The sequence below is a fragment of the Sarcina sp. DSM 11001 genome (assembly GCF_900101015.1).
Classification (GTDB): domain Bacteria; phylum Bacillota; class Clostridia; order Lachnospirales; family Lachnospiraceae; genus CAG-791.
The window spans coordinates 1-57,671 of sequence record NZ_FNFZ01000022.1 but is presented as its reverse complement, the minus strand read 5'-3'; the positions used below and the strand labels follow the sequence as shown (position 1 = coordinate 57,671).

The 57,671-nt window shown below is 52.1% G+C and carries 40 protein-coding genes and 1 tRNA gene (1 of these 41 running past the window's edge); 5 read left to right on the top strand and 36 right to left on the bottom strand.

What is annotated here, in order from left to right:
• Positions 1-86 carry the end of a TetR/AcrR family transcriptional regulator gene (locus BLT02_RS12110; protein WP_092995795.1) on the top strand. It extends 562 nt beyond the left edge of the window, so the window shows 86 of its 648 coding nt (coding positions 563-648); its start codon lies off the left edge, out of view; the stop codon is at positions 84-86.
• 164 nt (positions 87-250) lie between these two features.
• On the opposite strand, the gene BLT02_RS12105 is transcribed toward BLT02_RS12110, so the two are convergent.
• The 7 genes from BLT02_RS12105 to BLT02_RS12075 form a co-directional block, all read right to left on the bottom strand.
• The gene (locus BLT02_RS12105) at positions 251-1,855 is read right to left on the bottom strand and encodes a MocR-like pyridoxine biosynthesis transcription factor PdxR (RefSeq protein WP_242869799.1); all 1,605 of its coding nucleotides are present in this window, start codon (positions 1,853-1,855) and stop codon (positions 251-253) included.
• Between the two features lie 92 nt (positions 1,856-1,947).
• Entirely contained in the window at positions 1,948-3,654 is a 1,707-nt protein-coding gene (locus tag BLT02_RS12100) for a glutamine--tRNA ligase/YqeY domain fusion protein (RefSeq protein WP_242869798.1), read from the bottom strand.
• Between the two features lie 162 nt (positions 3,655-3,816).
• Positions 3,817-5,136 (bottom strand): aspartate kinase, encoded by a 1,320-nt coding sequence (locus BLT02_RS12095; protein WP_092995792.1) that lies wholly within the window; start codon positions 5,134-5,136, stop codon positions 3,817-3,819.
• A gap of 49 nt (positions 5,137-5,185) precedes the next feature.
• Positions 5,186-6,418 carry a homoserine dehydrogenase gene (locus tag BLT02_RS12090; protein WP_242869797.1) on the bottom strand — a complete coding sequence of 411 codons (1,233 nt, stop codon included), beginning with the start codon at positions 6,416-6,418 and terminating at the stop codon, positions 5,186-5,188.
• A 55-nt stretch (positions 6,419-6,473) separates the two neighbouring features.
• Positions 6,474-6,911 (bottom strand): ACT domain-containing protein, encoded by a 438-nt coding sequence (locus tag BLT02_RS12085; protein ID WP_175453818.1) that lies wholly within the window; start codon positions 6,909-6,911, stop codon positions 6,474-6,476.
• A 113-nt stretch (positions 6,912-7,024) separates the two neighbouring features.
• Positions 7,025-9,532: a YfhO family protein gene (locus BLT02_RS12080; protein WP_092995786.1), complete on the bottom strand. Its 2,508-nt coding sequence runs from the start codon at positions 9,530-9,532 to the stop codon at positions 7,025-7,027.
• A gap of 11 nt (positions 9,533-9,543) precedes the next feature.
• Entirely contained in the window at positions 9,544-9,900 is a 357-nt protein-coding gene (locus tag BLT02_RS12075; protein ID WP_092995783.1) for a YerC/YecD family TrpR-related protein, read from the bottom strand.
• A gap of 352 nt (positions 9,901-10,252) precedes the next feature.
• On the opposite strand from BLT02_RS12075, the gene BLT02_RS12070 reads away from it, so the two are divergent.
• The gene (locus BLT02_RS12070) at positions 10,253-10,453 is read left to right on the top strand and encodes a cold-shock protein (protein ID WP_092995780.1); all 201 of its coding nucleotides are present in this window, start codon (positions 10,253-10,255) and stop codon (positions 10,451-10,453) included.
• A gap of 122 nt (positions 10,454-10,575) precedes the next feature.
• On the opposite strand, the gene hisA is transcribed toward BLT02_RS12070, so the two are convergent.
• From hisA to BLT02_RS12035, 7 genes are all read right to left on the bottom strand, one after another.
• Complete coding sequence (hisA, locus tag BLT02_RS12065) at positions 10,576-11,409, bottom strand: phosphoribosylformimino-5-aminoimidazole carboxamide ribotide isomerase (protein ID WP_092995777.1); 834 nt, start codon at positions 11,407-11,409, stop codon at positions 10,576-10,578.
• Between the two features lie 209 nt (positions 11,410-11,618).
• Positions 11,619-12,374, bottom strand: coding sequence for a 4-hydroxy-tetrahydrodipicolinate reductase (gene dapB, locus BLT02_RS12060; RefSeq protein ID WP_092995774.1), 756 nt, complete (start codon positions 12,372-12,374; stop codon positions 11,619-11,621).
• Between the two features lie 74 nt (positions 12,375-12,448).
• On the bottom strand, positions 12,449-13,342 hold the full coding sequence (gene dapA, locus BLT02_RS12055; RefSeq protein ID WP_092995771.1) for a 4-hydroxy-tetrahydrodipicolinate synthase: 894 nt from the start codon (positions 13,340-13,342) through the stop codon (positions 12,449-12,451).
• Between the two features lie 73 nt (positions 13,343-13,415).
• Entirely contained in the window at positions 13,416-13,922 is a 507-nt protein-coding gene (locus BLT02_RS12050; protein ID WP_092995768.1) for a cob(I)yrinic acid a,c-diamide adenosyltransferase, read from the bottom strand.
• Positions 13,923-14,247: 325 nt separating this feature from the next.
• Complete coding sequence (gene argS, locus BLT02_RS12045; RefSeq protein ID WP_092995765.1) at positions 14,248-16,053, bottom strand: arginine--tRNA ligase; 1,806 nt, start codon at positions 16,051-16,053, stop codon at positions 14,248-14,250.
• 287 nt (positions 16,054-16,340) lie between these two features.
• Entirely contained in the window at positions 16,341-17,027 is a 687-nt protein-coding gene (locus BLT02_RS12040; RefSeq protein WP_092995761.1) for an epoxyqueuosine reductase QueH, read from the bottom strand.
• A 334-nt stretch (positions 17,028-17,361) separates the two neighbouring features.
• Positions 17,362-21,273 (bottom strand): phosphoribosylformylglycinamidine synthase, encoded by a 3,912-nt coding sequence (locus tag BLT02_RS12035; RefSeq protein WP_092995758.1) that lies wholly within the window; start codon positions 21,271-21,273, stop codon positions 17,362-17,364.
• 638 nt (positions 21,274-21,911) lie between these two features.
• Between BLT02_RS12035 and BLT02_RS12030 the strand changes: the two genes are divergently transcribed.
• Both BLT02_RS12030 and BLT02_RS12025 read left to right on the top strand, forming a co-directional pair.
• Complete coding sequence (locus BLT02_RS12030) at positions 21,912-23,900, top strand: sodium-translocating pyrophosphatase (protein ID WP_092995755.1); 1,989 nt, start codon at positions 21,912-21,914, stop codon at positions 23,898-23,900.
• A 195-nt stretch (positions 23,901-24,095) separates the two neighbouring features.
• Positions 24,096-25,064 (top strand): phosphate acyltransferase, encoded by a 969-nt coding sequence (locus tag BLT02_RS12025; protein WP_092995752.1) that lies wholly within the window; start codon positions 24,096-24,098, stop codon positions 25,062-25,064.
• Positions 25,065-25,380: 316 nt separating this feature from the next.
• Here BLT02_RS12025 and BLT02_RS12020 read toward each other — a convergent pair whose 3' ends face one another.
• The 14 genes from BLT02_RS12020 to BLT02_RS11945 form a co-directional block, all read right to left on the bottom strand.
• Positions 25,381-26,838, bottom strand: coding sequence for a sugar transferase (locus tag BLT02_RS12020; protein WP_092995748.1), 1,458 nt, complete (start codon positions 26,836-26,838; stop codon positions 25,381-25,383).
• A 146-nt stretch (positions 26,839-26,984) separates the two neighbouring features.
• Positions 26,985-28,058, bottom strand: coding sequence for a glycosyltransferase family 2 protein (locus BLT02_RS12015; protein ID WP_092995744.1), 1,074 nt, complete (start codon positions 28,056-28,058; stop codon positions 26,985-26,987).
• 271 nt (positions 28,059-28,329) lie between these two features.
• Positions 28,330-29,490 (bottom strand): A/G-specific adenine glycosylase, encoded by a 1,161-nt coding sequence (gene mutY / locus BLT02_RS12010; RefSeq protein ID WP_242869795.1) that lies wholly within the window; start codon positions 29,488-29,490, stop codon positions 28,330-28,332.
• A gap of 317 nt (positions 29,491-29,807) precedes the next feature.
• Positions 29,808-31,154 (bottom strand): phosphoglucosamine mutase, encoded by a 1,347-nt coding sequence (gene glmM / locus BLT02_RS12005; protein WP_092995741.1) that lies wholly within the window; start codon positions 31,152-31,154, stop codon positions 29,808-29,810.
• A 110-nt stretch (positions 31,155-31,264) separates the two neighbouring features.
• A complete protein-coding gene (gene nagB / locus BLT02_RS12000; protein WP_092995738.1) occupies positions 31,265-32,056 on the bottom strand; it encodes a glucosamine-6-phosphate deaminase in 792 nt (263 codons plus the stop codon).
• 812 nt (positions 32,057-32,868) lie between these two features.
• The gene (holA, locus tag BLT02_RS11990) at positions 32,869-33,894 is read right to left on the bottom strand and encodes a DNA polymerase III subunit delta (RefSeq protein WP_092995732.1); all 1,026 of its coding nucleotides are present in this window, start codon (positions 33,892-33,894) and stop codon (positions 32,869-32,871) included.
• 138 nt (positions 33,895-34,032) lie between these two features.
• Entirely contained in the window at positions 34,033-37,047 is a 3,015-nt protein-coding gene (locus BLT02_RS11980; protein WP_092995727.1) for an efflux RND transporter permease subunit, read from the bottom strand.
• Positions 37,048-37,111: 64 nt separating this feature from the next.
• Positions 37,112-38,836 carry an efflux RND transporter periplasmic adaptor subunit gene (locus BLT02_RS11975; RefSeq protein ID WP_092995724.1) on the bottom strand — a complete coding sequence of 575 codons (1,725 nt, stop codon included), beginning with the start codon at positions 38,834-38,836 and terminating at the stop codon, positions 37,112-37,114.
• Positions 38,837-38,945: 109 nt separating this feature from the next.
• On the bottom strand, positions 38,946-39,434 hold the full coding sequence (locus tag BLT02_RS11970) for a MarR family winged helix-turn-helix transcriptional regulator (protein ID WP_092995721.1): 489 nt from the start codon (positions 39,432-39,434) through the stop codon (positions 38,946-38,948).
• 211 nt (positions 39,435-39,645) lie between these two features.
• Positions 39,646-40,875, bottom strand: a complete 1,230-nt coding sequence (locus tag BLT02_RS11965) for a hypothetical protein (protein ID WP_139187593.1) — start codon at positions 40,873-40,875, stop codon at positions 39,646-39,648.
• Positions 40,876-41,044: 169 nt separating this feature from the next.
• Positions 41,045-42,367 carry a sensor histidine kinase gene (locus BLT02_RS11960; RefSeq protein ID WP_092995716.1) on the bottom strand — a complete coding sequence of 441 codons (1,323 nt, stop codon included), beginning with the start codon at positions 42,365-42,367 and terminating at the stop codon, positions 41,045-41,047.
• A gap of 254 nt (positions 42,368-42,621) precedes the next feature.
• Positions 42,622-43,335, bottom strand: coding sequence for a LytR/AlgR family response regulator transcription factor (locus tag BLT02_RS11955; protein WP_175453816.1), 714 nt, complete (start codon positions 43,333-43,335; stop codon positions 42,622-42,624).
• A 297-nt stretch (positions 43,336-43,632) separates the two neighbouring features.
• Positions 43,633-44,868: an AfsR/SARP family transcriptional regulator gene (locus BLT02_RS11950; RefSeq protein WP_242869794.1), complete on the bottom strand. Its 1,236-nt coding sequence runs from the start codon at positions 44,866-44,868 to the stop codon at positions 43,633-43,635.
• A 322-nt stretch (positions 44,869-45,190) separates the two neighbouring features.
• Complete coding sequence (locus tag BLT02_RS11945; RefSeq protein ID WP_092995710.1) at positions 45,191-47,683, bottom strand: sulfatase-like hydrolase/transferase; 2,493 nt, start codon at positions 47,681-47,683, stop codon at positions 45,191-45,193.
• A gap of 241 nt (positions 47,684-47,924) precedes the next feature.
• Here BLT02_RS11945 and BLT02_RS11940 point away from each other — a divergent pair.
• Positions 47,925-47,995: transfer RNA gene (locus tag BLT02_RS11940), tRNA-Gly, on the top strand.
• Between the two features lie 205 nt (positions 47,996-48,200).
• Here the strand turns inward: BLT02_RS11940 and smpB are convergent.
• The 8 genes from smpB to ruvA form a co-directional block, all read right to left on the bottom strand.
• Positions 48,201-48,671: an SsrA-binding protein SmpB gene (gene smpB, locus BLT02_RS11935; RefSeq protein ID WP_092995707.1), complete on the bottom strand. Its 471-nt coding sequence runs from the start codon at positions 48,669-48,671 to the stop codon at positions 48,201-48,203.
• 237 nt (positions 48,672-48,908) lie between these two features.
• Positions 48,909-49,148, bottom strand: a complete 240-nt coding sequence (gene secG / locus BLT02_RS11930) for a preprotein translocase subunit SecG (RefSeq protein ID WP_092995704.1) — start codon at positions 49,146-49,148, stop codon at positions 48,909-48,911.
• A 271-nt stretch (positions 49,149-49,419) separates the two neighbouring features.
• Positions 49,420-50,988, bottom strand: a complete 1,569-nt coding sequence (locus tag BLT02_RS11925; protein WP_092995701.1) for a peptidoglycan D,D-transpeptidase FtsI family protein — start codon at positions 50,986-50,988, stop codon at positions 49,420-49,422.
• Between the two features lie 59 nt (positions 50,989-51,047).
• Positions 51,048-52,646: an FtsW/RodA/SpoVE family cell cycle protein gene (locus BLT02_RS11920; protein WP_092995698.1), complete on the bottom strand. Its 1,599-nt coding sequence runs from the start codon at positions 52,644-52,646 to the stop codon at positions 51,048-51,050.
• A 59-nt stretch (positions 52,647-52,705) separates the two neighbouring features.
• A complete protein-coding gene (locus BLT02_RS11915; protein WP_092995695.1) occupies positions 52,706-55,171 on the bottom strand; it encodes a peptidase U32 family protein in 2,466 nt (821 codons plus the stop codon).
• Positions 55,168-55,521: a cell division protein ZapA gene (locus BLT02_RS11910; protein WP_092995692.1), complete on the bottom strand. Its 354-nt coding sequence runs from the start codon at positions 55,519-55,521 to the stop codon at positions 55,168-55,170. Before BLT02_RS11910 ends, BLT02_RS11915 begins: the two co-directional genes overlap by 4 nt.
• Positions 55,522-55,565: 44 nt before the next feature.
• Positions 55,566-56,564: a Holliday junction branch migration DNA helicase RuvB gene (gene ruvB / locus BLT02_RS11905; protein ID WP_092995689.1), complete on the bottom strand. Its 999-nt coding sequence runs from the start codon at positions 56,562-56,564 to the stop codon at positions 55,566-55,568.
• A gap of 42 nt (positions 56,565-56,606) precedes the next feature.
• A complete protein-coding gene (gene ruvA / locus BLT02_RS11900; protein WP_092995686.1) occupies positions 56,607-57,242 on the bottom strand; it encodes a Holliday junction branch migration protein RuvA in 636 nt (211 codons plus the stop codon).
• Positions 57,243-57,671: the final 429 nt, after the last annotated feature.

The window sequence follows — 57,671 nt, the reverse complement described above, 5'->3', positions numbered from 1 at the left end:
CAGATCACCCCGCCCTTCCCCTTCATGAGGAATACGCGCAGCGGTTCCAGTCTTATCTGCAGATGCTGCGCAGAATGAACCTGTAATACCTGAAAAACCCGCAGGACTTTAAGAACTGTTTCTTAAATGACTCAGGAAGATCTGCATGTCTTTTTCTGATTACTTGTCAAAAATTGTTTTGTCGAAAATTGCTTTGTCGAAAGCTGCTTTGTCGAAAATCACTTTGTCGAAAGCCTCGACGATGCTTGCTTCAGCCCCGGGGCAGTGTAAATTCCCAGGCCCTGGACAGCCTGCGGATCCCTTCCAGGATCTTCTCCTCATCGAGAGCTCCAAACCCGAGCAGGAGGGCAGGCCTGCGAAAGCCGGGATCCTCCATTCCGGCACTGACTTTTTCACAGGGACTTCCGTCCTTATTAAAAGGATTCCCGTCTGCACGATCAGGGATCCCGCCTGAAGGAATCATTTTGTCATCATAAGGAATCCGGAAATCGGACAGACAATAGAGAGAGACTCCCGCTTCGAGGGCTCTCTCCCGGAGGATCTGCTCGATCTGTCCGGGTTCTTTGTTCTTCAGGCCATAGACGGAGCAGATCACCCCGATGGTCTCCGGCAGGGCTTCGAGCACCAGATGCAGTCCCGTCCCGCTCCCCAGGATGCGGAAGCTTCCTGCAAAGGGCTTCAGCTGAGCAGTGAGCTCATCATGCCGCATCCTGTACAGACTCCTCATCCTGTTGAGATGACGTTCGAAATGCCCGTTTTTCATAAACTCATTGAGGATGCGCTGGTCGATCCTCGAGACGGTCGAGGAAAAGAAGTAACAGTTTTCATGGTAGCGTTCCAGAAGCCCGGGCGGCAGGATCATATAGCTGATGCGGATCGCAGGCGCGATCGCCTTTGAGAAAGTCCCGATATAAATCACTTTTCCGGCACGGTCCAGAGACTGCAGGGCAGGAATCGGCTTTCCCCGGTAGCGGAATTCAGAATCATAATCATCCTCAATGATATAGCGGTCCGGCTCCTCCATCGCCCAGGTGAGCAGGGCCGCCCTGCGCGCCACAGGCATGACACAGCCCACCGGAAACTGGTGGGCCGGCATCGCATAGACGAGGTCCGCACCCGACGAAAGGACCGCACCCGGCAGCATACCGTCCCTGTCCATCCGGACAGGACACAGGGCATAGCCGAAAGAATGAAAGATCTGGGCGGCGCGAAGGTAGGAAACCTCCTCCATGGCCACTCTTCTGCCCTCCCCCAGGATATGCCTCAGAAGCATGAGCAGGTAATCATTGCCGGCTCCGACGATGACCTGCTCCGGCGTACAGCGCACTCCTCTGGAAAAATGCAGATAGCGGGCGATCGTCGTCCGCAGGGAGAGGTCTCCGCCCGGTTCAGTGTGGGAAAAGATCTCCGGGTCCGCTCCTGCCATCACCTCTCTCATGATCTTCTTCCAGGTGCTGTAGGGAAAGACCGACATCTCCGTGTGACGGAGCGAAAAATCGATCTCCGGACCATCCTTTCTCTCTTTTGTATCCCCGTTTTCCTTTTCTTTCTCTTTTTCCCTGTTTATTTTATCTCCGGAATCGATCTTGAGCTCCGCCAGGTTTTCGATCTCGTTGACAAAATATCCGCTGTTCTTCTTTACTCGGATATACCCTTCCGAGAGCAGCTGGCTGTAGGCCAGGTCCGCCGTGCTCCGCGCCACACGGAGGCCCGAAGCCAGAGCCCGTGTGGACGGCAGCCGTTCGCCGGCTTCAAGGGAACCGCTGCGGATCTCGTCCCGCACATAGTTGTAGATCTGCCTGTAAAGGGGTATCCCCTGGTCAGTCTGCAGGCGTATGGTCAGCTCCCTCGCCATTTGTATTTCTCCTCAAAACATACTTCACGAAAGAAGTGACAGGGAGTTTCTCCCTGTCACATTCTCATCCTGCCGGGACATTTGCGGGCAGATCATTTTTTCTTTCCGGGCAGTTTAAAGGAACTCTTGAGTCCCACGATCCGATTAAAAACAGGGGCTCCCGGGGCAGAGTCCTTATAGTCGACGCAGAAGTAGCCGTTTCTGACAAACTGGAAGCGGTCGAAGGGTTTTGCCTCCTTAAGCTCAGGCTCCACGTAAGCTTCGCAGACGGTCAGGGAATGAGGGTTCAGGTTCAGATCGCCGTTTTCGTCGTAGACACCCTTTTCCTCATCAATGATGTTTTCATACAGGCGGGCGCTGACCTTGACTGCGGAGTCCGCGTGCACCCAGTGAATGGTTCCCTTGACCTTGCGGCCGGTGAAGCCGCTGCCGCTCTTTGTCTCGGGATCATAGGTCACATGAACTGCCGTAATATTGCCGTCCTCGTCCTTGTCGAAGCCGACGCATTTTACGAAATAGGCGTACATCAGGCGAACTTCGTTGCCGGGGAAGAGACGGTAATATTTTTTGGGCGGCTCCTCCATAAAATCATCCTGCTCGATCCAGAGTTCGCGGCCGAAGGGGATCTGGCGCTTGCCCAGCTCAGGGTTTTCCAGGTTATTGTCAGCCTCGAGCATCTCCACCTGGCCTTCGGGATAGTTGTCAATGATCAGCTTAAGAGGATGCAGGACCGCCAGCATGCGCTTGCAGCCCGGTTTGAGGTCCTCGCGGATGCAGTATTCCAGGGCGGCGAAATCCGCCGAGGAATCGCTCTTGGAGATACCGCACAGGTCCACGAATTTTTTGATCGATTCCGGTGTATAGCCCCTGCGGCGGAGTCCGGAAATGGAGACCAGACGGGGATCGTCCCAGCCGTCCACCAGCTTCTGCTCCACAAGCTTTTTGATATAGCGCTTGCCTGTCACCTGATTGGTCAGGTACATCTTGGCAAATTCGATCTGTCTGGGGGGATGAGGGTATTCCGCTTCACGGACGACCCAGTCGTACAGAGGACGGTGATCCTCAAATTCCAGCGTGCAGAGCGAATGCGTGATGCCCTCGATCGCGTCCTCGATGGGGTGGGCAAAATCGTACATGGGATAAATGCACCAGGCGTCCCCGGTATTGTGGTGGGCCATATGGGACACACGGTAGAGGATCGGATCGCGCATATTGATGTTGGGGCTGGCCATATCGATCTTGGCACGCAGTGTCTTTTCTCCGTCCGCGAACTCGCCGGCACGCATGCGCTCAAAGAGGTCCAGGTTTTCCTCTATGCTGCGGTCGCGGTCGGGATCATTTTTCCCGGGCTCCGTGAGGGTTCCGCGGTACTCCCGCATCTTCTCCGCAGGCAGATCAGAGACATAGGCCTTTCCCTTTTTGATCAGCTTGACAGCGACCTCGTACATCTCCTGAAAATAATTGGAGGCAAAGAAGAGCCTGTCCTCATATTCAGCGCCCAGCCACTGGACATCCGCCTTGATGGACTCGACAAATTCGATCTTTTCCTTTGTCGGGTTGGTATCGTCAAAACGGAGATTGAATTTTCCGCCGTACTCCTGTGCCATACCGTAATTGAGCAGGATACTCTTGGCATGACCGATGTGCAGATAGCCATTGGGTTCCGGTGGGAAACGGGTGTGGACATTGTCATAGACCCCGTCCCTGAGGTCTTTGTCGATCTCTCTCTCAATAAAATGGCGGCTTACCTTCTCCTCTTCAGGCATTTTCTCTACCGGGTCTGTCGTCTTATCATTCATGTTGTCAAACTCCTATTATTAACTCCTGTTATTTTCAATAAGATATTTTCAATTCAAAAAGATATGATCAATATCGATAAATACAATAATGATATATCTGAAAATGATACATTCAATAATGATTTTATCCCAAAATTCTATATGCAAAAATCAACGCCCGCTTTAAAGCTGGGTCAGGACAAAAATATCATAGATAGCCTGCAGAGCAGCTTCAAAATCCTTGTTCTCGACACCGATGATGATGTTGAGCTCGGAGGAGCCCTGGTCGATCATGCGCACGTTGACATGGGCATGGGCGAGAGCGGAAAAAATGCGGCCGGCAGTCCCCCGGGTGGACTTCATGCCCCTGCCCACTACTGCGATCAGAGCCAGATCCGATTCGATCTCGATGGAGTCCGGCCTGGCCAGCCTGTGGATCGCCGAGACCACCTTCTGCTCTTTTTCAATAAACTCATCCTCGTGCACGACAATAGTCATGGTGTCAATGCCGGAGGGCATGTGTTCAAAGGAGATCTCGTTGTCCTCAAACGCCTGCAGCACCTTCCTGCCGAACCCGATCTCCGAATTCATCATATCCTTGTAGATCAGGACTGCGCAGAAATCCTTGCGCCCTGCAATACCGGTGATGACATAGCCTGATTTCTGGGCTGTGCTCTCCACGATCCAGGTTCCCTCGTCCTCAGGCCTGTTTGTATTCCTGATGTTGATCGGGATGCCCTGACGGCGGACCGGGAAGATCGCCTCCTCGTGAAGGACAGATGCGCCCATATAGGAGAGCTCACGCAGTTCCCGGTAGGTGATCGTCTCGATCCTGGCGGGATTCTTGATGATCCTGGGATCCGCGACCAGAAAGCCGGATACATCGGTCCAGTTTTCATAGACGTCGGCGTGGCAGGCCCCCGCTACAATAGAGCCTGTGACATCCGACCCTCCCCTGGAAAAGGTCTTGACTTTGCCTTCATGGCTGCAGCCGTAGAAGCCGGGGATCACGGCATATTCCACTTCGGAGAGCCGTTTTTCCACTGCCCGCATGGTCTTGCGGTCGTCCAGGATGCCTTCCTCATCAAAGAAGACCATTTCAAAGGGATCCACAAATTCAAATCCCAGATAGGCGGCCATGATACGGCCGTTCAGATGTTCTCCGCGGGAGGCCGCGAAATCCGGATCAGGATCTTTTTTCATCCTGGCTTCGATCCCGGCAAACTGTTCATCCAGGGAAAAATCCTTGAGCTCCAGCCCCTCGATGATCTCATTATAGCGGTCTTTGATCTGGGCCAGCGTCTCGGAGAAATCCTCTCCGTGCTGCGCCTCAGACGCCATTCTGTACAAAAGGTCTGTCACCTTGATGTCCCCGTTAAAGCGTTTTCCCGGGGCGGAGGGGATGACATAGCGCCTGGTCTTATCCGCCAGAACGATCGATGCGACTTTTTTAAACTGTTCTGCATTGGCGAGAGAGCTCCCGCCAAACTTGACTACTTTCATTTTATTTAACCTCAGTAATTGGAAAAAGGGGGACAGTAATGAAATGATTTTATCCCCTAAGGATCCTGATCGCGCTTCTTATCTCAGCAAGTCTGCCGGCTGCTTCGGCAAAAGCGGCCTCCGTCATAGGCTCAGTGGTAAAGGCAAACTCATCTTCGGGACCGCCCGGTGCCTTCACTTCATGGCAGATTCCAAACAGGGACTTTGCTTTTTCTTTATCAGAAAGGGGAATGCGTACAAAAAACTCTTCCACCTTCGTGGCCGGATCCGTGAGCTGCATTACTTCATCCGTCCAGCACACAGGGATCGTGTTCCCGATATTCAGGGCACAGTCGAGCATATCAGAGACGACCGCGCTGGCTGTCGGGAATTTTCCGGCTCCGCGCCCGTAAAACATGAGGTTATCAACAAGATTTCCATGCACAAATACAGCATTGAAAACATCCTCTACGCCGTGGAGCGGATGAGAGTCGGGAACCATATAGGGCGCGGTGCGCACATAAAACGTTCCGGCGGACTCGTCCCTCTCACTGATCCCGAGGAGCTTGATCGCCCTGCCCATGCTTCTGGCATAGGCAACATCTGTCATGGTCACGCGGCTGATGCCTTCACAGGGAATGTCCTCGTAGCGGACAGTCTTGCCGCACATCAGGGAAGACAAAATGGCGATCTTGCGGCAGGCATCGTGTCCTTCGATATCCGCCTCGGGATTGCGCTCTGCATAGCCCTTCTCCTGAGCCTGACGGAGCACGTCCTCAAAGGAGATGTCCTCTTTCTCCATCCTGGTCATCATATAGTTGGTCGTGCCGTTCAGGATGCCGATGATCTTCTCGATCGACTCCGGCGCCAGCGACACGTTCATGGGACGGATGATAGGGATCCCGCCGCCTACACTGGCTTCAAAGAGATAACTGCAGCTGTGCTCCCTGGCGATCCTGAGAAGCTCCGGGCCGTGGGCAGCCACCAGTTCCTTGTTGGACGTACAGACACTGATCCCCTTCTCAAGCGCTCTTCTGGTGAATGTGAAAGCGGGTTCTTTTCCTCCCATGGTCTCACAGACCACCTTGATCTCGGGATCTTCGACGATTCTGTCAAAATCATGGATGACTCTGTCACGATAGGGACTGTCGGGAAAATCCCTCAGGTCCAGGATATATTTGACCTCTACTCCTCCGGGCACCCTGCGCCCGACAGAGCTTTTATTGATATCCAAAAGCTCGACAACGCCGCTTCCCACTGTTCCAAAACCCAACACAGCAGCTTTTATCATTTCGTTTGCCATTCCTTTCCAATCTGCACAGGCAAGCCCGGCAAAAAACTGTAACTGATCCCACTGATCATCTTCCGGTAACACGTACCCTTTTCACACCCTCTTTGGATGAGATCCTGTCGATGAGCGTATTCGGGCTGTCCGCGTTCTCAAGCATCTGCATGCTGATGCTCACCACTGCTGTCCCGCCTTCCGGGATCGCCTGGTGGATCGTGAGAATATTCGCTCCGCACTGCGCGATCGTCTGCAGCAGATCTGACAGACAGCCTGCGCGGTCGCTGACCTCACACACTATGGTCAGCATTGAACCGGGGAGATTGTCGTGAAATTCATGGACTGCATCCTTGAACTTATAGTAGGAGCTGCGCCCGATTCCGGCCATCTCTGCCGCCTCGTTGACCGTCCGCGCCTTTCCTGAGGAGAGCAGGCGGTTTGCCTCCGCCACTTTCTTGAGGACCGGCGGCATTGCGGATTCATGCACAATATAATAAGAAGATCCTTCCATGAGCACCCCCTGACACTGGTCTTTCAGCATTTCCGGCGTCCGTCTGAAACGGACATTTGTGCGTGCACGATGGATATCTTAACATGCGGACGGAGTATTTGCAAGTGCAAATCTCAGGTCCGGGACCAGGACCTTCTCATATTCCTTCGCCAGTCCGCCGCGAGCAGGATAAAGGCCAGGAGGGACAGGACCGAGCAGGGGATCAGCCCGGGCGGCCTGTAGGTCACTCTGATCTGATGTCTTCCCTCCGGGACGAAAATGGCTGTCAGCCCATAATCGGCTCTCTCCACTTCCGCTTTCACGCCGTCCAGCCGGGCTGTAAAACCCTTGTCATAAGGAATGGAGAAAAGAAGCAGGTTGTCCTTGTCCATGTCGGCTTCCGCATGAAAACCGTTTTTGTCAAAGGAAAAAGAAGTACAGGCAGAAGCCGCCCTGTCATAACAGTGGTCTGTAAACTCCAGGTAAGGCATCTCCCCGGGATCAGTGTCCGTATCCTCTTCCATGAGGCTGCCGTATTTCTGTGCCATCTCATCGGATAAGATCAGGTCCTTGACGAGGACACGGTCTGAGACCACTCCATTAGGCAGTTTTTTGTAGTTTTCCTCTGTTATATAGGAATCAAAGGAGAACCCCATGGGGATATAATTCGCCGTCTCATAGACGTTGTACCCGTTTTCTTCATTGATCAGGGCATATCCCTGGATCCCTCCCTGGTCTGTGTAGCTCTTGTCGTGCTTTACCAGGGCGTTTTCCAGATAATATCTGACAGACATGACCGCCCTTGCTCCGATGCGCTCCATGGGAAGGGTCGACTCCACAGTCCGGATCATTCCGATCCCTCTGTACCATTTAAAAATGGAGGGGTGCACAGTGCTTTCAAAGCAGTGCATGGTCGGGATCCCCCAGACCAGCTCATAATTGGTTGAAGTACTGTCCGTCTCCACGCGGGAAAAAGGCGCGTCCCCGGAGAGGGGCTCCCTACTCTCTTCAGCAGGCAGGGTCAGCCCTTTTCCTCCCACGGAAAGAGGTTTTCCCCCCTGTCCGGCAGGAACAGGCATCCCCTCGTCCCAGTTTGTCACCAGAGGATAATCTTCCATCCTTCTTTCCAGAACAGGCTTCTGTGTCAGCATCTGTTTTTTCCACTTTTCAAAGCCCGTATAGGCGATCAGGGAGCTTCCATTGTGGAGGACAGCGATCGTGGAAGAGATACAGCAGACAATCGTCAGGACCAGGCAGATGATCCGGACAGTTTTAGCTTTATTCCTGAGGCGGCGTTTGAGGACCAGAATGACACAGAGGACCGCCATTCCGAAGAGAGTTCCGTAAATCTGTGTCGTGAGGAGCTTCCGGTTATTGCATACCGCCGTGAAGGACCATTTGCCGTTATCCTCCACTGGAAGAAAGCACATGAGGAGGAACAGGACAGTTATGCCCAGATTCAGCAGACCGCCCCGGGTCAGGGCTGCCGTGTCCTCTTTCTCCATGACCTCCGCTGTCATACAGGCACACAGAAGCAGCGGCATGTAAAACCAGCGGGCGTAATAGTTGGCGTTGAAAGCGGAGAAGGAGGCATTCAGAGCGGGCACAAAGGCCATGACAAGAAGGACCCGCAGCAGAGTCTTTTTCCAACTCAGGCGCCGCATCATCCAATAGGCAAAGACGCCTGTCATGGCAAAGCAGGGAAGATAAAAGGCCAGTGAGCCGTTTTTGACATAATCGCTTGTAAACAGAGTCCCCCTGGCCACCAGGTCCGGGATCATGAAAAAGGATTTGAGGATCGCCAGCGGAGTCACTGCATCTGGATAGGCAACCAGATCATAACCATTCAGGATCTTTGAGATGCGGGCATTGCCCATGATCCCCCCGATCGACTGGACCAGGAAAAAGGCCGAGAGCATCAGGCCGAAAGCTCCCGCTGCCACAATACGCAGCACCTCCCCGGCAAAGACCGGGAGCCCCTCCGAGCGGATAAGCCTGATCCCGCGGCGGATCATATAGTACAGGACCAGAAAGAGAACCTGCCCGAAAAAGAAATAATAATTGATGACTGACATGAGGGCTGTCATCAGGACAAAACCGTATTTTTTCCTTCCCTGGACAAACCGGTCAAAAGCAAGCAGGTAGAGCGGGAAAAAGGCGGTGGCGTCGTGGAAGTGCTGGAAGACAATGTTGCAGGCCTGGAAGCCCGAGAAGGCATACAGAAAAGCCCCCAGGACAGCCGCAAGGTCCGTTTTTGTCTGTGTCCTGATCCAGGCACAGGCAGCAGCAGACGCAGTTCCGTACTTGAGAGCCATTAAAAACGGCATCATAAAAGGAAGCCAACTCTCCGGGAAAGGGATCGTCAGCCAGAAAAAGGGACTTCCCCACAGATAAAACGAGAAAATCCCACCCATATTTCCGCCCAGGTCCACCATCGGTGTCCAGAAAAACCTGCCCTCACGTACCGCCCGGTGCGCATAGATCAGAAAGGGTACCTGTTGGACGTTATAATCACCATAATAAAAAAACAGACCCCTGCGATACACTAAAAAAGGAAGGACTGCAAGAAGATAAATCAGCACTCCTCCCCAAAAAACTTTCAGGGGCAACAATCTGCAACCGGTCTTTTCCGATGTTTTCATAAAGCCAATAACTATTTCTGCGCCGGTTTTTCCCTGCGGCTTCGCGTTTTGTCATGTTTGTCGTCAATTTCTGTATAGTTATAGGATTTCATCCTTGCGAACACCATATCATAGCCGTCATTGCCATAGTTCAGTGAACGATTGACACGGCTGATCGTCGCTGTGGACGCTCCGGTCTTCTCCGCGATCTTGAGATAAGTGTCTTTTCTCTTGAGCATTGATGCAACTTCAAACCTCTGGGAAAGAGATAATAATTCATTCACAGTACAGAGATCTTCAAAAAAGATAAAACACTCCTCTTCCGTCTTAAGTGTAAGAATGGCTTCAAAAAGGTGGCTTACCGCTTCAGTATGAATTTTATTGTTCATGGAACCTCCCCGCCGTTCACTATCACAAAATGTTTCGGAGTACAGTTGGAGAAACACAGCTCTTCTGCTTACGATTTGAGAGGCCTGTTTACACCATCACCAATCTTATCATTTCGAGAGGTCTGTTTACTCCATCACCAATCTTAACATTTTAAGACTGTGAAGTAAAGAAGCATCTGCACATTTCGAAAAGATTCATTCATATACAAAAAACCATACAATTTCATACAGGTAAAATAATCCTTTACTTTTGTTAATACCTGTGCTATGTTAAATCTATTGCATTAATTCTTAAAAATTGTTCCGGAATTTGTGCACAATTAATAATTTTTACGCATTTGGAGGTGCCAGCATGAGCAAAGGAACTGTTAAATGGTTTAACAATCAAAAGGGATTCGGTTTCATTTCTGATTCCGAGGGAAATGACGTATTCGTACATTTCAGCGGTATTAATCAGGAAGGTTTCAAGTCCCTTGAAGAAGGTGAAGCTGTAGAATACGATGTGATTCAGGGCCAGAAAGGACCTCAGGCTGTCAATGTAACAAAGCTTTGATACAGCCCTGATCCCTGACTTTTATAAATCTGACTTTTTAAATAATTAAGTTAATCGTTAGACAGCAGGGGCCGGTGCACGAAAGTGCACCGGCCTCATTTTATTATCTGCCATCTGCTTCCTTATCTTCCGGGTCGTCCGGAAACCGGTCCGCCACAGGACTCTGCTGCTGCAGCGGCTGCAGCCAGATCCTCCAGGTCCAGATCTCCTCCGAAGATCCTGAGCGCGCTTCCCACTGTGACATCCAGCCTTCCGCCGGAAAGTCCCGCGATCCTGGAGAGATCGGAAAGCTTATGGACTCCGCCTGCATAGGTCACCGGAAATCCTGTGTCCAGACAGAATTTTCCCAGAACAGCAGTCAGGTCTTCCTGGATCCCTCCTCTTTTCCCCTCGACATCCGCGGCATGAATGAGAAATTCGTCGCAGTGCGCGCTGAGAGAGCGCAGGTTATCCGGTGTGACTGTCAGTTCTGTAAATTTCTGCCATCTGTCGGTGACGACCGCAAAGGAACCGTCCTGCCGCCTGCGGCAGCTGAGGTCCAGAACGAGCCTCTTTTTCCCGACAGCCCGCTTCATTTCTTCAAGCCGGTCCAGGTCGAGCCTTCCATCCCTGAAGACATAGGAGGTCACGATCACATGGGAAGCCCCCTCTTCAAGGAAGGACACCGCGTTCCGGGGATCGATCCCGCCGCCGATCTGCATGCCCCCGGGGAAAGCCCTCAGGGCCTGAACAGCCTGCAGGCGGTCCGCCTCCCAGGCTGCAGGATCAGCTGCGGCACTGTCCAGCAGGATAATATGCCCGCCGTCCATTTCTTTTTCCCTGTAAAGGGAGGCATACCAGGCCGCCCCACAGTCCGAGACATAATTTTCCTTTACTTTTCCGCTCTGTCCGACCGTACCGCCTACGATCTGTTTGACACGGCCGCCGTGAATATCTATACAGGGACGAATCTTCATAATTTGTCACCTTATCCGCATAAAAAACTATTACCTGCCACTTCAAGACCCGCGCGCGAGTTTCACTTCTTTCACACTTATCCAATGTCTGAAAACACGGGTATTACGCGATGAAGAGAAGAATAAAAAAGAGCGCTTATCAAAATCCGCCATTTTGCGCAGGAAATATTTGATAAGCGCTTAAACTTCAAAGTATTATTCGGATTTATTCAGGCAAGAACGTCGTGCATCGTATAAAACCCCGCCGGTTTTCCCGCGAGGAATTTGGCCGCCACCACTGCGCCCTTTCCGAAGACAGCACGGCTGTAGGCTCTGTGGGAGAAGGTGATGACTTCATCCTCTCCGGCAAAGATCACATCGTGGTCACCCACGATCGTCCCGCCGCGGACTGCGCTGATGCCGATCTCCTTCTGCGGGCGTTTTTCCCTTCGGACAGTCCTGTCATAGACATAAGCATAGTCTCCGCCGAGGGAATCATTGACACTGTCCGCAAGAGCGAGGGCAGTCCCGCTGGGAGAATCGATTTTCTGATTGTGGTGCTTTTCGACGATCTCGATGTCAAAGCCCGCTTCCGCAAGCCGGGGCGCGGCCTCAGCCAGAAGGGTCAGGAGCAGATTGATACCGATCGACATATTGGCGCTCTTGAGCACTGCGATCTTCTCCGCAGTCTTTTTCAGGTTCGCTGTCTGCTCTTCGGAAAGCCCCGTCGTACAGACTACAACAGGAACGGCATGCTCAGCGCTGTAGGCGAGCAGGCCATCAATGGCAGAAGCTGTTGAAAAATCAATGACAACATCTGCCTCTTCCCTGCATTCATCCAGAGACGCATAAACGGGAAAACCCGCATACGCACTGCCAAAAGCATCTACGCCGGCGATGATCTCAATCTCCGGATCCCGGGAGACGATATCGGCGATTATATGCCCCATTCTTCCACATGCGCCGTGCAAAAGTGCCTTTACCATATTTTCCTCCTTACCCGGATCACTGAATAATCACTGAATAATCGCTGAATATAAGATCTGTTTTTCAAAATCACTTATTTAATAAGCCCGAAGCTGCGCATTGCCTCCTCAAGCTTCTTTGCGTGCGCGTCTTCCATTTCCGTCAGAGGCATGCGAAGAGGGCCTGCATTAAAGCCCATCAGATTGACGGCTTTTTTGACAGGGATAGGGTTGACCTCTGAAAACAGATTCTCAAACAGGCCGTAGGTTTCTCTCTGGATCTTAGCGGCTCCTGCCACATCTCCGTTTAAGAACTTGTCACACATGTCGTGGACTGCCCGGGGAGCGATGTTGGAGACGACAGAGATCACGCCGAGTCCGCCCATGGACATCAGGGGAACGACCTGGTCGTCATTTCCGGAATACAGATCAATGTTTCCGTCAGTCAGAGTCATCAGTTTGACGATCTGTCCGATGTCACCGCTTGCCTCCTTGATACCGACAATATTCGGGACTTCTTTTACAAGCTGCGCGACTGTCTCGGGAGCAATGTTTCCGCCGGTGCGGCCGGGAACATTGTACAGGATGATGGGACATCCCTTTGACTGCTCAGCGATCATGGAAAAGTGCTTTACCAGCCCCTTCTGAGTCGCTTTGTTGTAATAGGGATGGATGACGAGGAGACCATCAGCCCCATATTCCGCAATCTCTCTGGAGAGATTGATCGCCGTCTGGGTGCAGTTGGAGCCGCTGCCCGCAATGACCGGCACACGCTTTTTGGTATAATCAATACAGAACTTGCAGACATCCAGGTGCTCCTGCTCCGTCATGGTCGCAGCTTCGCCGGTGGAACCGCAGACAACGATAGCGTCAGTGCCGTTCTCGATCTGAAAATCGATCAGTTCGGCAAAGGCGTCGTAATTGACGGATAAGTCATTCTCGTGAAAAGGCGTCACGATAGCTACGGCAGCTTTTGTAAAAATAGACATGGCATTTCCTCCGTTGTTCGCAGTAAAGACAGGATTGTCCGCGCTGCTTTATAACACAAATAGACACAAAATACTATTCACCGGTATACTTTTTGAAACGAACTGTATTGATCTGGGAGATCTCATCGACAAAGGCACACAGCTCTCCGCTCAGTGAGCGGCCGGTAAAAATGACCTGCGTAAGTCCTCTCTGCTCGACAAGATCCCTGAGTTCATCGATACTGATGATCCCGTTGTCCAGCACGCCAAGGATCTCATCCAGGACCAGAAGATCGCATTCTCCTGTCGAGAGAACTTTTCTGGCAAATCCAAGGCTGTTGCGGATGTTGGAAACATCGTCCTGCTGCTGGTGGGTCGGACGTTCTTCGAAGCTCACTTCCGACTTTTCAAAACGGAAGATCTTGATATCCGGTTCCATCCGTTTGCAGAAGATGGATTCCGCGAATCCCTTTCCCTTCAGAAACTGAATGACGACAGCTGTTTTCCCATCAGCAGCCGCCTGCAGGGCCAGGCCCAGTGCGGCAGCAGTCTTTCCTCTTCCTTCTCCGGAGAAGACGATGAGCTTTCCTTGTTCCTCCATTCGATTACCTCGCGGCAGGATACGGACTCCTGCCAGAATCTATGATCTTAATCATTAATCAATGATCTGAGGGCATGTTATGCCACCCGGCTTCTGCCCTCCCAGCAATTCACCATTTCGCAAAATGGATTACTGTAAACATTATCATGTTTGCCCCGGAATGTAAACCTTCCACCACAATAGCATTGCATAACTATGCATAACTATATGGAACTATGCAAATCCTTACAGGGCTTACAGAGCCTTATATCGCCAGGCTTTACTTCTTATTCTGCAGGCTTTACATTTTGAAGGCTTAAATCCAGAAACCTGAAATTATGAAATCTTACATTCTGTCCGGCGCGGAGAAGCCCAGCACATCTATACACTGCGCGAGGACTCTCTCTGTCAGACTCAAAAGCGCGATCCAGGCTTCCTTCCTGGCAGTGTCCTTTTCGGTAAGGATCCTGGTCGAATGATAGAAAGTGTTAAAGTCGTTGGACAGCTGGTAGATATAGGCGCAGACCCTGTGGGGCGCGCAGTCCGCATAGGCTCCTTCCATCATGGCATTGAAGCCGGCCAGATCCATCATCAGTTTTTTCTCGACGGGTCCCGCAGGCTCTTTCAGCTCAAGGGATGCAGGATCCTTTGCCTGCTGTCCTCTTTCCTGTTCCTGAGCGGCATAGCGCTGCAGGATGGAGCGCATGCGCACGATGGTATACAGGATGTAGGGACCTGTATCTCCCTCAAAGGAAGTGAATTTTTCTATATCAAAGATGTAGTCCTTGGACGCCTGGTTGGAAAGATCTCCGTATTTGAGGGCGGCAAGGGCGACCTGACGCGAGGTCTGTTCCGCTTCCTCTGCCGGGATCTCCGGATTAGTACTGATCTTGGACAGCATTTCCCGGTCGATATCCCCGATCAGGGTCTCGAGGCGCATGACACCTCCTTCACGGGTCTTGAAGGGCTTGCCATCCCTGCCGTTCATCGTCCCGAAGCCGATGTGGACCAGATCTGTGTCGTCCCCGATCAGTCCGCATTTCCTGGCGGCGCGGAAGACCTGGGTGAAATGCAGTTCCTGACGCTTGTCCGTGATATAAATGATCCTGTCCGGATGATACTTTTCCACCCTCTCCTTGATCGTCGCAAGGTCAGTGGTCGTATAGAGGGAAGCCCCGTCAGATTTCAGAACGATACAGGGGGGGATCTCCTTGGAATCCGAATCTTTGGAGACATCCACAACAAGAGCGCCCTGACTCTCATAGGCGCAGCCGTCCTCTTTCATTTTGCTGACCATCCCGGGGATGATCCCGTGCACACTGGCCTCACCGTTCCAGAGATCAAAGGAGACGTTCAGGTTCTCGTAATTGCGCTTCATATCCGCCACGGAGACCGCAACGATCTTCTGCCACAGAGCATACAGGCCCCGCTCCCCGTCCTGCAGGCGTCTGGTATTGTCCATCGCCTCCGCATAATAAGCGGGATCTTCCTTGGATTTCGCACTGGCAAAAGGATAGATCTCTTCCAGAGCAGATACTGTGAAAGGGGCTTCCTCAGGATATTCCCCTTTAAAATCGGGATCAAAATAGGGCAGATCCGGCATCCTCTTTTTCAGCTCTGTAATGACAAGGCCCATCTGCAGGCCCCAGTCGCCCAAATGAATATCCCCGATGACATCCTCTCCATGAAATCGCGCGATCCGCTTGACTGCTTCTCCGATCACTGCGCTGCGCAGATGCCCTACATGCAGTGGCTTGGCCACATTGGGTCCGCCGTAGTCGATGATGATCTTTTCCGGCTTTTCGGGAAGCGGCATGCCGAGCCTGCTGTCGGCTTTCATTTCGTTCAGATACGCCTTGAGGAAACTTTCCTGGACATCCAGGTTCAAAAAGCCGGGCTTTACGACTTCCGCCTTTGAAAAGACAGAGGAGCCTGCGCCTTCATTTTTTTCTGCCAGCGCTTTTGCCACATCCTCCGCGATCATAAAAGGCGCTTTCCGGTAGCGTTTGGCCCCGGCCATGGCCCCGTTGCACTGATATTCACACAGATCCGGGCGGTTGGAGACAGTCACCCTGCCTAGTGCTCCGTCATACCCTGCTGCCTCAAAGGCTGATGCCATTTCCTTAGATATCTGATTCAGAAACTGCTCCAAATGTATACCTCCTCTTATCCTGCTTTCCGCGATGAATCATCTCCCGCTGTCGGCGATGAATCATCATCCAGGATATGCCGGCATCCTGTACCCGCTGTGCAGAGCATCTGCTCTGACCGGCGGCATTTTTCGTGAAACCGGCTTTTTTTCTTTATAAGTTATTAATATTCCTATAACTTTAAGATAATGTCAAAAACCCCCCGTTTTGTCAAGGGGATGCCCGGCCGGTGTGAGTCAGGCGGGTGTAAGGATGTCAGGAAATATGACTGGAAATGTTTTTATTTCATTCAAGACTTGCCCGCGAGTCTCTGTGAGAAAACACAGCCGCAGTAGTTCTGCCTGTAAAGGTCGAATTCTTTTGACAGCTCGATCGACCGCTTATAGCCATCCTTTTTTTTGAAGTCGGAGGGCAGCCAGCTGACGCCGTATTCCTCAGCCATACGCTGTCCGATCTCGTTAAGTTTCATCGCGTTTTTAAGAGGACTGATGGTAAGAGTCGTGGTAAAGTAATCAAACCTGCCAAGAGAATGCCCGATCCCGGCGGCAGCCCTGGCACTGGCCCGCAGCCTCATCTCGAAACAGACTGAGCACCTGTCTCCGCCTTCGGGGCAGTCCTCCAGTCCCTGCACAGCAGCAAACCAGGCCTCAGGATCATAAGGGGCCTCCAGGATCCCGATCCGTTTTGCGGCAGGAGACGAATGCATGCCTGTAAAGTCCTGGATCTCCACCTGCCTGTTATAGGCTTCGATCAGCCTCTTCTCCTCCATGAGACGTTTTTCATACTCCTCTGATACCGTAATATTGGGGTTATAGTAAAAAACCGTCAGCGCAAAATACTCCCTCAGGTACTCCATCACATGGCTGGAACAGGGCGCGCAGCAGCTGTGCAGGAGCAGGCGGGGAACATCCTTCTGACCGGCGCTTATTCTCTTTATGATCTTTTCCGTTTCTCTGCTGAAATTCGTTTTCTGCATATTTTCACTCTTAACTGCGGCGTTTTCACTCTTTAACGCACTAAATCTTATTTCTAAATTATGTTCGTATTTATTACAATATTTATAATGTTAACCCGATTTATAATGTTAACCCGTTTATTCTTTTATACTTGTTCCTGCTTTTATTACTGCTCTTTTCGGAAAATTTTGAACCTTCGATAAAAAAGAAGGGGCGGTTCGGAGACAGGAGACGGTTCGGAAACACAGAACCATCCCCTGTCTCCAAACCACCCCCTTCCGAACCGTCCCTGTCTACTAAACGTCACTGGTTTTCGGACAGTCTGTCCCGGGTTTTTAGATTTCGGTCTGTTCTTTAACGGAAGTATTTCACGCCGGCCTCAAACAGGCGCATATCCTGATTGCCTTCAATATTGAGGTTGACGTACTGGCCGCTGCGTTCGCAGTGGACCATTTTGCCGAATACGCGGCCGTCGGGAGAGGTGATCCCTTCGATTGCGGCGTAGGAGCCGTTGATGTTCCACTCTTCGTCCATGGAGACATTTCCGTCGGGGTCGCAGTAACGGGTCGCGATCTGGCCGTTTGCCTCAAGTTTCCTGATCCATTCGTCGGTGGCGACGAAGCGTCCCTCGCCGTGGGAGGCGGGGTTGACATAGACGCCGCCGGGCTCTGCGAGGGCGAGCCAGGGAGATTTATTGCTGCACACCTTCGTATAAGCCATTTTAGAGATGTGGCGGCCGATGGTGTTGTAGGTCAGGGTCGGCGACTGCTCGTCCTGGCCGGTGATGGCACCGTTGGGAACAAGACCGAGCTTGATCAGGGCCTGGAAGCCGTTGCAGATTCCCAGGACAAGGCCGTCGCGCTTGTCGAGAAGGTCGCGGACAGCCTCCTCGATAACAGCGTTCCTGAAAGCGGTGGCAAAGAACTTCGCGCTGCCGTCCGGTTCGTCGCCGGCGGAAAAGCCGCCGGGGAACATGATGATCTGAGCCTTGCTGATCTCCTCCGCATAGGCTTTGGCGGAATCGCGGATATCCTGGGCGGTGAGATTCGTGAACACACGGGTAACAGTCCTGGCGCCCGCGCGCTCAAATGCGGCGGCGGTGTCATATTCACAGTTGGTGCCGGGGAAGACCGGAATGAAGACGGTCGGCCGGGCGATCTTGTTGGTACAGACAGCGATCTGTCCGCCGGTATAGACCGGGGCCTCCACTGCTGCTTCCTTATGGGCACCCGAATAGAGGGGAGCGTCAAAGGCGACCGCATCGTCGGCACTCTTGGAAGGGAACACTTTCTCCAGGGGGCGCTTCCAGGCTGCCAGCATCTCCTCGAGAGGGATCCGGGCTCCGCGCCATGAAAAGACGGCATTCTCTTTCCCGGTCACGGTGCCTACAACATGCCAGTCGAAACCTTCCGCATCGGAGACAGCGACGAGGTCGTCCGGAGACATCTCGACCAGAAGATCGCCCATGGCATTTTTGAACAGGTCCACCAGGCGGAGTTTCTCAATGAAATTGATACCGAATCCGTTGCCGAAAGCCATTTTCGCGGCTGCCGGAAGGATTCCGTATCCGTCCAGGGCATAGGCGGCGCAGATCTTTCCTTCCTTCATGAGGGAGGAGACCATTTCATACATATGGGTGACATCGTCGTAGACCGGGACGTCGAATTCGTCCTTTTCGATGCAGAGCTGGACGAGAATATCACCCGCCCTCTTGAGTTCAGGAGTCACGATCTCGCCGGCCTTCGCCACGTCGACAGCGAAGGAAACGAGGGTGGGCGGAACGTCGATGTCAATGCCCTCTTCGCGGAAGGTTCCGGACATGGAGTCCTTGCCGCCGATGGAGGCGAGGCCGAAGCCGATCTGGGCATCATAAGCTCCCAGGAGGGCGGAGAAGGGCTGGCTCCAGCGGGCAGGATCCTCCGACATGCGGCCGAAATATTCCTGGAAGGTAAAGTGCAGGTTTCTGTAATCACCGCCGGAGGCCACGATCCTGGACATGGACTGGACAACGGCATAGATCGCCCCGTGGTAGGGACTCCAGGAGGAGAGATATGGATCGAAGCCATAGCTCATCATTGAGACCGTATCCGTCCTGCCGTGGAGGACAGGGAGCTTCGCTGTCATGGCCTGAGCGGGCGTGAGCTGATAGCGGCCGCCGTAGGGCATCGTGACAGTCGCGGCTCCGATGCTGGAGTCAAACATCTCCACAAGGCCCTTCTGGGAACAGACGTTGAGGTCGGACAGGGAGGCTTTTACCGCATCGGCAAAGAAAGGCCCGGATACGTCTTCCTGGTCCGGCTGGTCATTTCTGGCTTCTTTTTCTCCCTTCAGGATCTCCCCGACCTTTGTCGACGCGATCTTGTGGAAATAATTGTCCTCTTCCGAGGGCATCAGGACCTCCACATCTGTTTCCTGATGGGCGCCGTTGGTATCAAGAAACGCGCGGGCTATGTCCACGATGGGTCTGCCGCGCCATTTCAGGACCAGACGGGGTTCTTCCGTGACATGGGCCAGGGGAGTCGCCTCGAGGTTCTCCTGGGCTGCATAGGCCAGGAACTGCTTCTCATCTTCCGGAGCGACAACTACAGCCATACGCTCCTGGGATTCGGAGATAGCCAGCTCGGTGCCGTCCAGGCCCTCATATTTTTTCGGGACGAGGTCGAGGTTTACTTCAAGACCGTCGGCAAGCTCGCCGATCGCGACAGAGACACCGCCCGCTCCGAAGTCATTGCACTTTTTGATCATGTGCGAGACCTCGGGTCTGCGGAAGAGACGCTGGAGCTTGCGCTCTGTGGGGGCATTGCCCTTCTGGACCTCAGCGCCGCAGGTAGTCAGGGACTCCTGGGTGTGGGCCTTTGAGGAACCTGTGGCGCCGCCTATGCCGTCGCGCCCGGTGCGGCCTCCAAGCAGGATGATCACATCGCCGGGAGCCGGACGAAGCCGCTGGACATTCTCACGGGCCGCGGCGCCCATGACAGCGCCGATCTCCATGCGCTTGGCCAGATAGCCGGGATGATAGATCTCCGTCACCTGTCCGGTGGCCAGGCCGATCTGGTTGCCATAGCTGGAATAGCCGTCTGCCGCCCCGATGACCAGTTTTTTCTGGGGAAGCTTACCGGGGATCGTTTCGGACACGGGGACCGTGGGGTCCGCTGCGCCCGTCACGCGCATGGCCTGATAGACATAGCCGCGTCCGGAGAGCGGGTCGCGGATCGCGCCTCCCAGGCAGGTGGCTGCGCCGCCGAAGGGTTCGATCTCCGTCGGGTGGTTGTGGGTCTCGTTTTTAAAGAAGACCAGCCATTCCTCTGTCCGGGGGCCGTCGCCGTAGTCGACTTCGATCGGGACGACGACAGAACAGGCATTATTCTCCTCCGATTCCTCCATATCCGTGAGCTTGCCGTCCGCCTTGAGCTTCTTCATTCCCATCAGCGCCAGGTCCATCAGGCAGACCGGCTTGTCAGTGCGGCCGGCGTACAGTTCCTGCCGTGTATCGGTATAGCTCTGGAAAGTGGTCTCGATCGGAGTCCTGTAATAACCGTCTTCAAATTCGATATTTTTAAGCTCTGTGGAAAAAGTCGTGTGGCGGCAGTGGTCGGACCAGTAGGTGTCCAGAACACGGATCTCCGTGATGGTGGGGTCACGGTGTTCTTTCCCCGCAAAATACTCCTGGATAAAGGCAAAATCAGCATAGGTCATGGCCAGTCCGAGAGAATCATACAGAGCGCGGAGCGCAGCGGCGTCCATAGTTGTAAAGCCTTCAAAAACCAGGACATCTTCAGGTTCGGGATAGTCCGTCCTCAGTGTCAGGGGCTTTTCCATACCGGTCTCACGCGAGTCCACGGGGTTGATGCAGTAGGCCTTAATGCGGCCGACTTCCTCCTCCGTTAAACCACCCTCCAGCAGATAGGTGACAGCTGTATGCACTACAGGTTTTTCCTCTTCATTGAGGAACTGAAGGCACTGCTCCGCGCTGTCCGCGCGCTGGTCAAACTGTCCGGGGAGCGCCTCAACGGAAAAAACGGCCGTGTTTTCAGGAATAAGGATCTCTTCGCGGTACAGTGTGTCTACAGGCGGCTCGGAGAAAACAGTCCGGCAGCCCTTTTCAAAAGTCTCGTCCGAGATATTCTCCACATCGTACCGGATGAGGATCCGTACGTTTTTGATCTTCTCTATTCCCAAAAAGCCTTTTATGTCTTCCTTAAGCTGCTTCGCCGCAACGGCAAATGGCTCCTTCTTTTCGACGTATACGCGTCTTACACCGTTCATCCTCTTCTCTCTTTCCGGAGCAAAAACATGTGGAAACGACCGCAGCGCAGGTGTTTGTGCGCACAGCCCGCAAGATCTGTGCTGCTCCTTCAGCAGATCCCGCCTCCCTGACACCGGGTCAGACAGGCATTCCTTTGAGATCATCTATTTTTAAATGACATGTCCTGCAACTTTCGTTACAGTTCAGACCGCCTCGAAACCTGAGGCCTTTGTGTCTGGACAGTAACCAACTGTCTGTCACATTATAGCATAGCTTTAAAAAAAATACAGAACGTTCCGTGATTGCATGTTAAAATATCCTGTGTAAAAAATAACTGAAAAGCTTCCGGGGTTCTTTTTACAATAATATGTTAACTCAGGGGCTTTTTTCTGTTATTATAATATTATCTGACTACCAAGGAAAAGATTACAGAACATCGGAGAATGGACGGATGATTTTTTGAAGGGGGAACAGAAATCATGCGCCCGGATCCGATGCAGTCCGTGTCTGCTCCGGATGCGTGTTTTATCAGTTGTCAGATAGCCACACAGACCGTTACAGGCCCGGGTCCTGCGACTCACATCTGCACCGCCTGACCTGTAACTGCAGACCATGCTGCCAGAAACATCATAATAATGAAAATGGGAGGTAAATTGTTATGGGAGCATTTCCGTTCCTGGCTCCAATCTTCGGAGTCCTGGCACTGTTGTTCGCGTTTTTCCTGGTCCAGAAGGTTAACCGGCAGGATGCAGGAACTGACCGCATGATTGAGATCTCTGACTACATCCACGAGGGCGCCAGGGCCTTTCTGATGGCGGAGTACCGGATCCTCGTCTTCTTTGTCGTGATCCTGTTCGTCCTCATCGGATTCGGCATCAATTGGATCACAGCCTACTGCTTCCTCGTCGGCGCCGTCTTCTCCACCGCGGCAGGTTTTATCGGTATGAACGTTGCCACCAGAGCTAACGTCCGCACCGCTGCAGCCGCCAAGGATCACGGCATGAACGCGGCTCTTTCCGTCGCCTTCTCCGGCGGCGCTGTCATGGGCATGAGCGTTGTAGGCTTCGGTCTCTTCGGCGCAGGCCTCATTTATATGGTCACCGGAAATCCGGATTTCCTGTCCGGCTTTTCCCTGGGAGCTTCCTCCATCGCGCTGTTTGCGCGTGTGGGCGGCGGCATTTATACCAAAGCGGCTGACGTCGGCGCCGACCTGGTCGGTAAAGTCGAAGCCGGTATCCCTGAGGACGACCCCCGTAACCCCGCCGTTATCGCTGATAACGTCGGCGACAACGTCGGCGACGTCGCCGGCATGGGCGCTGACCTGTTTGAGTCCTATGTCGGTTCCATTGTCTCCGCCATCACTCTCGGTGTCGTTTCCTATCAGTTGACGGGCGGCTTCTTCCCGCTCATCATCGCTTCCCTCGGCATTGCGGCCTCCATTCTCGGCTGCTTCTTCGTCAAGGGCGATGAAAATTCCAACCCCCACAAGGCCCTGAAGGCAGGCAGCTACACTTCAGCCGCCATCGTGATCATCGGTTCCCTTGCTCTGAGCTGGTATTTCTTCCATACCATGCGTCCGGCCTTCTCCATCATCTTCGGTCTTGTGGTCGGTCTTATCATCGGTATCGTGACCGAGATCTACACCTCCGGTGATTATCGTTTCGTCAAGAAGATCGCACAGCAGTCCGAGACCGGCCCCGCGACCACCGTCATCAGCGGTATCGCGGTCGGCATGCAGTCCACTGCTATCCCGATCCTCCTGATCTGCATCGGCATCATCGGTGCTTTCCTCTCCAGCGGTCTGTACGGCATCGCTCTGGCAGCCGTCGGCATGCTCTCCACGACCGGCATTACGGTCGCGGTCGACGCCTACGGCCCCATCGCTGACAACGCCGGCGGTATCGCCGAGATGTCCCGTCTTCCTTCCCGCGTCCGTAAGATCACGGACCGTCTGGATGCAGTCGGAAATACCACAGCGGCTATGGGCAAAGGCTTCGCCATCGGCTCCGCAGCCCTCACCGCGCTGGCCCTCTTCGTCTCCTATGCACAGGCAGTCAACCTGTTTGAGACCGGTATCGACCTTCTCGACTACAAGGTCATCGTCGGTCTGTTCCTCGGAGGCATGCTTCCTTTCCTCTTCTCCGCGCTGACCATGGATTCCGTTTCCAAGGCTGCCTATAAGATGATCGAGGAAGTCCGCCGCCAGTTCCGTACCATCCCCGGCATCCTTGAAGGAACCGGCAAGCCTGACTACACCACCTGTGTGGCCATCTCCACTCAGGCTGCTCTTAAGGAAATGCTCGTTCCCGGCATCATGGCGGTCGTAGCGCCTCTGCTGGTCGGCATCGTCCTTGGCCCCACCGCCCTCGGCGGACTTCTGGCCGGCTCCCTGGTCACCGGCGTCATGCTGGCCATCTTCATGTCCAACTCCGGCGGCGCATGGGATAACGCAAAGAAATATGTTGAAGAAGGCCATAACGGCGGCAAGGGCAGCGACACGCACCACGCCACCGTCGTCGGCGATACCGTAGGCGACCCCTTCAAGGATACCTCCGGTCCTTCCATCAACATCCTGATCAAGCTCATGACTGTCGTCGCGCTTGTCTTCGCGCCTCTGTTCCTGCAGTTCGGCGGCCGCCTGTTCTGATTCTGATTGATTATTTCGGACAACTGCACTGATCCTGATCAGACATATCTGCCGGTCCCGGCGGCATTCTGACAGTGCAGATCCGGGAGGTTCAACAATTTCCAAAGAGAGCCGGTATGGTCTTTGCCGGATAAGTCCTTCAGCAGGACCTCTTCCGGCTCTCTGCCGTGACATACTATGGAGTAAAATGAATTTATGAATAACAGCATTGCAAATATTATCAAAGATGTCCCTGAGTTCCAGGTCATGGTAGAGAAGGCTCAGGAGCGCACAGTGGGCAAGCCCATCCGCGTGGCGATTGCAGCCGCAGATTCAGAAAACATCCTGAAGGGTGTCTTTATGGCGCAGGAGGACGGTTTCGTCGAGCCCATCCTGGTCGGCAGCTACAAAAAGATCAACGAAGTTCTGGAGAAGATTGGCGCGAAAGACCGCAAGTACGACATCCACCCGCTCGACAACGATACGAACAAGGTGCAGTACTCCATTGACATGATCAAATCCGGCAACGCGGACATGCTCATGCGTGGCAATACTCAGACCAGAGACTTCCTGCTTCCTGTCCTGCACAAAACCAACCACCTGATCCGCCCCGGCAGGATCCTGACTCATGTCGTCATGCTCAAGATTCCGACCTACCATAAGCTTCTCGCCTTATCGGACGTCACCCTTCTGGTCCATCCCTCCATCGAGCAGCGCAAAGAGGTCGTGCGCAACATGGTCGACGCACTCCATGTTTTTGGCGTCAAGAATCCCAACATCGCTCTCCTCTCCCTGATCGAGAAGCCCGCTTTCCACATGAAGGATACCGTCGAGGCACAGACGATCATCATCGATCACAAGGATTCCCCGATCGCTCCCTGCAACCTGGTCGGACCGATCCCGTGGGATCTGATCATCAACAAGGAAGCCGCCCGCCTCAAAGGCTTCGACAATCCCGCCTGCGGCGAATTCGACGGCGTCGCCGTGCAGAATCTGATGAACGGCAACCTCATCGTCAAGGTTCTGATGACCAGCTGCGGAGCTCACAACTGCGGCGTTCTGATCGGAGCCAATATCCCGATCGCTATCACCGGCCGAAGTGAGTCACCGGAAGAGTCCTATCTCTCCCTGGCTGCCTGCGCCGCTATGAATGCTTCCCCGATCCGCGACAGATACTTTGGCTGATCCGGGTCCGCTTAAGAAAAAATCCTGAATATTCTGATCCGCTTACAGGGATCCATTTTACAGGGATTCATTTATGAAGGAAAAAAGTCCCGCCGGGCAGCCTGGTGCTGTGCGGCGGGATTTTTTTATTATCAGAACTTTATTTTCAGAATTTCATACTTGTGGCCATGGGCGGGTGCCCGCAAACATATATGAATAAACTACGCGCTGCTCCGCGCCACGGGCGCTCTCGCGTCGCTCCAACCATTCGGAATCCATTCGTTTTGCACGAAAAGCGCGCGCAAAATGGCTCCCTTCCTCGTGTTTGGACGCCTGCCTACTCTGCTCCTTCATGCTTGAGGACAACGGAGACTGTCTTTAACAGGATCTGGAAATCCAGCTCCGGGCTCCAGTTCTGGATATATTCCCGGTCGAGCCTGACGACTTCCTCGAAATCAGTGATCTCGCTCCGTCCGCTGATCTGCCACAGACCGGTGATACCTGGCTTGATGCTCATACGCACCCGGTGGTGCAGATCATATTTCTCCCATTCATCCACAGTCGGAGGCCTGGTCCCTACCAGGCTCATTTCGCCCTTCAGCACATTCCAGAACTGGGGAAATTCGTCCAGGGACGTACGGCGGATAAAATTGCCGATCCCGGCCGGCCGGCCGTTTTTGTCCTTTTTCTCACTTCCTATGATCCTCGGATCATCGTCCATCTTGAACATCATTCCGTCCTGGATCTTATTCTGTTCCATGAGGGCTTTTTTGCGTTCCTCGGCGTCCATGTACATGCTTCTGAACTTGTACATTCTGAACTGCTTTCCGTTTTTACCTATGCGAACCTGGGTAAAAAAGATCGGTCCCGGAGACTTCATATAGATCATCGGCGCGATAAAGATAAAAATGATCCCTGTCAGAATACAGCCGACGATCCCGCCGGCGATATCGACGGCTCTCTTGAAGGCCAGCTCGCGAATCGAGACGATCCGGAGGCTGTTGGTCAGCACCTTGTAATTGCCGATCTTTTCGACCTCCTGGGTGCCCCACCTGTTTTCATTGAGGGCGGAGATACAGTAATGCACAGTAATTCCCATATTGAGCAGGGAATCGACCATCTCGATCGGGTAGGGCAGGTTGTCCGGCTGGTATAAAAAGACTTCATCCACCCAGTTGCGGCCGATATAGAAAAGGATATTTTCTCCCCTGCCCAGGACCGGTATGCCGCTCATCTCCTTGACATCCGCTGAGGCCTGATCCATAAGGATGATCCCCGAGATGAAGTAATCGTGGAAGGAATTGTCGGAGAGGTTTTTGATCACCTCATCGACCAGCCGGCTGGAGGTGATCACCATCAGTGAACGCTGGCCTTTACTGTCCTTGCGAGTCCCGAGCACGCGGCGTTTATTAGCCTGCCGCACAATGAGCGAAACGATAAAGAACATCACCGCGGTCAGGCCTGTCTGCAGTCGGGAGATCATATAGATCTGGTGTACAGAGAACAGGTAGACCAGGTTCAGCAGTTCAACCGACAGCAGATAGCGAAAGACACTGGTCACTTCCGCCGCTGTCCCCCTCCGCAGAATGTTTTTATAACTCTCTGAAAAAAGAACAACGATGAGCTGACAGATCAGATAAACGATCGCCTGATAGCGGTACAGGACGATCCGGTAAGGATTGGAAATTCCCCGCAGGATCCAGAAGCTCACAATATAGCACAGCTGAAAGACCACCAGATCCAGAATCATGAAGTCCAGGTGCTTCAGCCAGCCCTTTTTTTCTTTTTTATACATAAAAGACTCTCCCGGTGTCAGGCAGGTTAAGTGCGGCACTGCCCGGTCGACAGTCTCATTACTTTGAGATCCGTCAACCCAAAACTGTTATTGTCAGAATACATAAGGATCTGACAGATGATACTGTCAGTTGGCAGATAAAACCGTCAGTTGAAATTAAAGAGTCTCTGCGCGACCAGATAGCAGCCGGAAACTGCCTTCATGGCAGCTTTGTTCCTGGAATTCATAGCCATTCCCAGCGGCCGCCTGCGCATCTTTTTCCACAGATTCTCATCCTTCTTCTTTAAGTAATCCCAGATCTCATCCCGAATCTGGAGATGTTCCGGTTTGCCGGACCGGATGGCCAGGACGGAAGTGATGGTTGTGATGATCTCGAGATAGTTGAACATGTACTGTTTCAGAATCGGTTCTCTTCCAATCCTGTCCACGTTTGCAGGATCCGTATAATAGTCGATCATATTGCGGTTGACTCTCGCCTGCTGGTCCAGCCTTTTGATCATCACTGACTCGTGGACAGACTGGTCATCCCTGCCTATGAAGTAATAGTAAAAATCCACATCGAGATAATAGATCCTGGAAACATAGGGGAGCGGATCAAAGACATAAATATTGTCCACGTAAAATGTGTGCTCGGGGAGCCTGAGGCCGCTCTCCCGGAGCATCTGCGTACGGAAAATAACGGAATGCATCAGGATATATTTTCCAACCGGGAAATGTCTGGCCTCCGTCCAGTCAAAAACCCTGTTCTGAGGGAGGCATTTCCTGTATTCCATGACCTTGTGGCGGTTCTGGTCTTCCTTATTGTAGACAAAATTCGAAATGAGAAGGTCGATCGGCTCTTCCCTCTCTTCCTCTTCTTCCGCGGCGGCAGTCTCCCCTCCCTCCACGGCACTGAAGCGGCGCAGCACATCCAGAATACTTCTGTAAGCAGACGCTCTCACCTTGTCGTCACTGTCCACCACCTTGAAATAGAGACCGGAAGCATTTTCTATACCTGTGTTGACTGCTCCGCCGTGTCCCTTGTTGATCTGGTGGATCGCGCGTACGATCCCGGGATGTTCTTTTTCCAGGCGGTCAGCGATCTCTGCCGTCCGGTCCGAAGAACCGTCATCGATGATAAGGATCTCCACTTCCTCCCCGCCAATCAGCAGAGACCGGATGCAGTTTTCCATATATCCTTCTGAGTTGTAACACGGAACAGCGATCGATAACAGTTTCATAGTATTTTTACGGTTCCAAGGCTCATGATCATAATCATGAGAAAAGAACCGGTCTCCTTTCTTAATGCATATTTCTGTATATTTAAAAATAAAAACTAAAGCAGTATGTAGTATACCCTGACACTATATTATACCACAAATAGAGTATTAATGGATAATAATTGCAAAAACAGGACACAAAATGACACTGGGAGGTATAAAAGGAGATTACAGCGCTGTTTGTTCAGACCGGTGCAGATGCAGGGCGGCGATTTAATGAACTTCTTTTGCTTCACTGGCCCCTTTTATAGTCAAGAGAGTTAAGAGAAGCCAGGTAGACGCTGTAAGCACTGGGGATGGCGTATTTATTCTGGAGGTCGCTGACTTCTGCCATCAGAGTAGTTTGTTTTTTTGCGCCGGACTTCCAGTCAGCTGCAAGAGGTTCAGGAAAGCTTCCTGCTGTGATCAGAAAGCCGTGCATCAGCCATTCCCTGTGGGTAAAAATGTGTCTGGACTCAGGGAGTACTGTGATCCGCAGGGGTTCAAGACCGCAGGAGGAGGAATAGGATAATGCTTTCCTGAGAGCCTCATCGGCGGTCAGCCATCCCTCTTCATTGGGAAATTCCCACATACCTGCGAGCAGTCCTTTCGGAGGACGTTTGCGGAGCAGGATCCTGTTTTCACTTTGGATGACGAGGATCGTTCTCTTTTCCTTCCTGCGTTCTTTTTTGACGGGCAGGACGGGAAGAGAGCGGCTGCGGCCTGCAGCAAAGGCCAGGCAGAAAGGTCTCAAGGGGCAGGATGAGGGATCATCCAGACACACCGGTCCTTCCCTGGGTGTGCAGATCCCTGCTCCCAGATCCATGAGGGCCTGGTTAAAATCCCCGGGCCGGTCTTCCGGCATCATTTCCAGATAGAACCTTTCAGCAGATCTCATGGCGGCAGGCTTTCGGACATCCTCCTCATAGAGGGTAAGGCGGGAAAAGATGCGGAGCAGATTTCCGTCTATGGCCGGCACCTTCTCTCCAAAAGCGATCGATGCGACCGCCGCCGCGGTATAAGCCCCTATCCCCGGAAGCTTCTTCAATTCTGCTGATGTGCCGGGCATCCGGCCTTCATAGCGGGATACAATCTCCTGCGCCGCCAGCCTGAGGTTCCTCGCCCTGCTGTAATAGCCGAGCCCTTCCCAGAGTTTCAGGCAGGTATCTTCATCCGCTTCAGCAAGGGTCCTGACATCGGGCAGGCTGTCCAGAAACCGCCTGTAATAGCCCTTCACCGCTTCCACCCGGGTCTGCTGCAGCATGATCTCCGAGATCCAGACATGATAGGGTGACGGGTCCTCTCTCCAGGGAAGGCTTCTGCGGTTCTTGTCATACCATTCCAGGAGCTTTCTGCCTGCCTCTGCCCTGTCAGCCCCGGAAGGCGGTTTTTCTATTCTCAAATCATTTCCCAATTATTGTTATTTCCCTCACTGGATAATTTCTGTTTCTCTCACTTGCATTCTCTTCACTTGCAGCCCCGTCGGGTCCCAGGACTAAAGTTACAGGTATAGCCCGATAACAATAAGATTCAAGACTCGCTCGCTAGTCTTGCGCGCCGAATGCAGGTTTCCTTTTTTTACACGCATATCCCCTGTTTAGAGTTACGGTTATAGTTCATTGAATAATAACGTAAGTATAAAACAGCGGGATATCTTCCAGCGGCCAGGGCCGGGCAGACATCCCGCATAGTTGTTAGTTGATGATTTTTCAGCAGCTGAACTCTCAGATCTTAATCCAGATGTCCCTTATCACGGATCACGTCGATCACTGAATCCACGTATTTCTCGCATATTTCATCCGATCCCGCTTCGACCATGACACGGATCACAGGCTCTGTGCCGCTCTCGCGGACAAGGATACGTCCTTCGTCACCCAGCTTCTTGCCGACTTCCAGGACCTTGAGCTGGACATCGGGGTCGTTCTGGGCATCCGGTTTGGATTTGACACGGACGTTCTTCAAAACCTGGGGATAGAAGACAACCGGGGCGGCCAGCTCGCTGAGGGGCTTGCCCTTGGCCAGCATGACTTCCATCATCTTAAGGGAAGTCAGGATACCGTCGCCTGTCGTAGCGTATTTGGTAAAGATGATATGGCCGCTCTGCTCACCGCCGATGCGGTGTCCATTCTGGACCATGTTCTCATAGACATACTTGTCGCCGACCTTGGTCTTCTCATAGTTGATCCCGACTTTGTCAAGAGCCTTGTAGAGACCAAAATTGCTCATCACGGTAGTGACGATCGTGTTGTTGATCAGCTTGTCGCGCTCTTTCATATACAGGCCGTAGATATAGAGGATATGATCGCCGGTGATCACATTGCCCTTTTCATCCACACACAGGCACCTGTCCGCGTCGCCGTCATAGGCAAAACCGACATCCAGGCCTTTTTCCACGACAAATTTCTGCAGATGCTCGATATGCGTGCTCCCGCAGTCGGTGTTGATATTGGTGCCGTCAGGTTCCGCATTGATGACATAGGTCTTTGCGCCCAGAGCATCGAAAACACCCTTGGCGATGGACCATGCGGCGCCGTTCGCCACATCGAGGCCGACCTTCTTGTCCTTGAAGCTGAACTTGCTCATCGAGATCAGGTAACCGATATACCTGTTCCGTCCGGAGACATAGTCCACAGTACGACCGATCTCCTCACCGGTGGCAAGAGGGATCTTGACCTCTCCGTCGATATAGGCCTCGACCTTCAGGATGGTCTCCTCGTCCATCTTTTCCCCATAGGAATTAAGCAGCTTGATGCCGTTGTCGTAGAAGGGGTTATGAGAGGCCGAGATCATGATTCCGCAGTCAAAATCATCGACGCGGGTAATGTAGGCTACGGAGGGAGTCGTGGTTACATGCATGATATAGGCATCAGCGCCGGAAGCCATGAGGCCTGTGCAGAGCGCGTACTCAAACATGTAGCTGGACCTTCTTGTATCCTTGCCGATGACTACTTTAGCCTTCTTATCAAGCCTGGAGCCATAGTACCAGCCAAGAAAACGCCCGATCTTGATCGCATGCTCGTAATTCAGGGCCTTGTTCGCTTCGCCGCGGAAGCCGTCTGTTCCGAAATATTTACCCATTTTTTTCTCCAAATAGAAGCGGTTTTCAATTTATTCTTCATCGCGCAATAACCATGGCTTCAGCCGTGGGATACGCGCAAAAGACTCGCGAACGAGTCTTGAATGTAAAATTAAAGTCTCTCGTTCTTTTCGATATCGAGGAAGTACTTGTAGGTATCCACTGTCAGTTCTCCGCAGGCTTCCTCATCGCAGGCGATGATCGCATTGTTGTGCATCTGCAGGGCACTGCAGGTCCAGCGCTGGCTGACTCCGCCTTCGACTGTCTTGGCAAGAGCGCGTGCCTTATTATGACCGTTGATGAGGATCAGGACTTCTTTGGAATCAGTGACTGTTCCGATTCCGACAGACAGAGCCTGTGCGGGAACCTTATCCATATCGTTGTCAAAGAAACGGGAGTTCACGATCCTGGTATCAGTCGTAAGGTTGCGGACACCGGTCCTGGAATTGAGAGAAGTGAAGGGCTCATTAAAGGCGATGTGCCCGTCGACGCCGATCCCGCCCATGAACAGGTCGATCCCGCCATAGGAAGCGATCTTTTCTTCGTAGCGCGCGCACTCAGCTTCAGGATCATCGGTCATGCCGTTGAGGATGTTGATGTTCTCCGGCTTCATATCTACAAGATGATCGAAGAAATAGTAGTGCATAAAATACCAGTAGCTCTGATCATGCTCGCGGGGAAGACCCAGATACTCATCCATGTTGAAGGTCACGACATTCGCGAAGGAAACCTCTCCCGCCTTGTTCATGCGGACAAGCTCCTGATAAACACCGATCGGGGAAGAGCCTGTAGGAAGGCCGAGGATAAAGGGCCTGTCTTCCTTGTGGTTATTGATCCTGGCGGCAATATAATCAGCTGCCCATTTGCACATCTTATTATAATCGTCCTGAATGACTACTCTCATTATTAATCTTTCCTTTCTCCATAACAGGGAGCTGCGCGGCAGGGAACTTCTGTGAAAGAAATCTTTTTAGGGAATCCTTTCAGTCAAAGCCTTCGCTGTGGTACTTGTGGTACCGCTGTTCCCTGTAATCTCTTATCTCTTCTTTATAATTTCTTCTTTATGCTATCTTATTTTATACTATCTTATTTATACCAGCGGCCATGCCCGGGGCAGGCTCAAACATGTATAAATATCTATAATTTCTGCTTTAATCTTTATTTCTGTTTTCTGTTTTTCTGTGCTGAGAGAATCTTTGTTACAGTCTTGATTCTGCTTTTTACCCTCTCTCTGACGACTCACAGGTCTGTCGACAGCAACAGGTCTGTTCCGGTCTTTTCGTAAGCCTGCCTGTCTGCTGCTGTCCTCTTAGCCGTGGCAGCATCCGCCGAATCTTTCGATAACTGCCATTCCTCGTCAACCTTCTCAGGTCCGGGCGCTAATGTTCTCCTCCGGCCTCCTGCCCGCAGGATCGATTTTACTGTCTGTGCCGCTCTTCCGGATCTCCGGAAATCTAAGTCATAGCCTGGAGATTCCTTTCTGACTTGAAACTGCACAATGCAAATATAATAACAGTTTCTTTCTATTTGTCAATAATAACTGCCTGCTATTTCGAAGAAATCCGGCGGAAATCAGATTGGAAAAATTGGATATAATACAGAACATAATTTAAGGGGAAAGGGAAAACAACCGCAAAAAAAGTAAGTAAAAGCAATTCAAACTGACAGTTCAGCCCGGACGGGCAGCTCATCCACCGTCACAGTCTGGCAGCTGGCTTAACCGCACAGCCGGATGATCGTCATCTCCGCTGCAATACCCGCGTCGATCTTTCCGCTCTTGTAGTCCTGGTCCGCCTGCAGACACAGCTGAAGGGACCGTTCGAGGCGCCCGGTATCCATTCCCCTGGTCACTGGAAGGTAGTTTTTTCGGACGATCCAGGGAGAGAGGCCGGTGCGCTTGGCAATCTCTGCTTCCGGGAGCTTCTGCTCCTGCAGTTCCCTGATCTGCTGGAGACGAGAATACTCCCTCTGCAGGAGGGTCAGGATGACCTGGGAGGGGGTCCTCAGGGCGGTCAGTTCCATGTAAATTGAGAGAGCTTTGTCTTTTTGTCTTCGCGATACGGCCCCGATCAGCTCAAATACCCTGTCTCTGAGAAGGGGTGTACAGATTTCCGATATATCCTCTCCGCTGACAGCCCCCTTTCCCATGCAGTAACCGATCAGCTTCTCCGACTCCGTGAGGATGTTCATCATATCCTCTCCCACAGTCTGGAGAAAGAGGTTCAGGACCGGTCCGTCTATGGCGAGGCCGGCCTTCTGAAAGAGGCCCGCTGTCCAGCGCCCCAGCATCTGAGGAGAGATTTCCTCGCAGTTGAGCACAAATCCGTGTTTCTGGATAGCCTTGTACAGTTTTTTGCGCTTGTCCGGGGCTTCCTCCACAAAAACAAGAGACGCTGTTTCCGGGATCTCTGGTATAAATGCCGCAAGAGCATCGGATTCAACACTGGCCTTTTTAGAAAAAAAGACTGTATTCTCCAGAAGGATCACCCTTCTGTCCGCAAAAAAAGGAAGCGTCTGCGCCTGGTCGATCACCTCTCTGGCAGTTACATCCATACCGGTATAGACAGAGAAATTCATCTCGTCCCCGTCTCCCAGCAGTGCCGCGCGGAGCCGGTCCCGGTTCTGCAGGCGCAGATAAGCCTGGGTCCCGCATACAAGATAGACCCTCCGGAAATTTCCTTCTTTTAATTCTTTATTCAACAGCTTCTGCTGCTGGGCAAAATCTTCCTTTTTCTGTGCCATGGGATTTCTCCAGTATCCACAGCCGGAAAGCCTGTCCGCCAAAAATACTCCTGCCCTGTTCCCGGACAGCGGACTGACAGTTTTCCGTCCCCAGCCGTTTATAGGTATGTCCTGCCCAAAATCCCGGGCAGCCGGACATTATGTGGCGGCAGCCGGCTCATTCTCCTGCTTTTTTTCCTTTTTGGAGATGATCAGGTAGTAGGAAGGCATCATCAGGAGGCACAGGATGGTAGATGCGATCAGTCCTCCGATGATGACAAAGGCCATGCTGGACATCATCTTGTTGCTGGAAAACCAGGCCATGGGTATCATGGCCAGTATCGTTGTGAGCGTAGTCATCAGGATAGGGCGCAGACGGATCTTTCCGGCTTCGACAAGCGCTTCTTCCAGGGGCATGTTCTGCTTCTCCTGGTTGACGGTGTCAACGAGGAGGATACCGTTGTTGACCGCGATCCCCATCAGCATAAGGAAGCCCATCATGGAGACCATATTCATACTGCTCGAGTTTAAAAAGAGCATCAGGAAGGAGCCTATGAGGGAAAACGGAATGCAGGTCATGACCATCAGGGAGAACCTTGGTGACTCAAACTGCATGGCCATCACGAGGAAGACCAGGAATACGCCGGCCATGATCGCGCCGAAGATCGCGGACAGGTTCTCCTCACGGGATTCGTCCTGGAGAGAGGACGAAAGGGTGACTCCCTCCGGAAACTCCAGTTCCGCAGCACCCTTTGTGATTGCTTTCTGTACACGGGATTTTTGCTTTGCGGCCGGCGTCGCGGAAACTGTATTCTGGATCCTGCCGCCGCTCTTCTGGATCATCTGGAGCTGTTGGTCATAACGGATCTCCGCGATGTCACCCAGGGTCACCCTGACACCGGTGGCTCCGGTGAGGACCTTGTTCATCAGCTGGTTGACATCCTCATAGGCGCCTTCGGGATATTTCAGGATGATATCATACTCATTCCCGTTCAATTCCATCTGGTCGGAAGTGACCCCCGTCATTGTCTGGTACAGGTCAAGGGCTACCTGGGCAGGGGCAAGCCCCGCCGCTGCCGCCTTCTGCGGGTCCACGACAATATGACCGGCCGTCTGCAGAGAAGCCGCATTTGATTTCACATGCAGAACACCGGGTATGGCGTACATCATTTCCTCGATCTGTCCGCAGGCATCTGCCAGGCTGTTCACGTCGTCGCCCTCAATGACCACATCCACAGTGTCTGTGGAATAAGTACTGGACATGGCGCTGCTCGACCCTCCGGAAGGAGCGATCGTAATATCCGCGCCGGTCGACATGGAAACAGCCTGTGTATATTCGTCCACGGCTTCTTCACTGGTCCTGGGGCAGTCATCGACCGCATAGGCAGTAATGACCGCCTGATTACCGGAAATCGTCATACCATAGTTTTCAACAAGGTCATCCTCGCGGATCATCTGTTCGATCCATGCCATCTCATCCCCGATAACGGACAGCTTCGTTCCGGAGCGGAAATCCGCCGTTATGGTAAAGCTCCCGTCATAGGACGCCGGGATCAGTTCAAAAGGAAGTGTAGAGGCGATAAAAAACGACCCGATGAGAAGCACCACACTGACGACAAGAGTCAGGACTTTTCTGTGAAGGAGAACACGGATCAGACTGTCATATCCGCTCCGCATATTATCCAGCACGCCATTGGCCAGGCTGGTCTCTTTTTCTTCAGGTCTCACCGTTGTATATAAAAGAGGGACGATGCACAGGGCACTGATCAGAGATGCGATCATGGTGATCACGATGATCATGCCGAGCTGGGAGAACATCTGGCCGGCAAGTCCCTTGATCATGGTCAGAGGGAGGTAGACGACGCAGGTTGTGATCGTGGACGCGACAATACTCATCATGACTGTCCCTGCCCCCTCGATCGCGGCCTGTTTTACATCCTTATTCTGTTCAGAAGAGCGGAAACAGCTCTCGATGACGACAATGGAGTTATCTACGATCATACCGATCGCGATGACCAGCGCTCCCGCAGTGATGATATTGATGTCGTAGCCCATCACGTACATACACACGAGGGTAGCGAAGACAGAGAGCGGCATCGAGCTGCCGACGATCAGGGACGCCTTGATGTCGCCGAAAAAAACAAACAGGACGACCATGGCGAACACAACTCCTAAAAGAAGGGTCTCGGCCACTGATTTGAGTGCGTCCGTAATCTCCTTTCCCGCGTCATACATCATGTCATAGGTGACACCTGCATCCTGCTGCTCGAGTTTCCTGATCGCCTTGCGCACACTGGAGGCGACCCTGACAGTCGAGGCACTCTGGACCTTGGACACCTGGATACTGACGTTATCTTCTCCATTATACTGACTGATCGAATCCGGGTCCTGGGAGCCGAGAGAAATATCAGCAACGTCCTTTAAGCGGATCTGAGCTCCCGTCTGGGTCGTCACCACAGTGTTTTCCAGCTCCTGGAGAGTCAGGATCTCCGAACTGGTACTGATACTGATCTCCTGGGAACCGGCGCGGATCTTTCCTGCCGGAACGTTGAAATCGACTGCTCCGATCGCTGCCGCGATCGAGGTGATATTCAGTCCGTACTGGCGCATCCTGTCTTCATTGAGCTGGACGCGGACATAATTGGTTTTGCCTCCGTTCACTTCGACCCTGGCAACATTGCTCACACTCTCCAGGGCGGGAACGACTGTCTCATTAATATAGGCCATCATATCCGAGGATCCGTTGCTCGTCGCCGAGATCATGACCGTCGGCATCTGATTGACGTCCATCTCAATGATCGTGGGATCATTGGCATCATCCGGAAGGGAGAGCATGTCCAGAGCTGCCGACAGAGATGTGTAGGCATCATTCATATTCTGATTGTAATCATAAGTGAGTCCCACTATACAGTAGTTATTGTAGGAATAGGAGATCACATTATCCACACCGCTGAGGGTCTCAGCGGCATCCTCGATCTTGCTCGTCACCAGAGTATCGATACTGGTGGGATCTGCTCCGGGATAAACCGTATAGATGAGGTACATGGGGAGATCGATATCGGGTACAAGCTCCATATCAAACCCCGGGATGGAGAACAATCCGAATACAATGATTCCCAGTACAACAAGCGCCGTGGACACGGGGCGCCTGAGGACAAGTTTCGTCAGGTTCATTAAGGGAATATCCTTTCTTATGGATCAGGTGATGAGGATCCACCGCCAGAAAAGCTGTCCGTATTTATTTTTTCCGGCTGTCTGTCCCTGTCCCGGAGCTGCTGTTACCGTTCTCCTGCTCGATGACTTGTACGATCGCTCCGTCCTTGAGTCCTGCTCCCCAGGTTATGATCACTTCATCCCCTTCGATCAGGCCGTCCAGGATCGCGATCGTGTCGTTGTTATAGGGTCCCGCTGTCACATCCCTGCGGACAGCCCGGTCATTCTCAACAACGAAGACATAAGCCTGGTCATCGTCATAATAGACCGAGTCAAAAGGGATCAGGATCTTGTCCTTAACAGAATTTGTCACCATGGAGAGGCTCACGTTCGTATTCGTCGAAAGGTTCTTGTCGCCGGGTGACGTGATCTGGGCATCGATCTTAAAAAGCCCTCTCTGCTGGTCTACCGCTGTGGAAATGGAGGATATCCTCCCCTTCACTTCTCCGCTTCCCGCTTCTACAGTCACCCTGTCCCCTTCCCTGACATAATCCCTGACGTCCTCAGGGACGTAGAAGGAGACCTCCATCAGCTCCTTGTCCGAGATCTTAAAAGCAGGCATTCCCTGACCGGAGGCCTGGTTCTCTGTCACATTGACCGCCTCTACGATCCCGTCGATCGGCGACCTGACCGTGTAGAGATCCTTCTGGTACTGGGCTGATTCAACACCGGTCTGCGCTGCTTTGATCTGGGCATCATAGGCTTTTGTGTTGCCGCCCGTCTTTTTCGCAGCGTCCTCCGCTGCATCAATGTTGTCCTCGAGGGTCCTGATCTGGGTCTTGATCTGCTTGATCCCGTTCTCGAGCTGGGTGATGGAGGAGAGGGACTGCGAATAAGCCGATGAAGCTTTTGAAGCGGCGTCCTCCGCCTGATCCATCTTGTCCTTCAGAGAATCGATCCCGAAATCGTTCAGGTATTCGACAGTGAGCGGGACCTCGGCCAGATCCTCCGCAAGCTGAGCCGCCGTCTGCTGCTTTTCCAGTTCTCCCTCAATTTCTCCATCCGAATCAGAGTCCGGAAACTCTATGATAAATTCATTTTCGGAAGTACCGCCCTCGATAGAGGTGATGACAGGTTCAATGGGGATGGAAACGTCCGGGATCGAAGCCTCGACCAGTCCGGCCGTTGTGGTACAGTCCGGATTCTTCTCCAGGAAATGCTTGTACTGGAGATAGAGCATCTGAGCCCTGTCATAGACGTTCTTTGAAGCAATATAGGTCTCCTGTGCCGCATCCTGTCCCTGTTTTAAGGCATCGACACTCTGCCTGACCTGCTCCAGCTGATCCTCCTGGGTCTTTTTCTGCTCCTTCAGGGTCTTGAGCTGCCCTTCCAGGGAGGTGATGCTGGTTCTGGCCTGCTTGCGGGCGGCATCGATCTGATCCTTTGCCGCTTCCTTGCCGGCTTTGGCAGTATTGACCGCATCTTCAGCACTCTGGAGCTGGAGGCTCGCTGCCTTATCATCAAACTGACACAGTATGTCCCCCTCGCTGACCTTGTCGCCTACCTTGACATTGACTTTTTTGACAGTACCGGCTACAAGAGGAGTGACATCCACAGAATTGTGGGGAGCCATTGTGCCGATATAGGATCCGGTGACCTCCAGAGTCCCTTTTTCCGCGCTCTGCGTCCTGACACGCGTTGCCTGAACAGCAGTTTCAGTCTTTTTTTTGCCTTGACAGCCGGACAAAAGCCCGGCTGTCATCAGGATGATCAAAACAGCTGCCGCTGCCCTTTTCCCATTTATTTTCATATTATATCTCCAGAGCCGATCGTGCAGTAATACTTGCAGCTATGGTCTCGCGGCTACAAACATGTATGGATAAACTACGCATTGCTCCACGCTTTGGCGCTCTCGCACATCAGCTGTTCTCTCCCAGGAGCTTATCCAGGATCCGGATCAATTCACGCTTTTCCCCGTCTTCCAGATTCCGGAAAGCATCTCCGAGAAAAGAGATCAGTTTCGCCAGTAAATCCTCAGCCTTTTCCCTTCCGGAGGAAGTGAGCCTCAGAAACTTTGCTCTTCTGTCCCCGGCATCATCGATCCGTTCTACATATCCATCTTTGACCAGTCTGCTGATCGTCTCGGAAAAGGTGGAGGGACTCACACCCATTTCGTCCGCGATCTCCTTCTGCTTGGCACCTTTATCCTTGAACAATAAAAAACAGAGAATAACTTCCCGTTTAAAAAGCGACAGAGGACCATTCCCGGATGAAGCGTCCCTGACGTTCCGGGAGGCCAGAGGCACATCGGTCGTACCGATCCGCATCCATCTCACAAGGTGGCGGAACCTGTCAAGCAGGAGCAGGTTGATATCATATTCAGCATTTTTTACAATGTCTTTATCCACTTTATTAACTGATTTCCCTTTGTTTTTGTTCGAACCAATATTATTCGTCTCCGAATATTATACATAGCATTGCCGACATGTCAATTATCATTCACGCGATTTGTTTTAATCGGATCGTCGTGCAAAAAAGGCGAAAAACAATTTGAAACTTGTCGACAAGTGACCAACATCTCTGTTCTGATTTTCCTGTAAAGATAAATGTATTACCGGATCACTGCTCAGCGGCTTTTTCGTCAGTTGTGAGGTAAGGCCGGTCCTCGGCGATCCTCAGGCCGGTCAGGGCATTGATCTCGGAAGCTTCGAAGTGATTGGCATAATAAGAGCTCATCCTGACCTTCCTGTCGTCCCGGATATAATAATAGCCTTTCCTGAGTTTTCCCTGCTTGTCATTATATCCGCTCAGATCATTGAAGTCATAGGACATTTCGTACAGATTGCCCTCCGGTCCCCTGAAAGAAAAATGCCAGGCATTTCCGGAAGGTTTAAAACCCTCTTTTTTTAGAATTTCATAAAGCGTTCCGAAACTGATACCGGCATATCTGGGATTGCCGATCACATCGTCATAGTACTCTCTCTGTGAGGGATCTGCGGCAGCCGGGTTCACATCACTGTCCCCGCCGACAGCTTTATAGATCCTGACGGTACCGGGAAGGTTGACCAGGGTATCGATCTCCTCCGGGGAAAATTCACTCAGCGCGTTTTCGAAACGGTAATCCAGGACACAGGCCAGGTAATTATTGGTCATCTTTTTCAGAGCTTCCTTATCGATGCTGCCGAGATTTCCCTCTGTGTTCCCCTCTCCGGTCTCATAGTCCACTGCCCGCCTCAGGACGCTCTCATAGCAGACATGGTAGTTGACGTCCAGTCCCGGATAGCCCGACTTTTCAGCGGCTTCACGGACGGCGCACAGGTCTTCATAGCAGTCGTTCAGAGAAGCCCGGTCTGTGAAACTGCAGTACAGGTCCACCTTAATCAGGCCGGAATTGTCTGTCCTGGTAAAAGAGATCCGGTCTGTCCCCGGGAGCTTACCCCGCTCAAACAGAGAGAGAAAGACACAGCTGTCATAATCATTCAAGAGCCGGTTTTCCACTTCCTCCATAGCCCAGTAATAGTCGTCGAGAACATGAAAAACTATCCCGTCGGTATTGTCCGTCACCGTCCACAAATGATCCAGATATCCTTCCTCATCTTCCAGGATCTCTCTGTATTCATTCGGAACTGTAAGATCATTGTGACCGGCTTCCTTACTGGCGTAGCTTTTAATCTCACCGGCAGTATATTTTTTCACACAGCCCTGGCAGAGCAGAGCTGCTGCAAGGAGTATAAGTACAACAGCGAGCCGGCGCAGGTCTGCCCTCCTGCCTTCATAAAAAGACAAAGAAGCCCGGAGGAAAGACTTTTTCATCCCTTCCTGCGACAGCGCGGTCTCTGTTTTTTTCATCAGTTTCCCCTGGATCATTTTTCTGTAAACATCAAAGAAGCTGCAGGCTGCAACTCAGGAAGCCTCGAAGGTCGAGGCGTTTTGGCGGTTCATAATCATAGTGGTTCATTATGACCACGGTTCATAAAACGAAACAGCGCTTCAGGCATCTGTAAGCGGTTCAGGGCAGTCAGGAAAGATACAGCAGAACGGAGACACAAAACAGGTCTCCCTTGGTTTCAAATTCTATTACGCCATCATAACGGTTGACGATGTCCCTGACGGATTCCGTGCCGATCCCTGCGCCTGCGTGTTTCATCGAGCGGAATTTTCCCATCTTATCCCTCTGAGGCTCTGTCTCATAGGTATTGTCGATGGCCAGGGCAAATGTGTTCTGCGAGGTCTGTCCCCTCACATGGATCTTTCTCTCCCCGGAACGCTGCCGCTGGCAGGCTTCCAGCGCATTTTCAAGAAGATTGCCGAACAGAATGCTCAAATCCGTCTTCGCGATCTTGACGTCCTCGGGGATGCCCAGATTTACTTTATAATCAATGTTGTCTCTGCTGGCTTCCTGAGAAAAATAGGAAAGAATTCCATTCACAGTCGTATTGCTGCAATAAGTCAGGGTCTCCTCCAGCTGATACCTCTCTCCAATCTCGTCCAGATACTTCTTAAGTTCCTCAATATTTCCCGCTTTGACATAATTTTCCATGGTCACGATGTGATGTCTCAGATCATGCCTTCCCTGTCTGGCGGCGGAGATTCGCTGGTTGAGATCATCGTACTGCATGATCTGCAGAGTCAGTGCATGGTTTTCCTCCCTCAGCCTCAGATAATCCGCGCTTTCCCGGATCAACCGGAGGATAAGATAATAGATCAGGAAAGAAGCCAGATTGACTATGCCAAGGAAAAAAACATTGGACGGTTTCAATACCCACTCCAAAGCATTGCCGGTCCCATAAAATTCATGCGCCCAAATGAGATAAAAAGTCGTGGGAACAAGCCAGCTGAACTGCCAGACATATCCGGGCTGCATATCTCTGGACAGGTTGTCTTTTTCCCATTTCATAAACCTGTATACCGGGAGCTCAATGACTATAGAGACCAGAAGAAGGCATAAAGAAGCTGTCCACCGGTACCTTTCCAGGGCCATCTGAGGGAAGAGAAATCCCTCCAGACACTTGGCGGAAGCCGTGGTCATGTAGCCTACATTTATAAGCATGAAACAGAAAAACAACATTTTTCCGGGATGCGCATCCAGAGCCGCGACATACAAAACAGCGATCAGGATAAAGCCGATCAGCTCAGCCACCACAATATAATAGGTAGATGGCGCAAAATACGCGTTATAAAGACTTGCGATCATCCAGATCGCGAGGATCAGTTCATAAATCAAGGTAGTGATCTTTGCGGAAAAGCGTTTTCTGTCCACGAATGGATAGAAGGCAAGAAAGATAAGCGGTATAGAGCGTAGAAGATTGAAGACAGCCGCTTCCAATAACGAGAATTGCATTTATTTATTTTCCCCAATAAACAAATAGGGGAAGCCGCGTTCCCCTATCCAATCCAGCGAAATGGCTATAAGTGGATGCTGGTTGGCATGACGCACAAATTGCCATTTCAAGTATACAGGGAATGCAGTTTTTGTGCAAGCCGGATACCCAGGGGGAATTGCATGACAGTCTGTACAGGCTATACACGCTCTCAACAGGGCGTGTATAGCCTGTACAGCAGCAATGAACAAAGATCATTTTGAACGGTGACAGTTTACAGTCTGACCTGTCTGAACAGGTAATCGGCATGAGCCTTCCGGATCTCGGCAGTCCTACGGCGGCTGACAGGAACCTGGAGCCCGTCAGCCAGAAAGATCGTCCCGTCTTCAAACCTCTGAACATATTCCAGATTGACAATGATCCCCTTGGTACAGGTCACGAATCCATCGTTTTTGCAGAGGATCCTCTCTATATCAGCCTGGGATGTCCTGATCTTTTTCTTGCGGTTGCTTTTCAGATAAAGGACGATCCTGTGATTATAGTATTCGGAATAAATAATATCATGCAAAAGACAAGTAGACTTGTCCGGCAGGACAATGACTCTCTGCCTCTCATAGTCCTCAAGATTGATGATGCTCAGGGCCTTCAGGATATCTTCGTGCACAAAGGGTTTGAGAAGGTAATAATCCGCGCGCAGGGAATAGCTTTCCGCGGCAAAGTCATTGCTGGTCGTCACAAAGATCAGACGGACAGACTTGTCTTCCTTCCTTACTTCAGCTGCCGCTTCGATCCCGTTTATCCCGTCCATATAGATATCAAAAAAGATCAGGTCGTACTTTCCCTTTTTAAAACCGGAAAGGAACTCCTCTCCGGAGGAATACAGATCGATCGTCTCCACACTGTATCCCTTCTCCCGCAGGGCGCTGTCCAGCTCCCGCTGTAAAGCAGTCCTGTCTTCCAGTCTGTCGTCCACTATTGATATGCGCATGATAATCTCCTGTGTGAATACAGGTTTACAGGGATATGATAACATAGCCGGGACGTGCTTGTCATACCGGCTGGTACACAGTTTTTCTCAAAGCTGCTTTCGTTGTTTTTCCAAAGATTCGCTCTTAGTTTTTTCAAAACTTCGTTCGTGCAGGTCAATACTGCAGCAGCTTAAGGCATTCTCCGTCAAACAAAGGAAACGCCCATCCGGCTGCAGAGCAATGTTCAGAGCAAAGTTCAATGAACACATTGCTCTGCAGCCGGATGGGCGATAATAACAGGCTGTCCTGTTATAAGATCAACTGGTTTTTCTAAAAAGGGTCCTCTCATCGGGAGATATAACGGTAACATCATACTGAACACTGATACGCTGTCTGCCGACGATAAACTGTCTGTTGATGCGCTGCTGCACGAGTGTGCACTCCTCCCTGGTCGCATCTGTAAGAAGGATAAGACATTGTCCCCTGCCATAGGAACATACCGCATCTCCGCGGCGGACACTGCTGCAGGCACTGTCGATCAGACGGTCAAAAAGTCTGTCGAGCACATTTCCCTCTTTCATCGGGTTTCCTTTTCCGTCCAGGATGGTGCAGAGCATCAGACAGGAGGAAGCCCCGGTCCTCTCAATGAGGCGGCGGTTTGAGCGGTAGATTCCCTGGAAGACGGGATAGCTGCACAGATATCCTTCGGACGGTGTCCCGGTGTCTCCTTCCAGGTCTCTTGTAATATCTTCGAGGACCGTGTGGTGATGGCTGATCCCCTTCCCGAGATGCTCGAACCATTCGACGATCTTTCCGGAAGGATGGACGCCGAGCTCGTCGAGATAATACTTGACTGTGCATTCATAAAGGCGGATGGCTTCGTCATACTTGCGCATTCTGACAAGTGCTTCCATCGTCATGGACTCCCAGTCGGAAAGAGGGGAGATCACGGAAGCAAACTGTCCAAGCTCCTTCATCCGGTTATAGTCCTGCCTGTCCCTGAGCAGGTCTCCGGCCTTTTCGACACAGGTGGAAAAAATCTCCTCATACCGGATGGATTCGCGGACAGCCCACACATTGCCTGTCTGCATAGGGAGGAACTCTCCCCCGTAGCGGTAGCATGCTTTAAGGAAATATTCCAGGCGATTTGAAGAATCCCCTTCATTCATTGCCTGATTGTAAAGATCCTCAAATTCACGGGCATCCTCAACTACTTCGATCTCATCTGTCCAGTAGAAGACATCCTTGTCAGAAAGGATGTAATTGACCTTGGGAAGACCGGACTTTTCGAGGTATTTCTTTGCATTATAGATGACGCTGCGCAGGGAGTGATGCGCATTGTCAACTTCCCTGTCCCCGAAAAGAAGCTCCTCAAGACGGTCACGAGTAACACCGCTCTTTCCGGAGTGGATCAGGATCTGAAGCAGTGCATTATTCTGGGAGACCGAAGACTTCGAGGAGCCCGCGATCGTCCGTCCGTTATAGCTCATGGAAAAACCACCGAGCATCTTCACGCACAAGATGTCCTTTTGTTTCTCTATTGCAGCTGTCATGACTGATCCCTTCCCCTTTTGGATAACATGCATTAAAGAAGCTTAAAAATACCTCTCAACACTTTTTTCTACGATATTAGTATATCCTTTCGGAGTCAAAAAGTGGCTTCAATTCGAGTCGTATTTGTACCGTTTGAGTACAGTTTGTGTATGTTTTGAGTACGGTTTGAGCACAACCCGGGCAGGGTTCAGTCATGGTTTGGTGCGGACATTTGAGAAGGGTCCAAACACTCGGCTATAGCCGCAAATATAAAAGAACAGGACCAGCTTTAAATGATCGTGCCATTTAAAGCTGGTCCTGTAACCATCGGTTTTATTGATATCAGTCCGCAGTCTGAAGGGAAGGCTCCTTCCTTCTGGCTCCCAGACCGTCATAGGTATTGAATTCCACACTGTCCACCACGACGGAGTGTTCATTGTCATATATGACAAAATTCAGGCCGATCCTCTGGACGGCGTATTCCACTTCATTGATCTTTACCGAGCAGGTGAGGTATCTGCCGGCTCCGCCGCCCGCTCCGCTCAGGCCTCCCTGGCTTATTACGGAATACTGGGCACCGTCCGGCAGTGTCCCTGTACAGCTCAGTTCCTCCTCGCCGATCTCCTCGATCTTTTCCTGTCCCGGGATCAGAACCGCGTAATAGCTCCATCTGTAGTGTCCGGGCAGGGTCTCTTCAAGCCCGAGTTCATGGAGCAGATTCTGGATCTCTGTATCGATCTGTCTGGTGCCGTCATCGCGGATCGCGACAAAAATGCTGTACTGCCTGTTTTCGGAAAGCCTGCGGAGATACTCATAAATATCTCCTGTGCGGAGCGTCAGGTCACCTGTGACCCGCCCCGCCTCAAAATTGCGTCCGGATTTTCCGTCGACGTAGATATACAGATTACAGGATTTGAGGTTGATCCCCTCCTCTCCCGTCAGATGTCCTGTATATACGTTCTTTCTTTCATTTTTCAAAGGAATCGTTACGACTCCCTCCGGATCATCATTGTCCGAGATTCTCGCCTCCACAGAGTTGATCTTCTCATAAATATTTTTAAAATCCTTCACTTCGAAGGAAAGCTCCCCTGTATCTCCGTTGCACTCTGTGATCGTGATCGAGGAGCCCGGGGTGAGGCCCTGCTTGCGCAGCAGGTCCATATCGTAAATATCGATGTCTGCGAGCTTCTGCATAAAGGAGCTCTTTTTGCTGAGGTCCTCCGGAAGCTCCTCCATGCCGTATTCTTCCAGCAGGGTATCCGCGGTGCCGTAAAGATTTGTCCCCAGTCCGAGCCGGTCGCCCTTGATCTTGACTCCCAAAGCTGCCAGAGTTGTCGGTAAATTATCCAGTGTCGTGTACTGTCTCTCCCGATCAGGATCAGCAGGTTCACAGGCCGAATTGAGATAAGCCGTATAGGTCCTCCGGTCATAGGAGGCGGGAACCTCGATACAGAAGTCACTGTCCATGGTCAGGTGGTCACCGTTCAGAACAATCGTCGTATTTTCATAGAAGTCCTGCTGCTGGATCCAGCGGACGAATTCGCTCACCTGTCTGCTGGAGCAGGCAAAGGAATTGGCATAGCGGTTTCCTTCAAAATCATCCCTGCAGAGCCTGCAGCGGTACCCGTCCTCGAAATGAGTGTCCACTGTCAGCAGAGAAAAATTAAAGGGTTCCTCCTCTGCCGCCATTTCCAGGATCTTGTCTTTCGCATAGGAAAACAGCTTTTCATCCTCAAAGCCCCAGAACACATAATAGTCCTTGGGAATATATCCCTTTTCGATTGCCCATTTGTAGTCGCAGATCTCAAAGTCTCCGTGTTCTGTCAGATAGAGCCGCCTTCCTCCAAAAGTCGCGTCCGATCCCATCATGAAGGCCTGGTTATACCCCTCCCCGTCGAGGATGTCCCCCAGGGTCGTCACTCCGGAAAAGAAAGAATCCTGCGTATCCATCTTGTTGAAGGAGCCTCTCTGATCAGTGAACTTTTCACTCAGATCCATCTTTAGAGGAAGTCCGGAAGACTGCGTAAACATACCTGCCATCGTATAGGTGGAACCAGGCATGACATGACCTCCGTTGAGAAGGCCTGAATTCCCGCTGAAATTATCGCCCTCCATGGACAGTTCAGTCAGTTCAGGGATGATGTCCTTCTGGAAAATGCCTCCGTGTTCCGGATCTGAGAAAGTCATCTCCATTGACTCCAGGTAGATGTAGATCAGGTTCCGCTTTTTTTCAGGAAATGTCATGGCCGTTTTTTTCGGATCCACATAATTATCCTCGATAAAAGAGGAATCCTGCATCTGGTCGCTGATGTAATGGATCAGATCAAGCTTAACAGTCCCCACTATAGCCGAGGCGATCAGAGCTATAAATGCTCCGATCAGGGTTCGTTTCACAAATGTCCCCCTGGCTCTCGGGGCACGCCTGGTGTGTACGATCATGGCGACTCCGCAGAGCGCGATCAACAGGGCGGGGAGCAGGCATCTGGTCACATATTTTTCCAGCATTCCGCCGCCGGTACCCTCCAGGGGGGCACGCAGATGGAAAATGATCTCATCCATCTTAAGACCGGCCCAGGTCGTGAAAGCCCAGATCTCGCTGAATACAAGCACTGCGGAAACAGCCATCAATACGACAGCGATCCCCGCAAACAGCTTCCCCTGTGAAAGGGGACGGCGGGAAACAGGCCGTTTATTCATTTTCTGATCTGCGGATCCGGCATCAACAGCCGCGCCGCGGGATTCCTCCCGGCTGCTGCCGGTATCTGTCCTTGGAACCGGCTCCTTTTTTCTGCGGATTCCGCGGGGTCTGTCGTTAAGACTTGGTTCTCTGTGCATTCTCTCTTCCCGTTTTATACTATCGTTTTATACTCTTTTATTTACACGTCCCGGAAACCTTTACTTATCGGATCCGGTGTCTTGTTTACAAGCCCTGTTTTTAAAGCTGAAACTTAAAAAGCTTAAATAAAAGCTTAAAGAGCTTAAGTAAAAAATGATGAGCTGAAAAAACACCTCTTGCAATGCCGGATTTTTCTGCTATAATAAGTTTTGTGCTTCAAATAAACGCACAAATAAATACGCAGGTGTAGTTCATCGGTAGAATACCAGCTTCCCAAGCTGGGGAGACGGGTTCGATTCCCGCCACCTGCTCTTCTCATCCGGCTGTTCCTTTTGGAACAGCCGTTTTGTGTTTTTAGCCTTCCATGTCTGTTAACGTTTTGTATTTGTTCACATTTTGTTTTTTCACGTTTTGTGTTTTTCCGCTTGTGTTTTTCCGCGTTTTTTTCGTTTTTTTTCGTTTTTTCGATTTAAAGACACTGAAGGCATTATGCCGGAGACATACAGCAGTCCGGAATCAGATCTTCAGTTCATTCCTGTATTCCCGTTCCGCTTCGCGGCGCACAGCTTTTTTGCGCAGGTCATCCCGTTTGTCATAGAGCTTTTTGCCGCGGGCCAGACCGATCTCAATTTTGACAAGTCCCTTTTTAAAATAGACCTGGAGAGGCATGATCGTGTATCCTTTGGTCTGTACCTGTCCCTGGAGACGAAGGATCTCCTTTTTGTGCAGGAGAAGCCGGCGGCGTCTGAGGGGTTCCCTGTTAAAAATATTCCCCTTCTCATAAGGACTTATGTTCATGCCTTCAATAAAGGCCTGGCCGCCTGATACTGCGACATAAGCCTCCTTAATGCTGCATTTGCCCATGCGGATCGATTTTACTTCCGTCCCGAACAGTTCTATGCCGCACTCATATTTTTCTTCAATGAAGTAATCGTGATAGGCCTTTTTGTTGTTGGCAACGAGTTTTATCGCATTCTTGTCTGCCATGTTTAAACCTCCGCGCACCCCGCCCGGCTGAAAGTGAAAAGCAGCGCGCTCCTGCTGCCGGTTAAGATGACAAAACGGCACCCTTTCAGGGTGCCGCAGCTATCCCATTCATTCCGCTGTCAGACAGCTGATGTGCCGGAAACACTATACCCTGTCTGTCTTGCCCGGCTCCCTGTTTCCGCGGGAGACGATCCAGTTATTGCGACCAGTCCGGACCAGGCAGGCGGAACCGGATGATCAGAACAGATGCATATTGAGGAGGACAGCGAGAACAAAGAAGGCCACTACAAGACCGGCTGTAAATCTGGACAGGAAGCCTTCCATGGATCTGCCCTTATTCTTTCCCCAGTAAGTGTCATTCTGTCCGGCGAGAGCGCCGAGGCCCTGGTTCTTGCCCTCCTGCATCAGGATGATCACTGTCATGATGATGCTGATGATGATCATGATAACTGTCAGCACAATACGAAGAATAGTCATTTTCAAGTCCTTTCAGATTTCCATGCTTTTTTCATGTTTCCAGTCCTGCTCCCTCACTCCCCTGCCGGGTGCGGCGGCTCCGGAAACTTTTTTATGATATCTTATGCCAATGACATCTTATGCTATTGATATCTTATGCTATTAATATCTTATGCCATCTTCTGTCATTCAGCTTGTCGATCAGCTGCAGGTTCCGCCAGCTGTTTAGCTGTGTCAAATCCCAAACATTAGAATACTATCACATACCGGATTGTCATGCAAGCAAAAAGTATCAATATTCTTCATACCATCTGTCCAGGATCTGCCTGGCGATCGGAACCGCTTTATCGCTGCCCGCGCCGCTGTTTTCAACCAGCACAGTGATGCACAGGTCCGGTTTTCCCTCTTCTCCATCGTCGGCATCCACAGTAAAGCCGGTGAACCATCCGTGGGAGTCCTCTCCATCCCCGAACTCCGCTGTTCCGGTCTTGCCGAAAGCGATATAGTTCTGGGAATAATTAAATTCACTGGCTGTTCCGTAAATGCCGTTCTCGCTGTCAATATGCGTGACCCCCCACATCAGGGAGCGCAGGCTCTTTGCCACATTGCTGTCAAAGAGCGTCGCCGCCTGCCTGGGGCTGTATTTTTTCAGAACATCCTCTTCGGCTGAGCGCACGCTGTCGATCATATAGGGGCGCATCAGCACGCCGTCGTTGGCGACGGCCATAGTGAGCATGTTCATATGAAGGGGAGAGACGCCAGTAGTCCCCTGTCCGATCGCGACCTGCATCAGGTTGTGGGTGCTGATCTCCCCTTTCTCCAGAAGCTGGGAATGGCTCTCGGAATAAGGCATATCATAGGGCAGGGACTTGTCAAACATCAGCTTTTTGAGAGTGCTCCTGAACCGGTTTTCATCAAGCTTCTGCGTAACCAGTTCCGCGAAGGCGCTGTTGCAGGAATTGGCAAAAGCTGCGGCCAGGTCCTGGTCACCATGGTGCTGATAATCAAAGCAGTGGATGCTCTCATCATTAAAGGTATAGGTTCCGTCGTCACAGCTATAGGAGAAAGTATCCAGTGCATCGGGATCCTCCTGAAGCAGTTCAATGCAGTCAACGATCTTGAAGGTCGAACCGGGAGGATAGATTCCCTGGGCGGCGCGGTTTACAAGCGGTGCCCTGTTCTCATCTGTGCGCAGATACTCCCAGGTCCCCTCCAGCTCCGACGGTTCAAAACCCGGCAGGGAAACCATGGCCAGGATCCTTCCTGTGGAGGGCTCTGTGATCACGACAGCTCCTCTGTAATCCCCTGCGCGCAGTGCTTCACAGGCATACTGCTGCAGCTTTGTGTTCAGCGTCACATAGACATTATTTCCAGGATACAGGGAGAATTCTTCATCGTATTTGATCCTGCTCTTAAAGGAAATGTCCGAGGAGAGCATTTCATATTCAAAGAACTTTTCGATCCCGCCGCCGCCATTTATATAAAAGCCCACAGTATGGCAGAAATCTTCCCCGAAAGGGTAATAGCGGTCATTGTTATCGTCGGAATAAGCCAGCGTCTCACCGTCTCCGGAAATGACACTCCCTCTGCGGTTTCTTTTCTCCAGCAGTTGGAACCTCTTGTTGTAACCATTGCCAAACAATTCTCTTTTGTTCACGACTGCATACCTGCAGAAAGAAACAGACATAATGGCAAACAGGAGAATAAACGCCACCGCAGTAAACTGGATCTGGTGCCGCGCTCTCGTTCTGAAGCTCTCCACATGCACTTCCCCTGTCTGCGCGTCGTTCCGGCCTGTATTGGAAGTATCCGGAACTCTGACACCGCTCTCAACCGGATCCTGTGCTTTTTTCTTCAACATAGTCTAAACTCCGTCTGATTTCTGTTGTACATACGCTCCAGAGAGGCGTGTACAAGTGATCAGTCATCAAAAATCCCTTCTTCCGAAATCCCGTTCACAGGAAAATTATCCGGCATCCCATTGTCACTATAATAAGGATCCTCCCGCATATCACGGGAGTACATTCCGGTCAGAGTTCCATTCTCTCTGTAATAACCGGGATCCTCCGGCATGTCCGGAACTATTTCACTGTCGTACATCTGGTCTGTCAGGCCGCCATCCAGCGGGTGCTCCCTCTCGTAGCGCTCCTCAAATATAGCAGTCCTTTCATTATGCAGGATAAAGATCATCTCCACGATTCCCATCATGATCAGCGTAGACAGGATCGAGCTGCCGCCGTAGCTGACCAGCGGAAGCGTCACTCCGGTCAGGGGAATGAATTTTGTCTGGCCTCCTACGGTCAGAAAAGTCTGGAAAATATAGCAGACTGCCGCCCCATAGGTAAAGAGCTGGAAAAACCGGTTTGAATAGCCCGCCGAAAGAATAATGATCCTGATAAAGCAGTTGAGGCAGATCAGGAGGAGGCAGACGGAAAAAACCAGTCCCATCTCCTCACAGATCGCGGCAAAAAGGACATCGGTCTCCACTTTGGGGATGCTGTGAGGTGAGCCCTGTGTGAGCCCTGTTCCCCAGGGTCCTCCGTAGCTGATCGCAAAGAGGGACTGGGCGATCTGCCATCCCTTGTTCTCGATGATCTCCTTCATGAAGGGGTCTCTCCAGATCAGAACACGTTCCTTGAAATGTTCAAAACGGTAATACAATACCAAAGCGCCTACTCCCCCCAGGAACGCTCCGGCGGCGATCACCCGCCAGCGGCCAGTGGCAAGAAAGAGCATCATCAAAAATACGATAAAAAAGATGAGCGCGCTGCCAAGATCCGTAGACAGGACCAGGATGCCGACATGGATGAGCGAAAGGATCGTTGCGCAGACAGCTTTTTCCATAGTCACTTCCGTGCTCAGTATCCCTGCCAGCATGAGAAGATACAGGATCTTGACAAATTCCGACGGCTGAAAGGTTAAACCGGCAATCGTAAAGGTGATATTGGCTCCGTAGGTCAGGCCGCCCAGCAGAAGGACGCCTCCCAGCATCACAATTCCAACAACGGCAAACAAAAGCCACAGATGACGCAGAGAATCAAAGAATCTCCTGAAAAACGGGATAATGAGCATAGCCATAAGTCCCGCCGCGGCCATCACAAACTGCTTGATCGGTTCATTTGCCTTGTAGGCGATTTCATCCCAGGATCCGTAATAGGCGATCCTGGAGATCATGACGAAGCCAATGGAAAGCAGCATGCATAGATTGTTGAAAAAAAGCATGTTCGCTCTCTCATGGACGATCCTGTACAGCACCATGAAAGCGAGCATAAAGAGGATCTCCATGGCACAGAGGAGGCAGATGAGGCGCCCGTTTCGTCCGCGGACGACCCATGCGATCGTCATATTAGCGTTGATCAAAAAAGCAGTCAATAACAGCTTCTGAAAGATGCTGATCGTATGCCTGACTCTCTCCGAATCAACATCGACTCCCAGCCAGGCGAGAATCGTAAAAACCGCCACGATCCCGGTATTCACATATTTTGAAAGTGAAATGACGTAAGCATTGAAAACACTCATAATTGAAAAGCCTCCGCGCTGCCACAGATCATTTTATAATCCCCTACAGTTATAATCCCCTACAGCGCCCCGGTCTTGTAATGTCCGTTAGTAAAGTCTCTGAAGGGAGGAAGAGAGATCTGTCCCGTTCTCCCCGGTCTCTTCTTTCCCTGCCTTTTTTGTTTCCCGGGAGAGCCGGTCAGCTCCGCAAAGTATTGAAGGATCTGCCTGGTCTCATCTCCGCCTTCGATCGTGAACATGCAGAGTTTTTTTCCCGTTTTCCTGAAAAGCCCGGAATCCGCAAACTGATGGAGGGAAAGAGGAACTGCGTTATAGATGGTATTGGAACAGTTTCCGCAGCGGCACCTCACGGGGAGGTGTTTCCCCATGCGGTCTTCCAGATACCAGAAACCTTCCTGTCCCGAACAGAGATTCTGTGTCTTTCGCACACAGCCCGCAGTCTCCATCATGGGGATCCTCCCGTAGACCGGCAGGATCATTTTATCCATCTCTCCTGCCGCCTCCAGGACCGCCCGCTGTTCCAGCTCGAGGGAACAGACGATTCCGCTGCAGTCTCCCGCCAGGGCTTCCATGGAAAGCCGGTTCCAGGCATAGAGAGATGCATCGGCAATGATCTCACCTTCATATCCCGACTGCAGGGCGAGCTGCAGCTCCTCAAAGGTCCTCACCAGGATCCCGCTGAAGCCGTTTCCGGCTGCATTCAGGATAACGCTGCGTATACTCTCTCTCTCAGAGACGCGAAAAACAGGCGGAAGGGCACAGATCCACCGAATTTCGGTCGATTTTAAGGGATAATTGTTTCCTCTTTGTGTCTTTTCCGGAAAAACATGCTGCCCGTAGTCCTTTTTTTCATACAATCTCTGATCATACCCGGGCAGGTCCTCCCCCATAGAAAAAAGGCCCTCCGGAGAGACCGGAGGCAAGAAACTCCCGTCCAGAATGACGCAGCTGCAGCCTGCCGCAGCCGCGGCTTTCATCTGCGCCCGTGTAGACACGAGCGCCCACAATTCCTGCCGCTGCTCCTTCTGCAGTGCTATTTCTCCGGGATTTTTTTCTCCGGCAACAGGATCGGCCGGACTTGTCCCGGTGTTTTGTTCTGTTTTTCCTTCAGCAGGGGGATTCGGCTGACTTGTCCCGACAGACTTTGCATTTTTTCTGCAGCCGTCGGTCAGCCGTTCCTGAAGAAGGCTCAGAGCCTCTCTCCTGAGAGCATTGATGGCGCTCACCGGCAGGAATACGCTGTCATCCGCTGTCACGTCCAGATCCCCAAAGGTGAAGAGGGTGTTCTTGGTCTTTCGAAGCCTGGCCTCCAGCTCTTCCCTGTCGAGGGGACGGCCGCGGGCCGGCTGGACGACTGCTCCCATAGCTTTTGCCCGCACCTGTCCTGCTCTCACTTCGAGTGCGGCTGGTTCACCGGTTCTGAAAGAAGCTTTTCCCTTGACCTCTATAGAGGGAAGGCCGGTCAGAAAAGATCTGCGGATCTCCTCCTCCAGAGCGGCGTCCGTCCCGGCATAGCCGGGTTTCCCGATCGTAACGAGTTCTCTGCCGTTTCTCTGATGATAATACCCCGTCCCGAGATCCGTGCGGATATAGAGGGAGCGCAGCTTCTCCAGGTCTTCCCCTTCCACCTGCCAGGGCCCGGGTCTTCCCGCTTCCATCCAGGCATAGCACCGGTCGATATACTTGCGGTAAATGGCTGTGACCCCTGCGGCATAGACCGGTTTTTTCATTCTGCCTTCGATCTTAAAAGAATGGATCCCGGCATCGATCAGCTCGGGAAGGATTGACAGGACGCACATATCCTTCATGGACAGCGGATAATATTCCTTCAAAGCACTGTCCTTCCCCGCCGGGCGGCCTTTTTCGTCAAGGATCCTGTAGGGAAGGCGGCACGTTCCGGCACAGCGGCCCCTGTTTCCGCTCCTGCCTCCGAGAAAGCTCGACATCAGACAGCGGCCGGAATAGGAGTAGCACATGGCGCCGTGGATAAAGGCCTCAATCTCGATCGGCTCCATTGCCGGGTTCCCGCGAACCATTTCTCCGTCCTCCCTGCGCAGCGTATTGATCTCCTCCAGAGAGAGCTCTCTGGCAGGGACGACCCGCCGGATCCCGAATTTTCTCAGGTATTGGACTGCTTCAGCCGATGTGACGGAGAGCTGTGTGCTCGCGTGGAGCGGCAGACCGGGACATGCTTCATGGAGGGCCTCCAGGACACCGATGTCCTGGACGATCACGCCGTCCAGTCCCTTTTCATACAAAAGATGGACGAACTCCACCAGCTCGGGCAGCTCCTTCTCTCTGGTCAGCACATTGGCTGTCAGGTAGATCTTCCTGCCCAGAAGATGGGCTTCCTCGAGCGCCTCCAGAAGCTCCTGGGTGGAAAAATTATCCGCATATGCCCGGGCCCCGAAGCGCTGGCCAGCCAGGTAGACAGCGTCCGCCCCGGCGCTCACCGCTCCGATGAAGGCTTCTCTGCTCCCGGCTGGCGCAAGAAGCTCTGCTTTATAGGGAAAAAGTCTGTTCATGTAGTTTCTCTTTTCTGAGCCTGCTGAGTTCGTGAAGCGGATTCCAGCTTCATCTGTGTGGCTACCAGCTCATGCTTGAGGTCCGCCAGATCCTGTTCTCTTTCCTCCAGAAGCTTCTGGAGCCTGCGGATCTCGTTTTTTGATTTAAAATAATCATCCGCAAGATTGAGCTGCAGCAGGACGCCTCGCATCTCAAAGGGCACATTGCGGTACTCCTCATCGCTTTTGAGCTGGGCGATCTTTCCATTGAGATAAGAAGCGACCTCCTGCAGGTACTCTTCGCTCTCATTTCCGCTGAGTGTATAGGTCTTTCCGCCAATAGTCACCTTGGTCGCGTTCTTTGAAGCCATAGCCTGTCCTCCATTGGATGTGTCAGGTTTACGGTGTATCCGGTTTATAAGGTCCCGGCTGCACTCAAGTGTTCATAGGCCCTCGCTGTCGCCATACGGCCCCGGGGCGTGCGGCTGATAAAGCCGTTCTGCAGCAGATAGGGTTCGATCAGGTCCTCTATGGTGCCCGCGTCCTCTCCTATAGCCGCCGCCAGGGTATCCAGCCCCGCCGGTCCGCCGTCGAACGCCGAGATCAGTGTAGTCAAAAATCGTCTGTCCGCCCGGTCAAGTCCCATCTTGTCCACTTCCATCAGGTCCAGAGCTGTGTCCGCGACCTCCTTTGTGATCTTTCCGTCGTAGCGGACCTGGGCAAAATCCCGGACCCGTTTCAGGATACGGTTGGCCAGCCTGGGTGTTCCCCTGCTGCGGCGGGCCAGCTCCAGCGCTCCTTCCGGAGCAATGGAAACATCAAGCTTTTTAGCTGAGTTTTCTATAATGGTCCTGAGTTCTTCCGGTGAATAAAACTCCAGCCTGTGGATCTCCCCGAACCTGTCGCGCAGAGGCGCCGACAGAAGTCCCGCCCTGGTCGTGGCCCCGATCAGAGTAAACTTTGGCATCCTGAGACGGATCGACCTCATCTCCTGCCCTTTTCCGATCAGGATATCGATCGCGAAGTCCTCCATTGCAGGATAAAGGACCTCCTCGACCTGTTTATTGAGCCTGTGGATCTCATCGACAAAAAGAATATCTCCCTCTCCGAGCCCGTTCAGGACCGCGGCCATCTCCCCGGGCCTCTCGATCGCGGGTCCGCTGGTGACCCGGATATTGACGCCCATCTCATTGGCGATGATATTCGCCAGCGTGGTCTTGCCTAATCCCGGAGGGCCGTAAAAAAGGATGTGGTCCAGAGGTTCCCCGCGCTGCTTCGCGGCCTCTATGGAGATCATCATGCTCTCTTTGATCCTTGTCTGCCCTATGTATTCTGTAAGACGCTTAGGCCGCAGAGATGTCTCAACCTTCGCGTCCTCATCCGTAAATCTTGTCTCAATCAGTCTTTTTTCCATGGATGAATCCCCATCCTGTTTTCATGTAGTTTTACATCATTTTTACAGATATCGCAGCGCCTCGTGCAGCAGCGCCTCCGTGTCCTCCTTCTGGACGCATTTTTTAACAGCGCGTGAAGCTTCCGCCCGCTGGTATCCAAGGGCAACAAGGGCTTCGACCGCCTCCGATGCAGGCGTACCGGCCAGGGACTCCCCGGCTGCAGCATCCCGCTGCAGGCCTTCCGCCAAGCCGGTCAGACCTGCCCCATCGGCAGCTGCCGGCACAAAACCGGAAGAAACCCTGTCCTTCAGGTCCAGGATCAGGCGTTCTGCAGTCTTTTTTCCGATACCCGGCGCCCTGGAGATCATTTTTGCGTCTCCTGTCACGATCGCAAAGCGGAGGTCATCCGCCGAGAGCACGGAAAGGAGGCTCAGTCCTCCCTTCGGACCGACCCCGCTCACTGTGATGAGCAGCTTAAAAAGTGCCAGATCGCCGCGGGACAAAAAACCATACAGGGCGATCTGCCCCTCCCTGACATACATGTAGGTATAGAGCTTAACAATATTCCCGGTCCCGATCGAGGACAGATTTCCAGACACTTCCGCCGAAACATTGACTTCATATCCCACCCCGCCGACATCAATGACAGCGAGATCGCCAGAGAGGTATTCAAGAGTTCCCGATAAAAAAGCGATCATAGTTTCCTCACAGTGATTTAACAGATTGACTTTTTATTTTACCCCAAAAAGGACAGTAATGCAAATTGTTTGAAATATGCTGTTGCTGATACGTTGATTCGTCACTAAACTGATCAAACCATTTGTCGCCACTCTGCTCTTTTAGCTGTCTTTGCAAGATGTGGTTGAACACTGGCACTGGTCATTGACACAGTCAAGGACATCCTGTGATTTATCCCTCCCGCCCCCAAAATCGGGGCGTGAGCATAAAACACAGGATCTTCCTTGACCGTGCCCGCTTCCCGTGCCAACAGGTGATTAAGGGGTGTTACACACCCCTTGTCCATACAGGACGTGGCTTCTACTATTCGGTACCATCTGTTTCTGGAAACGGAAGGAATAATTCATCGTCCATATCATATATCTCCGGCGGATAAAGAGGCGCAAAAG

Excerpts from the sequence above, each read along its gene's own strand:
- BLT02_RS12050 (WP_092995768.1), bottom strand. The coding sequence starts at position 13,922 with ATGGAGGAACAAGGAAAGCTCATCGTCTTCTCCGGAGAAGGAAGAGGA.
- BLT02_RS12090 (WP_242869797.1), bottom strand. The coding sequence starts at position 6,418 with ATGGCAAACGAAATGATAAAAGCTGCTGTGTTGGGTTTTGGAACAGTG.
- dapB (WP_092995774.1), bottom strand. The coding sequence starts at position 12,374 with ATGGTAAAGGCACTTTTGCACGGCGCATGTGGAAGAATGGGGCATATA.
- ruvB (WP_092995689.1), bottom strand. The coding sequence starts at position 56,564 with ATGGAAAAAAGACTGATTGAGACAAGATTTACGGATGAGGACGCGAAG.
- BLT02_RS12100 (WP_242869798.1), bottom strand. The coding sequence starts at position 3,654 with ATGAATGATAAGACGACAGACCCGGTAGAGAAAATGCCTGAAGAGGAG.
- BLT02_RS11975 (WP_092995724.1), bottom strand. The coding sequence starts at position 38,836 with ATGAAAATAAATGGGAAAAGGGCAGCGGCAGCTGTTTTGATCATCCTG.
- BLT02_RS12095 (WP_092995792.1), bottom strand. The coding sequence starts at position 5,136 with ATGAAAGTAGTCAAGTTTGGCGGGAGCTCTCTCGCCAATGCAGAACAG.
- BLT02_RS12020 (WP_092995748.1), bottom strand. The coding sequence starts at position 26,838 with ATGTATAAAAAAGAAAAAAAGGGCTGGCTGAAGCACCTGGACTTCATG.
- secG (WP_092995704.1), bottom strand. The coding sequence starts at position 49,148 with ATGACTATTCTTCGTATTGTGCTGACAGTTATCATGATCATCATCAGC.
- BLT02_RS12015 (WP_092995744.1), bottom strand. The coding sequence starts at position 28,058 with ATGAAACTGTTATCGATCGCTGTTCCGTGTTACAACTCAGAAGGATAT.
- BLT02_RS12035 (WP_092995758.1), bottom strand. The coding sequence starts at position 21,273 with ATGAACGGTGTAAGACGCGTATACGTCGAAAAGAAGGAGCCATTTGCC.
- BLT02_RS11920 (WP_092995698.1), bottom strand. The coding sequence starts at position 52,646 with ATGAGTGTTTTCAATGCTTACGTCATTTCACTTTCAAAATATGTGAAT.
- BLT02_RS12075 (WP_092995783.1), bottom strand. The coding sequence starts at position 9,900 with ATGAACAATAAAATTCATACTGAAGCGGTAAGCCACCTTTTTGAAGCC.
- hisA (WP_092995777.1), bottom strand. The coding sequence starts at position 11,409 with ATGAAGATTCGTCCCTGTATAGATATTCACGGCGGCCGTGTCAAACAG.
- BLT02_RS11965 (WP_139187593.1), bottom strand. The coding sequence starts at position 40,875 with ATGAAAAAAACAGAGACCGCGCTGTCGCAGGAAGGGATGAAAAAGTCT.
- BLT02_RS11915 (WP_092995695.1), bottom strand. The coding sequence starts at position 55,171 with ATGAACAGACTTTTTCCCTATAAAGCAGAGCTTCTTGCGCCAGCCGGG.
- BLT02_RS12080 (WP_092995786.1), bottom strand. The coding sequence starts at position 9,532 with ATGAAAACATCGGAAAAGACCGGTTGCAGATTGTTGCCCCTGAAAGTT.
- BLT02_RS12030 (WP_092995755.1), top strand. The coding sequence starts at position 21,912 with ATGGGAGCATTTCCGTTCCTGGCTCCAATCTTCGGAGTCCTGGCACTG.
- BLT02_RS12105 (WP_242869799.1), bottom strand. The coding sequence starts at position 1,855 with ATGGCGAGGGAGCTGACCATACGCCTGCAGACTGACCAGGGGATACCC.
- BLT02_RS11955 (WP_175453816.1), bottom strand. The coding sequence starts at position 43,335 with ATGCGCATATCAATAGTGGACGACAGACTGGAAGACAGGACTGCTTTA.
- BLT02_RS12040 (WP_092995761.1), bottom strand. The coding sequence starts at position 17,027 with ATGCAGAAAACGAATTTCAGCAGAGAAACGGAAAAGATCATAAAGAGA.
- BLT02_RS11950 (WP_242869794.1), bottom strand. The coding sequence starts at position 44,868 with ATGACAGCTGCAATAGAGAAACAAAAGGACATCTTGTGCGTGAAGATG.
- BLT02_RS11910 (WP_092995692.1), bottom strand. The coding sequence starts at position 55,521 with ATGGCTTCAAAGAACGCGACCAAGGTGACTATTGGCGGAAAGACCTAT.
- BLT02_RS11980 (WP_092995727.1), bottom strand. The coding sequence starts at position 37,047 with ATGAACCTGACGAAACTTGTCCTCAGGCGCCCCGTGTCCACGGCGCTT.
- nagB (WP_092995738.1), bottom strand. The coding sequence starts at position 32,056 with ATGAGAGTAGTCATTCAGGACGATTATAATAAGATGTGCAAATGGGCA.
- BLT02_RS12025 (WP_092995752.1), top strand. The coding sequence starts at position 24,096 with ATGAATAACAGCATTGCAAATATTATCAAAGATGTCCCTGAGTTCCAG.
- glmM (WP_092995741.1), bottom strand. The coding sequence starts at position 31,154 with ATGGGTAAATATTTCGGAACAGACGGCTTCCGCGGCGAAGCGAACAAG.
- BLT02_RS12085 (WP_175453818.1), bottom strand. The coding sequence starts at position 6,911 with ATGGAAGGATCTTCTTATTATATTGTGCATGAATCCGCAATGCCGCCG.
- smpB (WP_092995707.1), bottom strand. The coding sequence starts at position 48,671 with ATGGCAGACAAGAATGCGATAAAACTCGTTGCCAACAACAAAAAGGCC.
- BLT02_RS12070 (WP_092995780.1), top strand. The coding sequence starts at position 10,253 with ATGAGCAAAGGAACTGTTAAATGGTTTAACAATCAAAAGGGATTCGGT.
- BLT02_RS11960 (WP_092995716.1), bottom strand. The coding sequence starts at position 42,367 with ATGCAATTCTCGTTATTGGAAGCGGCTGTCTTCAATCTTCTACGCTCT.
- BLT02_RS11925 (WP_092995701.1), bottom strand. The coding sequence starts at position 50,988 with ATGTTGAAGAAAAAAGCACAGGATCCGGTTGAGAGCGGTGTCAGAGTT.
- holA (WP_092995732.1), bottom strand. The coding sequence starts at position 33,894 with ATGGCACAGAAAAAGGAAGATTTTGCCCAGCAGCAGAAGCTGTTGAAT.
- BLT02_RS11945 (WP_092995710.1), bottom strand. The coding sequence starts at position 47,683 with ATGCACAGAGAACCAAGTCTTAACGACAGACCCCGCGGAATCCGCAGA.
- dapA (WP_092995771.1), bottom strand. The coding sequence starts at position 13,342 with ATGTCTATTTTTACAAAAGCTGCCGTAGCTATCGTGACGCCTTTTCAC.
- ruvA (WP_092995686.1), bottom strand. The coding sequence starts at position 57,242 with ATGATCGCTTTTTTATCGGGAACTCTTGAATACCTCTCTGGCGATCTC.